Source organism: Petrimonas mucosa (genome assembly GCF_900095795.1).
GTDB lineage: Bacteria > Bacteroidota > Bacteroidia > Bacteroidales > Dysgonomonadaceae > Petrimonas > Petrimonas mucosa.
This window is the reverse complement of the sequence record NZ_LT608328.1, coordinates 905686-963356: the sequence shown is the minus strand read 5'-3', so window position 1 is coordinate 963356 and position 57671 is coordinate 905686. Positions and strand designations below refer to the sequence as shown.

The following is a 57671-nucleotide window of genomic DNA, read 5'->3' as shown; positions in this document are numbered from 1 at the left end:
GGATTGTCAAAAACTAAATTTCCAACCATGGGCAAAGTTAGCGAAAATAAATTTGTCGGTCAGCCGATCTTAAGACAAATAGTGAATATTCTCCCGAGGGAAAAGTTCGATGAGCTGGTAATAAGGTCGAGTGTTATTGTTCTGGTCAATTGATCGTGATGCTCTTTGGCATTTTTTCCGTTGCGACTCGATGGGTGAAGTCTGTGACGGCATGCGTGCCTTGGGTGGCAAGTTGAATTACCTGGGCATGGAGAGTTCGCCTGCAAAAAGCACTGCCGAGATGCATTGCGTGACAGGACGAGGAGCTGTTCCGTCTGTTCTACTTTGCACTGATCGCCCATTTTTCCCCGCTTTTATCGGTCAGGTCGAGACGGGGACCGAAGGCAAGAAAAAAAGGAAGAAAGTCAGACAGACGAGGACATTATGCCTTCGTTTAGTTTGGTACAGGGATGAACAGGGGCGTAAATACAAGTTCATCACCAATAATTGGGAAATAACAGACGAGGAAGTTGCCTTGATTTATAAAAATAGGTGGTCTATCGAAACGGGATTCAAAAAATTGAAGCAAAACTTCCAACTCACCTATTTTTATTCCGACACTGAAAACGGGATAAAGACCCAAGTATGGTGTACCCTGATCGCGTATTTGCTTTTACAGGTGATTCAGACCAAGTCGGAAAGCGAAAAGGCGTTTTCAACCATAGCCGCGTTGTTGAGGATGCATTTGATAAGCATCCCATAAGTCGAATGGTGGTGCCGAATCCAGGCGCCGATCCCATTCGAATAAAAGATTAATACCCACTTGAATCATGTTTAAGTGACGATGGATTTACCGGATGTACTGAATCAGAAGCAAACATGAAAGACGGGGGAAAACGCGATTAATGAGGTTTTCTCCCAGGATAATCGATTCAAAGACGACAAGGGAAAACTTCAAAAACAAATCGCCTGAAAAGAGATGTGATGTCTTTTTACACTCGTCACGGGGCAAAATCATTTCAGGTATTTTGCGACCTGGAGGCAGTGGGAGTCCTCTATTTTTCTCTGAGTCTAGCCAAAACTATTTTACTCCTAAAATTGAGGGGGTTAACACTTCCTTCGGAGTCAAGGGGCTCCCGCGTAATTATAGATGGTAAAAGGTTCCGGGAAGGAGGAAGCTTTCCGACAGAGGAATGAAGATGATTTCGGCTGGCTGGACGGCGTGGGGGGGACCTGGGTAAGGCACCGGAGTTTGACTGTCTTAAAAAATCCAATTATACTATTGAATGGGGCGGGGGGGGATCAAAATAAATTCTGGAGGAAAAAAATGGACATTGTACAATCGAACTATATGCGGATTTCGTTTCGAGCTTTTTTAAAGTGGTTTGATACATACGGAAATTCAACAAAAAGCTGAGTTCATGTTGGTTTTATCGCAACCTGCTGGTTGGAAACGATTTTTGCGACAATAAAGTCCGAAAAAAACCTTCTGAATCTTGCCCCAACGATTAGCCGATCGTTATCTGACCAATTTTTTTTGGAACAATAAACTGAGAAATTCGACAAAGGCCACCGCTGGGGCTTCTTCCCTTCTTTCGGAGTCGGCTGGGTAGTCTCAAACGAACCCTTCTGGAAAACCCTGAATTTAAATAGTTTTCTCAAAACTCAATTCGCGGCATTTGGATTGGTTGGAAAAACAGACTGGAAAGACCTGAGTTCGGTCTCGAGATGTCATAAAGTCTTGTAATGAAAAAAACCGGTTATGATTGTGGGAAAGGAGGACATTTTACGGGTACACAATTATCCAATGATGAATTATTGGCTGATCGCAAAAAGAAGATTTGGTTTTAGATATTGGTGCCGGTCTCGGTTTTTTGACTGTTCATTTAGCTAAAAACTCTGACAATGTGATAGCTATTGAAAATGACAGGCGTTTTGTATCCGAACTCAGGTCGAAATTCGGATGTAATAAAAAAGTCAACATTGTAGCAATCGACTATATGCGGTTTTCGTTTCCGCAAAAGCATTTTAAAGTGGTTTCTAATATACCATACGGAATCACTTCCGATATTCTGAAATCGCTGATGTTCACGAATCTGGAATATTTTACGCAAGGCTGTTTGATTATGCAATTAGAACCCGCTCAAAAACTTGTTCAGCAAAAGTTTTTCAACCCGTATGTTGTTTTTTATCATACATTTTTCAGGTTGGAATTGATGTATGAAATTAGTCCGAAAAGTTTTCTGCCGCCTCCAACGGTTAAGTCGGCATTACTAAAAATCAGTAAAAAGAAGTGTGAAAATATCGGTGTCGAGATGAAAGAAAAATATCTTGATTTTCTTTATTTTATGCTTCATTTCCCTGATTTGCCGGTACGTACGGCTTTGAAGAAAATCTTTCGTAAACAACAAGTTAGGGAACTTTCTGAAAAGTCTGGTTTAAAGTTGGATAATTCGGTTTGCACGATGTCTGCACAGCAATTTTTAGAATGTTTTGTTGAAATGTTAAAAGTCGTACCCGATAAATTTCACCCAAAAAAGTAAATCCGTTTTTGTCAGAACAACGCTTTTTCATTTGAGGAGAGTGTTGTTTTTGCTTGCACATAACTTTTGCATTTAAGAAGTAAGCCAATACGACTTCGTCAACATTCAATCGTATTGGCTTACAGTTTCATGGCAATTGATCAGGCATGATGATCAGTCCGCATAAGAGCCCCAGAACTTGAGTTCACTTATCATGAACTGCGGTACGCCGGTGTTTGTGCTGTAGACGCAAAACCGGATATACTGGAAAGACTGGTCGGTTTTATCGGGATCAATCTCATACTCAATTCCTGCACGGATAAATTCGCGATCCTCGTTGCTAAGGTCGTTCGGAGAGGTTGCTCCTGAAGGAAGTTTCATATAACAATCGGCCAGTTTTACCCAATCGTTTTTCCATTCATCGGTACCGCCCACTTGGGGCCAGCCGGTCCAATATTTCAGGTTATCCTCTTTGCTCCCATTGCCAATTTCACTTAGGGCTTTCGGATTGTTTGTTCCCCACACCTCAAATTCGAGAGGAAGTTCTGCAGAATAGAGCGGCGATCTGTCCCTCATCCACCAGCGGAAGCGGCTATACGAAGCCTTTCGCCCCATATCGATGGTAAAATAGTAGGGGAAGAGGTTCGATTCCGATTCGCCGGGGACAAAATCGCCCAACACATTATTGGAGCAATGCCAGTAGGCACTACCGCTCATCTCTACCCCGTCTACCGCCCGGTCGATAGTACGGCCGCTGATCAGGCGGTTCATATCACCCCGATACAGGTGGGAACCGTCGGCTACGTTTCCATTCCAACCCCACTGCTTCCATATCATCACCCCACGTTCATCTTTCCCCACAATCTCCGTTTCAAACAGCGGGGTAAGTAGCGTATCGAGTGGAGCGGCATAATTGTTCCACCTGTCTCTCATCTCAAAGCGGAAGTTTTGACTTACAGCCTCAAAACCGCGGAACGAGGCCCTTCCACTGGGAGCATCGGAGTAGTAGGTATCGTAAAGGGCCATTTCCCCTTCTGCATTCTTCCTATAGATCGAGATAGCGATTGCCTGTCTCATCGGATTCTCCCAGGTCATGTAGATTCCACCGAAGGTTGAATTCACCTTTAACGACTCCATGATCAGATTGACGGGGGCTGTCAACGGTTTAATGGTAACCTGCACCGGAGCCGATTCATTCCTGCTTTTGTCGATGGTATAGAGCGTAACCGGATACTCCCGCGTATCTGCATATCCTTCCAGAACTATGGTATCGCGAAATGCGGAGGAGAAGGCCTCCCTCAACTCCAGACCCTTTTCATCCAGTGCGTAAACCGCCTTAACCCCAAGAAGATCATTGTCGCTCGGCAAGGTATAGGTGATTTTTGCACCGCCATAGGTATTTTCAACCTTCACATTGGTTACGATGCCCGGTGGAATATTATCCGTCGGATCGTGCCAATCTTTCACCTCTTCACATTGATAAAGGAGAAATAGTGCTGCAGTCAACACTGTATATAACAATTTACTCTTCATAGCTCTCTTTTTTATTTACCATCCTAAATTCTGCACCAGATTGGTATTTTTCAGCAAAACGCGTAACCGAATCGGCCACAAGTAATCTTTCTTCCCAAATGTCGGACGATAGATCTCCCTGACCTGATAAAAATCGGCCGGGTTCTCACCCCTGATATTCAACCCTCTAATAGGCCTGTTCATATACTCCTCACTAAGTTTCCACCGTCTCAGGTCCCAGAATCGGCTCCCTTCGAACGCGAGCTCGTTCAGGCGCTCCCTACGGATAATCTCGCGCATACCCTCTTTTGAAGCGGGTTTATCGGGAACGTTAGAGTGATCCTGCCAGCTCTCAACCACCCCTTTCAGCCCCGTACGGGCGCGCACAAGGTCGACATACTCATAGACCTCCTCATCTGGAGAGGATTTCACCTCATTCAACGCCTCAGCGTACATCAGGTAGAGATCGGCCAGCCGTATGATCGGAAATGCATAGCGATAGGTTGTGATACTGGAGTTGGCTTCGGGGACCGAACTGAGATAATGCACCAGCTTTTTGCAAAGGTACCCCGTACTTGAGTACCGTTCAGTAGGTGCGACACCACCTCCCGGGTCAGCCCCTCTCATTGGTGTATGCCACATGTTGTCATCCGTGGAGATACGGCCATTTCCGTAGAAGGTTCCGCCATCGAACGTAACGGAGCCATAGAAACGCGCCTCCCTGTTAAAGTGTAGATTGACAGTTTGATACCCCTCCTTGATATAGAACTTGTGGCTTGCGTCGCCTGTTCTTATTCCTATCGGGTCTACTCCTTCCCAATCCCTGTCTTCCTCGATCGGGACACCGTTACTGGTATAAAACTGCTCTACCACCTGCAAGGTAGGTGCATAGCTCTTTCCGATTCCTCCCGAGTTATGGTTGGGGTTCCACGCCGGGAAACAGACCCTTTGCAGAGCATCGGGATTGAAGTTCGATTCACCCCAGATGATCTCCTTGTTCCATCGTTCCGTCACAGCTCCCCTCACCTGCATCGCAAGGATGGTTGGAGCGTTCAGATCTCTTGCAAAGGTTGTCTCGCTGAAATCAAACAGCTCATGTCCTGCCTCATGCGCCGCATCAATAGCCTCTTTCAACGCAGCTGCCGCCCGCTGCCACTTCTCGGGACGATATTCCTGCGGAAATAGCTGCCGCCCCTTTTTGTCGACAACTGAAGCGTAATCTGTATTGCCATTGAACAGGGGGCTTGCGGCAAGCGTCAGCACCTGAGCTTTCAACGCCAAGGCAGTCGCTTTAGTTGGACGTCCCATATCGGAAGTCACATCCAGAATCTCCTCCGGCAGGTTTTCGAGCGACTGATCCAACAACTCCACTATATATTCCACCACATCATCTACAGGTTCGCGGAACCGCCTCACCTCTTCCGTGGTTGAACTGATGGGAAGATTCTCCCTGATCAATGGAATAGGTCCATACATCCTGAAGAGGTAGTAGTGATAGTAGGCTTTCAGGAAGAGTACTTCGGAAACCCACCAATCCCGTTCAGACTTATCCAGGTCGAACGGTTTGTCGATATTTTCGAGGAAGATGTTACAATCACTCAATGCCGTAAAAAGCGCCTTGCCACCCTGCAGGTTGCTATCATCCTGTATACTGGCCCAGTAGTCGGCAAGCGGTGAATTGGTACCCTGATTCCCCTTGGCAATATTCCAAAGTAACGGACTCACGATATTGGCCGGATCGATATACCACACCTCATCTCCTCCAAACAGAGCCGGATTGGAGGTCGGATCTGCATGGTTGGGCAGGAACGAGAAGCATCCGTAGAGGTACTTCTCCGCCTCATGCCGGTTTTTAAATGCATGATCAATTGTTGGCGTATTGTCCGGAATGATGTTAAGGTAGTCATCACAAGAAGCGATGATCGCCACCAGCGCAAAAACAACGACAATACGACTGATATTTAATATTTTTCGATTCATTTTCATTGTATTTTCAGAATGAGAGATTCAACCCAATATTATAGACCCGTTGCAACGGGTAACCCAAGCCGTTACCACCCATTTCAACATCCCATAAATCAAACTTGCTGAACAGCAACAGGTTGGTTCCACTCAAGTAGAACCGGCAGGATTCCAGGTGCATTCTCCTGGTTATCGCGGTGGGGAGCGAGTAACCCAGTTCCACACTCTTCAGGCGCAGGAAATTGCCATCCCGCATAAACATCGTACTCCGTTGCACATTGTTATTGACCAAGTAGTTGGAAAGCCTCGGCCAGGCTGCAAACGGATTTTGAGATGCTTCCGACCAGTAGTCATCCGCAATGAATTTTGCCAGTCCGGTCTCAAGGATTCTTCCGCCTGAACTTGACTGTACGAATGGAGACATTGTCGCCGCGTCGATCCAGAAAGAAGAGCGTGCAGATCCGGAGAAGAAGCAGGATGCATCAAAATTCTTATGTCCGGCAGAGAGACCAAAGCCGTAATTGATCTCGGGCGTAGTTGGATGTCCGATGGGCACTCTGTCGATTTCGTTGATAATATTATCCCCGTTAATATCTTTGTATTTGATATCTCCCGGACCATATTCCCCGAGATCCTGACGGGGCAAGTTCTTTACGTCCTCGTCATCGATAAAGAGGCGTTCCGCCACATAGCCCGATTTCTGAGAAATTGGGTTTCCGATTTTGGAGGTCCAGGGTATCTCGCTCAGGTCGGGCTCCTCATAATATTTATAGATGGAGCGTGCATAGGTGAAGTTGGCTCTTCCTGTTACCCATGTATTTTTGTTGATCGAATGGTTATAGTCGACCGAGACATCAATTCCTTTTCCAGAGGCTTTACCCACGTTTACTAGCGGAGTAGCCCATAATCCCATGGAGGTAGGGATGTCCGCCCTCGATTGCAAGATATTTGTCCGTTCCTCCTTATATAGGTCGGCCAAAATCTCCATCTTATTGTCAAACAGGCCGATTTCAATACCCAGATTGGTTTTATAGGCGATCTCCCATCCAATTTCAGAGTTGGGATAATTGCCTACCCGTACGCCTGTCCGTCCTTTCCCAAAATCATAACCGGTGGTGAATCCGCCACCGCCACCAATAGCCACCTCAGACAGATAGAAGAACCGGTCGCTTCCAATCTCGTCGTTTCCAACCAATCCATAGGTGCCGCGGAATTTCAGTTTTGAGATGAAGGGATTCGTGTTCAGGGTTTTCCAGAAGGGTTCGTTTGAGACTACCCAGCCGACTCCGAAAGAAGGGAAGAAGCCCCAGCGGTGGCCTTTGTCGAATTTCTCAGAACCGTTGTATCCAAAATTGAATTCGGTCAGATAACGATCGTCGTAATCGTAGGTGAAACGGCCCGACAGACCCAGGTTTCTGGCCGGAAGGGATTGGATCAGCGAGCTGGCGTTTCCAACCAGCAGGTTGCGCATAATTCCTACCAACATGCCACTCACGCCATGTTTGTTGAATTTCCGGTTGTAGGCAACCGAACCTTCGGCGTAAAAAGAGCTCGAAACCGACTTATATCCAGGAATGTAGTTCAGGTATTCGGTACCGCTGTCCGGGTTCAGTTCCGTCAGCAGATATTTATTATTGATGCGGTCATACTGCCCCACTTCATAGTAGAAGGGATTGTATGAGCGAGACAGGTCGAAACCGGAGTTCCTGGTAGTGTTACCCAGGAGCCGCCCGGTAAGACCTTCCACCCACTGGCCGAAATCCTGCTTCAGTTCCATCTGCACCAGGAGGACAGTCTTGCTCTCTTCCCGGTAACCTTTTACCATCTCGGCATAGGGATTCATATAGGGAGCATCCTCTTGACCTCCGAAGAGAATGTGCTGTACCCCGGTCAGGTTTTCATCGGGCTCAAAATATGCCGGAAAACGTACCGGACTCACCCGGAGGATCTTTCTATAGAGGTCACTCCCACCGCTGATCGGTCCCGAGTAGTCGTCAAAAGTACCATGAACACGGATTATCGCCTCCGTGGACGGAGTGAGATTGATATTGACATTCGACCGGATCAGGATCTTCTTCAGGTCGATGTTGTTGTTGAAGTTGTTCCGCTTGTCCACTTTGAGGATCCCATTATCCTGGGAGAAGGAACCTGCAATGTAGTATCGCGCCACTTTGCCTCCTCCCGAGATATTCATGTTTGCCCGCTGATTCACCGCAACATCCTTGGTAAGCATATCCATCCAGTCTACGGTTGGATAGACATAGGGATTCAGACCGAGAATGGTATTTTCAATCTTGTTATTCGAATAGGGCATCGGCGCCAACGGATTCCGTGTCAGCGCAGCTTCATTGGCCAACTGCATATAGGTGATGGGGTCGGCCATCTCTATCTCCTGTGTTGGAGTAGAGAAGGAGTTTTCGAATCGCAACGACACCTTTACCTTCCCCTCTTTTCCCTCTTTGGTGGTAACAAGGATTACCCCGTTTGCTCCTCGTGCTCCGTAAAGTGCAGTGGCAGTAGCATCTTTAAGAATGGAGAAGCTCTGGATATCGTCGGGATGCAACCTCGACAAGTCGTGGGTAGAGACCTCCACATTGTCGATCAGGATCAGCGGATTTACCTTTCCGGTACCGAACGAGGTGATGCCCCGGATAAAGAAATCTGCGTTGTCCTGACCGGGCTCTCCACTGGTCTGATAGGATATCATTCCGGCGATTCTTCCCGAGAATGCGGTGGTAAGGTTACTTGAAGGTACATGCAACTCCTTGGTGTTCACTGTCTCGATGGATGAGATAACGCTCTCCTTCTTCTGTTTTCCAAAAGCCACGATCGTCACCTCATCCAGCTCATCGGCCAACGGATACATAGAGACCTCCAAGTAGGTCTTGTCACCAACCTCAATAGTCTGGGATTGCATTCCGACAAACGAGAAGACCAACTTGTCGGAAGTCGACACCCGTATTTCAAACGTACCGTCCATGTCCGTGGTTACACCTCTTGTAGATTTTTCCACAAGAATCGTAACACCCGGCAAAGGCTCATTGGTCTCTGCTTCTATTACCTTACCCTTTACGGTTACCTGACGCTGTGCAAGCACACATAGTGGAAGAAATAGAAACGTAATCAATAATAGTTTCGCTTTCTGTTTCATCTTTCTTTGTAGCTTATTAAATTTAAAATTACACCTGATGGTTAATTTTTTTCTTCATCGCAATACACCGGAGTAGCTTCACCTCCTCAATATCAGCACCCAGTCATTCTCATTACCGGGATTGCCTGGAGGGTCGAAGGTCATATCACCCTTCCCAGCCTTGATCCCCTTTTGAAATGGTCGCATGTCGGCCGTTTCCACTCCGTCAACCCACCATTTTCCGGTAGCAGGGTTGAACCAGTAAGCTTTCAGTCGCCCCTTCAGCTTTCCGAGGTCTAGTCGGAACTCTTTACCTGCTGCGGTATAGACCATGGCCCAACTTCCGTCGTTCCCGCGCATCGCCGTAATCCTGTCAGACCGGCCATCTTTCCTCGAAGCGGAAGCACCTCCTCCATCGCCGTCACCCCGGGTATTGCCATCACCTACCGTCTCTCCCTGGTCCCCCAGGATAAGGCCCTGATCAGGCGTTCTGCCCAGAAACTGTTTATCGCTCCAGATTTCCCTGACGGCATAGTACAGATAGCCCATCTGGGTAAGACCCGGCAGGTCGAGATATTGACGCCAATTGTCTCTCGGAAATTGCCACGCATCAGAACCGTAAGTGTGTCCAAACCCTCCCGAAAGAACTGTCTGCCATGCCTGGTACCTGACACCCCAGTCGGTAATCGGCCCTTCGTACCTTCCTTCGCAAAGCCAGGTCGGCTTGACGGGACTCAATCCATAATCATTCGGCACGGAGGTAACCTGGTCGTAAGGAGTGTCCTGGATAGAGTTGAATGAAAGCCAGGGTTCATCGTGGAACCACTCCGAAGAGTTGGGCGCCCACTTCCTCGGATGGAACGAGATAAGCGGATCTTTCTCCCCTGCTCCACCTTTTACACCGTCGGCAATACCTCTGCCCATTGCCGAAAAAACGGACCTATAGTCCAGTTTGCCATATACGGCAGACCTGTCTCCGCCAACCATCCAGACTATATTTCGGGCTTCACTATAGCGCCGGCCAATCCAGAATCCATACTTGTAGGCATTCTCCTCATTGAAAATGATGAACCGGTTGGGCTTTCCGTTATATTCCCCCGTAAACCAGTCGCCCCACGCAGGATGGAGGACCACATACATCCCCATCTCATTTGCCTTGGCAATCACAAAATCGAGGTGATCCCAGAAATCATACTCTTCGGGAGATTGTGGATCGTTACCAGGTGTGACTATCGGTTGAAGCGGATCGGGGAGCCCGGCTTCGTTGAATTGAAAGGCATAGTCACCGTAATAGTTCTTTCCCAGCTCCTCCAACTCAAGATCAAGTGCAATCGTGGATATTGCATTCAGCTTTTTGCGCTTCAGATCGGTCAGGAGATACTCAACATCCTCTCTTGAACCGTTTCTGAGCAGCTTCCAAACGGTAAAGCTGTTGAGAAATACCGGCGATTCATTCTCCGTCGCCAACAGATGAGGATTCTGCCTGCTGACTCGAAGGGGTTTTACATGATTGTTATCTGACGCTGGAAATGCCTGGGAGAAGACCATCCAGCACAACAGAACCAAACCACACCGGTTCAGTACTCCTCCCACTCTTCTACATATACCCATTTTATACAAATTTTTAAGAAATAATAACTTTTAACCAAATAGGCTTACCGGCTCCTACTACTAACCGTCAGGCCGGCAAGTCATTGACCATAATATTTTCCAGTACCATGTTTACGCGAATAGTGTTTTTCTGCCAGTGAGCTATTCATGGAATAGTGCCGATTCAACGTATGTGAAAAGTAGGCAATTTTCGACACCTGTTCAAGGACCGCAGCATGGAATACCGCCTCTGCCACAGACTCCCCCCATGTAAAGGGACCATGGTTTTTAACCAGCACGCCGGGAATCTGCAGAGGATCGAGCAGACCGGAAGTGAACCTCTCGACGATCACATTACCGGTCTCCCTTTCGTAGTCGCCCCTGATCTCTTTATCGGTCATCTCTCTCGTACAGGGAACATCGCCTGCAAAATAATCTGCATGTGTTGTCCCCAATAGCGGAATATCGGTGCCAGCCTGCGCCCACGAGGTTGCAAACTCGGAATGGAAGTGGGCTATTCCTCCTATTTCAGGAAAAGCCTTGTACAGCACCAGATGCGTGGGGGTATCGGACGAGGGTTTCAGCCGACCCTCCACAATCCGCCCTTCAAGGTCGACCACCGTCATATCCTCGGGGCTCATCATATCATATGCAACACCCGACGGTTTGATGATCACCAGACCCTTCGCCCTATCGATGGCACTTGCATTTCCCCAGGTAAAAGTGACCAGCCCGGACTTTACCAGTTCCATATTGGCACTGTATACACTCAGCTTGTAATCCTCAACCATAAAGCAACACCTTTTCGGCTTACGTAATCGCCAGTACCTGCTCCCTTACATTATCAATCTCCAAAACCTTCTTCCAGTCGGGTTTGAATATCTCATCTATTCCCCTGACGATGGCCTTGTTGGCCGCATCCGAGAAGACTGCCCCGGGGATCTGATCAAACAGTACGGCCAGCTGTATGTGCAGATGTCCCAGCAGAAAATCGCGGGCAGCATCGGCTGGAACTCCTTTTCGGATTACCTCGTCCAGTCCCTGTCTTATCACATAGATACAGGTTGAAGATAACGTCTCAACCAGACCGGGCTCCAGAATAGCCATCTGTTCCACGGTTATCCTGTGCGCCACAGATATGGGGGCATACATTTTTGTTGCAATCTCCAGGCCCAACTGGTAATCCGACTCCTCTCCGGCCATCAGGGCGCACACCATCGACTGCTTGGCCAGTGTACCGCCAAAATGATCCTGGTGCGCCTCCAGTGTAGGTTCCCAGTTAAAAATGGAGGGATGGGAAGGATGTGCCAGAAAATAGGCTATGTCGGGACGATGGTACAGCTTGCCGGCAAAGGGTGCGGCAGGATCAAGCGTAATCAGCAGGGAACCCCTCTTCATCATCCGGACAATTCCGGGCGAAGCCAATTCGATGGCCACATCGGTATGGCCAATATCACCACGTCGGCATCCCGCGATAACCTGATCAGAGTCGGCACAAGCAATGCCCAGCGTTTTCACTCTCTCCCTTCCGGCTTCGCTAACCTCCAGGTAAGCGATATCATAAGGTTCATCCTTCAAGTTTCTGGAAATACGCATCCCCATCTTGCCCCCTGCGCCGATAATCGTTATCTTCATCATATGTTACACTTTATTTTTTAGTCAAACTCTTTCAGGTCGATCAACTTGCCTCTCCTGGCCGATTCATAGGAGGCCCAGATCAAACGGACTGTCTCCAGATTGTCTTCACCGCTATTCTCGGCTCTCCCTTTTCCCATTATGGCATCCAGGATATTCCGGTTGATATGGATTCCGCTTTCGTGGTTCACGATATAATCGGGATCGGCCCAATCGTAATAGGGTATCTCAATTTTTTCCGTTCGGGTCCCCTCGGCCGTTGTTACGCTGACGGCAAACGATCTTCCCGGTCCAAGGGCAAGACTCCCCTTTTCACCTTCAACCAGCAGATTCACAGTTGAAAACATATCATGCTCCACGATCGATGCATACGACATTTCAGCATAAAGGGGCATCCCGTTGGCCATCTCCATCATCACCACTGCCACATCCTCACCCCGGATCTCTCGGTTAACGGTCTTGCACTGGCACCATAACTTTGTAGCCTCGCCGAACAGGAAGCGGCAGATATCCAGCACGTGCGACCCCATGTCGGTAAGAATGAAGTGGGGGAGTTCTCTCAGGAAAGGCTGATTGTCGAATACGGGAAATCCCGAGAGAAACGACACCCTCGCCTTAAAAGGGTTTCCGATAATACCCGAGTCCAAGATCTCCTTCACCCGTCTTAGCGGAGCCTGCCAGCGGAAATTCTCATGTATATAAAGAGAGGCTCCTGCATCTCTGCACTTCTCCACCATCTTTTTTGCCGTTTCCCAGTCCGACGCCATTGGCTTCTGGCAGATTATCTCTTTTATTCCGGCATCGACCGCCATCTCCACAAATTTGTAATGGGTATCGACGTCGGTAATGATATCCACAAAATCAATCTTCTCACTGTTGAACATCGCTGCGGCATCATCATATACATGCCCAATCTGGAATTTCCTTGCCAACGCTTCCGCTTTCGATCGGGTCCGGTTATAGAGGGCTACAATCTCCACGTCGGGGATCTCGCTCCAGGCTCCAATTTGAAATTGGGACCAGAATCCTGCGCCAAGAACGGCTAACTTCAATTTTTCCATCTGCTAAAAATCAATAAGATAATTGCTTCAAATAGTTCATACTGTTGATTGCCCATTCATTTTCCCGGGCAATCGTATCTTCGAGGGTAGGGCCGAAGGGTGTCCATAGTTCCAATATCGCACTGCGACATTTCCCCAGGGCAGTCAAATTGCGGAACAACCCTGCAATGTCGAGCTTCCCTTCTCCGGCCGATGCTCCGTTTACACAAAATCCCATCTTGTGGTCCAACCTCCTGATGACAAAATCCTTCACATGCAGATTCAGGGTGTAGGGTGACAGGGTGCGGATAACTTCGTCCATCCCTTCGGGGACACCCAAGGAGTTGACCGTATCGAGGCATATTCCCACATTGGAGGAGTTACATCCGGCAATAATAGCTAAAAGATCTGCACATCTGAGCCGGTCGTGATTTTCAAGTGCCAAGCTAACTCCCCTCTCTTCCATTAGAGGTATTGCCGGCCTGATCATCTCGATTACTCTATCGGGGGAAGGTTCGAATCCAACGTCATCGATGACGAAACGCAACAGGTCTGCATGCAGAATACCCGCTATCTCTGTATACAACCTTAACCGATCCGAAGTTAGTCCTTTCGCCCCCACTTCCAACCTGACACCTCTCTCCCTGGCGAACAGGTAGAATCGGAGTAACTCGTCCGGAGAGTAATCATCAAGTGGAACATTATCAGCAAATTGAACCACATCAGCCTTCAGATCAGCCGCTTTCTCAATCAAGTCAAAAGCGGACATGGCGATTTTATTCACATATCCTGGAACACCGATTGACCAGGTATAGGTGTAGCTTCCAATCCCTATATCTATCTTGCGGTTCATTTATGCGTAGCGTGAATAGACAATCAGAGCCAAACCGACAAGGTAAAACAGAAACATCAATGTCAACAACCGGTTTGTCCCTTTCGGGGCATCCTTGAACTCTTTCCAGACTACGATTCCCCATAATGCCGCCACAATGGGAGCTCCGTTGCTCAACCCGTATGCGATGGCAGGTGAGGCAGCGTTGGCCGACATCACACTCAACACCTGTCCCGCACACCAGATCATGCCCCCCAGCATGCCTATCAGGTGAGTCTTTCCAGAAGCCTTGCAATAATCCTTCATGGCAACCCTCTCTCCTTCTACAGGATGACGCATGAAACAGGGGTTGAAAAGAAGTGTGCTGACAAGAGCGCCCAATGCAAAAAAGAGCACTGAAGTATAGGGAGTAAGGGCCCCTCCGGTGTATAAAGGAGAGATATCGGTACTGATTGACATCATCACAAAGCGGTAGAAAAAAGCGATAAAGATACCGGCGGCCAGTGAATAGATCACCCCTTTCGTGCTTTTCTGCTGCGACACGGCCCTTCTCTTATAGGATAACATACTGTGGATGATTGCGACAACAATGACCGCGCATCCCGTAAAGAGCCAGACCGGATCTCCTTCCGGCTTCCCAATGTAGTTGACCACGATACCCAATATCCAGCCAATCCCCCCACCGATGGGAAAAGCGACAGCCATCCCTGTGGTGGCAATCCCTGCCGTAAGGAGCAACGTCCCCAGGTTCCAGATAAAGCCCCCCAGCATTGCCGGCAACATAAAGCGGATCTGCGCCTGCGCAATATCCTGCAGAAAAGTTCTGTTGGAAGGATCAATGCTTCCAAGAGTAAATACGGAGAGAAGTGAGAAAATCAGGATACCAATGGTAAAATCCCAATAAAACAGCTCGAAACGCCAAGGTTGTCTTATAACATTTCGTGTGTTTTGCCATGATCCCCAACAAACCATCGCCAGAAAACAGAGCGTGATGGCTAAAAAGTAGTTATGCACTTCAAACATGGTACAATATGTTTTTATTAAGTCTTCAGGTACTAAACTGGAATACGGTATACGTATTTGCTATGTTTATGCATGCAAATATAGTCATTATAAATATACATATGCAAGAAAAAACGACTTTTTTTTAAAAAAAAATACCCGGACTGTATCGGCAAGTTGCAACCGATGCAATCGGAACAATCCAGAGAGAGATGAAGGAAAAGGGGATCAACCCGGAAAGGCAAACACCCTCCGGTTGTAGGGTGCAGGGCCTCTAGACCCTTTGATGAATTGCGGGAGATATGATGACTATCCCTTAAAAATAAAGTAAACCGCCAGTACCAGCAAAGCAAAGCCTATCAGGTGATTCATCTTCAATGGAGCATGAAAGGCGAACGAGGAGAAGATTACAAACACCATCAATGTAATAACCTCCTGAATAACTTTCAGCTGTACCAGCGAGAATACACCTCCGTTCCCCTCAAAACCAATCCGGTTGGCCGGAACCTGAAAGCAATATTCAAAAAAGGCGATCAGCCAGCTGAAGAGAATGACACCAAGCAACGGAAGCTTACTGAACCAGGCGTTTTCGGCAAGTTTGAGATGCCCATACCAGGCAAACGTCATAAAAATGTTGGAGCAGACCAATAGTCCTATTGTGAGAAGATAATTCATAACCTTGCTTAAAAAAATCGGGCGCAAAAGTAATGAAAATACCAATCCGATGTTTTCAACAGGTGAAATTAATTTTCTGGCTGGGAATCACGCCAATCCCCGGCAAATCCTTAGCTACAATTTTTCCGTTCAACAACTGCGAACCCTCAAAACAATCGTTGGTAATCAGCAGTGCGCCGTCCAGGTCAACAAAATCCATTCCCGCGCAAAGATGTGAAGCGGCAGAGATGGCACAAGAGGTTTCGGTCATGCACCCCATCATCACCTTCATTCCCATGGCTTCTGCAACTTGGCGCATCCTCCAGGCTTCACGCATGCCGGTACACTTCATCAGCTTGATGTTGATTCCGGAGAAGACCCCTCTCAACCGTTCGAGATCGGCCAGCCGCTGCACCGATTCATCCGCAAAAATGGGCAAGGGACTCTCCTCCGTCAGCCGGGCAATACCATCCAGATCCTGTTTGGGCATCGGTTGTTCCACCATCACCACCCCCTGCTCTTTCATCCAGTAGATCATCTCCAGCGCCAAATGTCGGTCGGCCCAACCCTGGTTGGCATCTACCGCCAGCGGCAAATCGGTGACTGAACGGATAGCACTGATCATCCGTCTGTCGTCCGGGCCACCCACCTTGACTTTCAATATATTGAACTCTCCTGTCGCCTCCCGTGTCTTTTCCCTAACCATCTCGTCGCTGTCGATTCCGATGGTAAAAGTGGTGTCCGGAACATTCTCCAGGCTCAATCCATACCGCATATAGCAGGGTAAACCGCTCATCTTTCCGGCCAGATCATGCAGTGCTATATCAACTGCGGCTTTGGCTGCCGTATTGCCGGGCGCGATGGTGTCGACATACTCCAGCAGCTCGTCGATATTTTCAGGTCTGGAAAAGGCCGACAGATCCACCTTTCTCAGAAATTGGATGACCGAGGCCTGCGTTTCTCCCAGATAAGGCGGCAGTGATGCCTCGCCGTAGCCCGCAACCCCCTCACATTCGATCCGGGTAAGGACCACCGGTGTGGTGTTGCGTGAAAAGCCCGATATGGTAAAGGTGTGACGAAGTTCGAGGTCATAAGGTGCCCAGTACAGTTTCATTGCAGTGGTGCCATTTATGGTTGGTAAAAGGGATGGTTCAATATCCGGTCGATACCTGGCCGCTCTTCCTGCCCTACAATCCTCCGGGCACAGAGGTAACGGCCCGCATTGAAGCTGTCGTAGAGCGGATCGACAGGGTCTAAACTGGCCAACCTGACATAGTCGGAGGCATGGATAAACCGTTTCTCACCGATATGGATGGCTACATGTACTACTTTGTTTTCATCCTGTCCGAAAAAGAGCAGGTCACCCGGATGCAACCCCGAAAAGTCGCTCCTATGATCCACCGGGATTCCGATCAGTACCTGCTGTGAGGCGTCGCGTGGAATGATCAAGCCATAGAGAAGAGAGACCAGCCTGGTCAATCCGCTGCAGTCGAGTCCCGTGGAGGAGGTGCCCCCCCAAACATAGGGAACCCCCATGAACCGCATGGCTGTCGCCACAAGGGTATCTGGTGTCAGATCGCTCTCCTGCAGCCAGTCCGACATCAGGACAGCATCGCTCTTGCGGATATATCCTTCCCGTCCGTCGGGATATGCTACCCGGTAAAACTGATCCGTTTCACCGGTCAGAAGCAGCTGGTTGCCAATCACAAGGCTGGAGACTGTCTGTGAAAGGTGGTCAGGATTCTCGTAGGCAAAACCATATATCGCCGTCACTATCACTTTCTGTCTCCGGTTAAAATCGCGCCACTCTGTTCCGCTCATCGGTTTTAAGCCCTCCGAGACCCAACCGATGTACCCATCCGGTGTCTGGACACGACGCCACCCTCCCTTCACATCGAGCAGCCTGACTGGCGTGCCGAGCAAAATTTCAGACAGCACCTCACTGGCGTGGGAGTTACTGGCCTGCAGCTTTTCAACCGGATTGTAGATCACCCCCCAAAGATTCTCCCCAACCACTTCGTCGGGCAACAGCCGGATCCGGGTGGCAATCCCAGCCGTTTCCGACAAGATTTCACGGTATGCATCGCGGCTGGTGGTCTCGCCATACAGTACCGGCCGCTCCTGCTCATGAATGACCTTCAAGTCGAACAGCTCCACCCGGCCGTCAGGCACATATTTTTCCCTGATCCGGTCTATGACGCTTTGAATAATATCCATTTGAATCATAATGCGCAAAAGTTATGCTTGATACTTGCCAGCGAGAATTATCCTCAGCCGAAGAGATAATCGGAAGGCGAAATTACGACTTTTATTCCATTTGAAGAATGATGTGAAAAAAATTAGCGTAAAATACCGATTTTCATTATCTTTGAGCTCAACCTGGGAGGATGAGAAGCGATGAGAACAAGAATCTGGAATGGCCTGCTCTACCTGCTGATCGGAATTTGTTGCGGAGAACCGGCAGCATTTGGAGAGCCCCGGAAGAATCAATCCGAAAAAGGAGAAACAGTAACAATGAGTACCCGCCAATACCCCGCCAGCGAAGCCGGAAAACTTGCGGAGAGCCTCAGACGAAAAGGCATTTCCGATGAAAGGGTGTTGACCGCTATCGCTAAGGTTCCTCGACATCTCTTTATCGACGAACGCCTGGCGGCGTATGCCTACCTCGATCGTCCCCTGCCCATCGAAAAGGGGCAGACCATCTCGCAACCCTACACGGTAGCTTTCCAGACAGAACTGTTACAGTTGAAACCGGGCGAGAAGGTTCTGGAGATCGGAACCGGAAGCGGATATCAGGCAGCCATACTCTGCGAGATGGGGGCCGAGGTTTACACCATTGAGCGCTACGAGGAGCTGCACCGGCGGGCGAAAGAGAGATTGAACAAACTGGGCTACTATCCTCATCTTTTTTTCGGAGATGGCTTCGAAGGACTACCCCTCCATGCCCCTTTCGACAAAATCCTGGTTACTGCCGCCCCCGAAAAGATTCCCCGAAAACTGATCTATCAACTCAGGATCGGTGGATGGATGGTGGCTCCCATAGGCGGAAGAGAAGGGCAGCAGATGATGGTAATTAAACGGACCGGCAAAGAGAGATTCATCGAGTCGGAACATGGTGATTTCATTTTTGTCCCGATGGAGGAGGGTACGGAAAAATAAATTACACTACCTTTGCCCTTTCCTATTCCGAATAAAAAAATGAACAGGCAAAGAGAAGTTTCAACCCGGGAGACATTCCGTTTCAAGCGATTCGCCCGAAAGTCGTACAGCATCTTCAACAGCATTCGCAAGACTGTCACCATCGGCGTACTGGCCGGCTCAGCATTGCTAAGTGCTCACGCTGCATCGGTCGAGCCGCCGGAGAGGGCCGGCATACAGTCAAAACCGGATACCATTCCCGACAAAGAGCTGGACGAGGTGGTAGTTACCGCTTCGAAAGCCCAACTGCCGCTGAACATGACAGCCAGGCAGGTTACGGTAATCACCAGCAAGGAGATTGAACGGTCACCCGTAAGAAGTGCGGAGGAGCTCCTCAACTACGTACCAGGTGTAGATATCCTGCAACGCGGACCGCACGGCGTACAGGCGGACATCTCCCTTCGGGGCGGCTCATTCGACCAGGCTGCCATTCTGCTAAACGGCATCAACCTTACAAATCCACAGACCGGCCACTACAGCTTCGACATCCCCATCAACCTTTCAGATATAGAGCGGATCGAAATTATTCAGGGAGCCTCATCACTGATTTTCGGCGCCAGTGCATTTTCCGGTGGAGTAAACATCATCACCCGGAACGACAGGCAATCGAACTTTTTTGTCAAGACCGAAGGGGGGATGCATGGCCTGTTTGGTGCCGAGACACGGGGAGCAGTCAAAACGGAGAGATCGTTACACCGGATGTCGGCTGGCTACAAACACTCCGACGGATACATCAGGAACAGCGATTACAATATTGTCAACCTACTGTGGCAAAGCCGGTTCAATATTGAAAGTTCAACCGTCGACATCCAGGCAGGAATAAATGAGAAGCGATATGGCGCCAACACATTCTATTCCGCTGCATATCCCGACCAATATGATGATACCCGCGGGGTGTTTGCATCGATAAGGGGCGAGACGGTCGGGAAGATGAAATTCATTCCCCAGCTCTACTGGAGCAGACACTATGATATATATCACCTTTTCAGGCCCGGCACCCCCGATGTACCATCGTGGTACGGAGGACCCAACTATCATCGCAGCGACCTCTTCGGGCTTAACCTCAATATGCAGTACGCCTCCCTGGTTGGCATCACAAGCATAGGAGGTGAATTTCGCAACGAGGGTATCGTGAGCAGCAACTTGGGGCGACCGATGCGCCGGCCATCGGGCAACTATACCAAATGGGACAACCGGTCGAACATCAGCCTCTTTGCAGAACACAACTTTGTATTCAACAAGGTGACACTCTCGGCAGGAGGACTCTACAACTACAACAGCGCGCTGGCCGACACTCTCAATGCCGGCGGATTCTATCCTGCAGTGAACATATCCTGGCGCCTCAACGACGCCTCAACCCTCTTCGCATCCTGGAATAGATCTACCCGCATGCCTACCTTTACCGACCTCTACTATAATGCAGGGAAACATCGAGGATTTTCGGGATTGACACCGGAGTATTCACAATCGGTTGAAACCGGGTGGCGATTCAGGAAAATGGGAGTTACGGCAGGATTGAATCTCTTTTACTCCATCGGCGACAACCTGATCGACTGGACATATGACGCTTCGGATGGGCTATACCACGCCCGGAACCTTGCATCACTCGGCACTTACGGAGCAGGGTGGGAGCTGGCCCTGGAACTGAAACGCTGGCTGGGAGAAAAACACCTCCTGCAGTCGATACAGATGGGCTATCAGTACATGATGCAGGAAAGTGGCGAGGCGACGGCCAACAACCCCATTTCGGCTTACGTATACAACTACCTGAAACACAAGTTCAGTACCGGAATCCAACACCGGTTGGCCAACAACCTCACGCTGTCGTGGAACCTGCGATGGCAGGAACGTAAAGGGGGTTACCTGAGTTTTAATCCGGAAACAGGTGAGGAGATTCCAGCCCCATTCAAACCTCACTGCCTGGTAGACGCCAAAGTCAACTACGATTTCCGGCAGATCGATTTTTACCTCAATTTCAACAACTTGTTCAACACCAGCTACGTTGATTTAGGAAACATTCCCCAACCTGGATTCTGGCTCTCCGGAGGGATAGGAATCAGAATACAATAGTTAATAATTCATAAATTATTTAATCTTTATAGTATTATGTATTGCATAGTATTATCCTAAACACTAATTTCGTACCGTCGATGGAATTGTTGTACCCATAAATTGTTCTTACATGATCAAACTTAAGAAAATAAACAAATCGTACAGTACGGATGCCCTCTCCCTGCATGTTCTCAAAGATATTGATCTGGAGATCGGTGCAGGCGAATATCTATCCATCATGGGAGCCTCCGGTTCCGGTAAATCGACGCTGCTGAATCTGATGGGGATCCTAGACAGCTACGATTCTGGAGAGTACTACCTCAACGGAACTTTGATCAAGAACTTGACCGAGACGCAGGCGGCCAGGTACCGCAATGAACTGATCGGATTTGTTTTCCAGTCCTTCAACCTGATCAACTTCAAAAATGCATTGGAGAATGTGGCACTGCCGCTCTACTACAAGAACATTAGCCGGAAAAAACGGAACATCATTGCAATGGAGCACCTCGACAAAATGGGATTAAAGGAGTGGGCACACCATCTGCCCAGCGAGTTGTCCGGCGGTCAGAAGCAACGGGTTGCCATTGCCCGGGCCATGATCTCCAATCCCAAGGTGATCCTTGCCGACGAGCCTACCGGTGCACTCGACAGCCAAACCACCATCGAAGTGATGGAGCTCCTCTCCGATCTGAACCGGCAAGGCATCACCACCATCATCGTCACCCACGAGCAGTCGGTTGCCGATGCGACCAACCGGATTATCCGGTTAAAAGACGGAAGGATAGAGTCCGAAACCAGAAAGGAGGGCCTGTACGCCCCCACCTCATCCCTGATCCATAATTACTGATTGAGATGAACGATCAATTGCAGGAAATAGTGCAGACCCTGCGCAAGAACAAATTGCGTACGGCGCTCACCGGACTATCCGTTTCGTGGGGCATATTTATTCTTATCGTTCTGTTGGGGGCGGGGAACGGATTGAAAAACGGTGTCATGGAAAATTTCAGCGAAAGGGCGATAAATCGTATCACACTTTGGTCAGGAACAACCTCCATGGCTCACAACGGACTGAAATCGGGACGCAACCTCCAGTTTGCGGACAAGGAGGTCGACCTTATCCGGAACAGCGTGAACGAAAGCAGGTTGATTGCAGCCCGTATCGACAGAACACAAACCTTTTCGTTCGGAGCGGAATATGGATCGTACAATATCAGGGGAGTGATGCCGGACTACATGGAGATCGAGAAACTGGTGATCAAACCGGGAGAAGGCCGCTTCATCAACGGATTGGACGTAAAGGAGAAGAACAAGATCATCATTTTGGACAGGAAAATTGCAGAAACCCTCTTCAAGGGAGAAGAGCCGTTGGGAAAACATATAAAGGTGGGCGACCTGATGTTCAAGGTAGTAGGAATCAACAGCAAGAAAGAGCAATATGGTACCCCTTCGGGATATGTCCCATTCTCTACCGCACAGGCCATCTTTAATCCGAACAAGAAATTCAGCCAGATCACCTTCACCGTGGACGGATTGGAGACCAAGGAGGAGAACGATCGGTTTGACCAATCGCTGCGCAACCTGTTGGGAAGAAGTCTCAATTTCAATCCCGAAGACAAGCAGGCTCTCTGGGTATTCAATGCCCAGGCGGAGTATATTGAAACGCAAAAGATCTTCGGCGGTATCACCCTGTTTGTCAGCATCATCGGCATACTCACCCTCATTGCGGGGATTGTCGGCGTAAGCAACATCATGCTGGTCTCCGTAAAGGAGCGGACGCGGGAGATCGGTATCCGGAAAGCGATCGGCGCACCACCGGTCTCCATTCTCAAAACGATCATCCTGGAGTCGCTGATTATCACTGCCATCTTCGGATATATCGGAATGATGCTGGGTATCGGGCTAACCGAACTGATCAACTTCGTGATGGAGCAGTCCGCCAACGGAAAGGCGGCTACCGACGAGGTACAGATGTCGGTATTCAGGAACCCAACCGTCGACATCGGCTATGCCATCTTTGCCACGGTGGTCCTGATCGTCTCGGGGATCATTGCCGGATATCTGCCGGCCCGCAAGGCAGTCAAGATAAAACCGATAGAAGCAATGCGCCAGGAGTAATGGCCCGAACCCAAGGTATGACAAGAGAAAAAAGTAACAACAAGATGCAACAAGAGAAGCCGGTCCAAGTACCGAAAAACTCCCTTTGGGGACGACTGGGCAGGGCACTGTTCGATCTCGACCGTTGGCATGAGATATGGGTGACCATCACCCACAACAGGTCCCGCAGTCTCCTTACGGCGTTCGGGGTATTTTGGGGAATGTTCATGCTGGTATTGATGGTTGGAGCAGGAAATGCATTGAGTAAAGGTATCTCCTCCCAAGTGGAAGGTTTTGCCAGCAACTCCTGCTTTTTCTGGACTGGAAATACGTCCGAACCCTACAGGGGTTTTCGCAAGGGACGCCGGTGGGACATGCTCAACAGCGATGTGGAGATTATCCGGAACAAGGTGCCTGAAGCGCAATACCTCTCTCCCATGCTCTTCGGTTCGTCGGGCGACAAGAACGTGGTCCGCGGCGATAGAGGGGGCTCCTTCCGGGTAAAAGGGTGTTATCCCGAATATGACCTGATCGAGAAAAGCAAGATCATCAGCGGAAGATTTATCAACGACATCGACATTGCCGAAAACCGGAAGGTATGTATTATAGGTGAACGCGTATACGAGGTACTGTTCCAGACCGGAGAGGATGCCATCGGAAAACTGATCAAGGTGAACGGCATCTATTTCAAGGTGATCGGCGTTGCCCGGAGAATGGCCAACGCAAGCATTGGCGGATCAACCGACGAATCGGTCATCCTTCCCTTCACCACCATGCAGAAAGCATTCAATCAGGGCAACGTCATCCACTTTCTAGGCGCCACCTCACAGCCGGGAGTAAGGGCAAAGGTAGTAGAAGATAAAATCAAGGAGACGCTCAAAAGCATACATCAGATCAGTCCGGACGACAAGGAGGCCGTCTCCTCGATCAATATCGAAGACCAGTTTACCATGTTCAACAACCTCTTTATCGGCATAAACGCGCTGATATGGATCGTGGGACTAGGAACACTGTTTGCCGGAGCGGTCGGCGTCAGCAACATCATGCTGGTAACGGTCCGCGAACGAACCAAGGAGATAGGCATCCGCCGTGCATTGGGCGCAACGCCACAGAACATCATCGGTCAGGTACTGACAGAGAGCATTGTGCTTACCGTGCTGGCCGGCATTGGTGGTATTGTGCTGGGGGTTGGACTCCTCTCCGCGGTCGGAGTCGCCTTAAGCCAGGGTGATCAATTTTTCAAGGATCCCCAGATCGGATTCGGCATGGCGGTGGGTTCACTCTCGATTCTCCTGGTCATCGGCACCTTTGCAGGATTCATTCCGGCCCAGCGGGCAATGATGATCAAACCCATCGAGGCAATCCGCGAAGAATAATCTTGAACATCAGAATAACTTAAACATCTAACGATAACTCAAATGAAGAAAGTACTCAAAATTTCCGGGCTGGTTCTCCTGGGACTATTGGTGATCTGGACGTTTATCTTTTTATACAAGAAATCGCGTCCAAAAGTAAAGACCTACCAGATTGAAACCGTTACGAAAAACAACATTGAAAAACGGACGGTCGCAACCGGAAAGGTACAGCCGCGAAACGAGATCCTGATCAAACCGCAAATGTCGGGCATTATCTCGGAGATCTACAAGGAGGCGGGCGAACAGGTGGTTGCCGGAGATATTATCGCCAAAATACAGGTAATTCCCGATATGGTCAACCTGAGCAGCGCCGAATCGCGTGTGGAGAGGGCTCGACTTTCCGCCGACCAGAGCAGAAGCAATTACGAACGCGACAAAAAACTGTTTGAGACACAGGTCATATCGAAAGAGGAGTTTGAGAAAACCCAACTCCAGTACCGGAACGACCAGGAGGAGTTGCGGGCAGCCACCGATAACCTGAGCCTGGTACGCACGGGGATTACCCAGAGTTCGGCCAAGTACAGCAATACCCTTGTCCGTGCAACCGTAAGCGGAACGATTCTCGACATTCCCGTGAAGGTTGGCAACTCGGTAATCCAGTCGAACAACTTCAACGATGGTACCACCATTGCATCGGTGGCAGACCTCAACGATATGCTTTTCATTGGAAAGATCGATGAGACCGAGGTGGGAAAACTCTCTGCCGAGATGCCGATGGAGATCACCATCGGGGCAATCCAGGAGAGGAAGATTGCGGCAAGACTGGAGTATGTTTCACCCAAGGGAGTCGAGGAGAACGGAGCCATCCTCTTCGAAATGAAAGCTGCCATGGAGATGCCTACCGATGTCTTTATCCGTGCGGGATACAGTGCCAATGCCGACATTATTCTCGACCGTCGTGACAGTGTGCTCTCCATTCCTGAAAGTTGCATCGAATTCAACAACGATACGGCATTTGTCTACGTGGTGAAAAACGAAAAACCTCAGGAGTTTGAACGCAAGCAAGTGAAGGCAGGCCTTTCCGACGGAATCAATATCGAGATTCTGGAGGGGTTGAAACTGAACGAGAAGGTGCGTGGAAACGAGATCATAGAAACGACGAAGAAGTAAGCGGTATGAGAACATTTATCTTCATAGCAGTTTTCTGCAGTCTGACGGCATGGTCACGGGCACAGCAATATACCCTTGAGGAGTGTATCGAGATAGCCCTGCAGAACAACAGGAACATCAAGCAGCAGGAGCTGGGCAGGGCACAGCGCCAAATAGCCTACTCGCAGGCTCGGAACGATCTGTTGCCCAGTCTGAATGCATCTGCCGGACAAAGCTTTGTCTTTGGTCGGTCCATCGGGATAGACAACACCTACCAGAACACCAACTCGTCCCAGACCTCATTTGGAATTGGTGCCGACATCACCCTCTTTGACGGGTTACGGATGAAATATAACATCGACGCAAAAAGGGCCGACCTGCTTGCTGCCGAGGCCGATCTGGAGAGATTCAGGGACGAGATAGAGATGAGTGTAGCCACAGCTTTCCTTCAGGTACTGCTACAAAAGGAGCTGTTGCAGATTGCCGACGAACAGATCCAACTTACCGACTCCAACATCAACCGCCGAAAGGAGTTGATCCGAAACGGCAAGATGGCACAGGGAGAGATTTATGAACTGGAGGCCCAGCGTGCACGTGAAGAGCAGAACAGGGTACAGGCGGAAAGCAGCCTCAAGCTGGCGTTGCTCGACCTGGCACAGATCATGGAACTGGAAGATTTTTCCACTTTTGATCTATCCGCACCGTCGGTGGAATCGATCATCAATGAAAGCGTGCTGCTCTCAACCTCGGAAATCTTTCAGAGCGCACTACTGACCCGTCCGGAGATCAAGGCTGCCCAATACCGTCTAGAAAGCAGTGAAAAGGAGGTTCTAATGGCCAGGTCGCAGCTCTACCCCTCCCTCTCGTTCGGGGCCAATATCGGGACCGGATACTACAACATGAGTGGCCGCTCCAACGATCCCTTCAGCAGTCAGATCCGGAACAACATGAGCAACTCGGTCGGTTTCAGCCTCCGTATCCCCATCTTCAACAAGTTCCAGATCAAGAACAGCATCCGGTCGGCTGAACTCGCCATGGCAAATAACCGCCTGGAGATCGACAAGGCGAAGATAGAGCTCCGGAAGCGTATCGAGCAGGCCTACCACAACGCACTTGGAGCCGAAAGCAAGTGGAAGGCTACCCAGAAGTCGGAGACAGCGGAAAGGGAAGCATTCCGTTTCGCACAGGAGAAATTCAATAACGGCCGGGCCAACGCCTACGAACTTTTTCAGGCAAAGAGCAACCTTACTCAAACCTTGTCTGATCAGGCACAGGCAAAATATGAATATGCCTTTCGCCTGAAGATCCTGGAATTGTTAAAAAAATAAATTGTTGTAACCGATTCACCAAGGCATACGTCTTATAGATAAACAATAAGAGATTACATTATGAAACAATTTAAATTTGCTACCCTGTTGATTTTTTCTGTTGTCGTTTCAACCGTTGCATCTGCCCAAGGCAACCGCATCACAAACAGAAACTATAGCGTAACACCTTTCACCTCCCTTGAAGTGAATACAGTAGGGAATATCGAGTACATCCCCTCTTCCCATTTCAGTGTAAGTGCCGAAGGGAGTGAAGATCTGATCAACGACCTGACCGTAACTGTACGGAACAACCGGCTCGAGCTTTCGACGAAGAGCAGACTGAAGAAGCTTTTCGGTAGCCGGCAATCCGGAAAACTGACCATACGGATAACTGCCCCTACCCTCAACCATATCGAATCAAACGGTGTAGGGAACATTGAATTGAAAGGGAGCCTCGATTCACCTCAGCTCAAAATCGTCTCCTCCGGTGTAGGAAACATCAGCGCCCCGCACTTTGCTTCAGGGACGCTCGAGATCAGATCGGACGGTGTAGGCAATATCGAGATAAAGGGTACCGCCAACTCGGTATCGGTAGAATCAAATGGTGTGGGAAATGTAAACCTGGCCGACCTGAAATCTTCACAAGTCCATGTTGAATCGAACGGAGTGGGAAATGTAACGTGTCACGCCACCGAATCACTGGAGATCAACTCCAACGGAGTGGGCAGTGTCATCTATTACGGCAATCCCAAAACCAGACAGATCAGCCGAAACGGAGTTGGAAAAGTAAAGGCAGGAAACTGACGAACAATATACAACACTCTACTTTTAGATTAAACACTAACCGGAAAGCGGGCACTTGTTTGAAAGTGCCCACTTTTTTGTTTACTTCACCATCTTAATCTCCCTCAGCCAGCTCATCACACGGTAGGGCCACTCGTTTACCCAGTCGCCCGTATTACGGAGTCCGTAACCATGCCCGCCGGTGGGATACAAATTCATGGATACCGGCACCTTTGCCTCCTTTAGCGCATAATAGTAGAAGATACTGCTATTCAGCAACCGGTGGTCATCCTGGGTCTGCACGATAAAGGTGGGCGGCGTATTTCCGGTAACTTTCAGTTCGGGTGCGATGGAGAAGTTCTCTCCGTCGAGGTATGCCGGGTAGATCAGGACACAAAAATCGGGCCGCAGGCTCACATTATCAAACCCATCGACCTGAGGATATGTCCGTTCATTAAAGTTGTTGCTCGCCACTGCCGCCAAGTGTGCTCCTGCCGAAAAGCCCATCACGCCGATCCGGTCCGGATCGATATTCCACGCTTTGGCGTGTGACCGGGTGTAGGCGATGGCCCGTTGCAAGTCCTGTAACGGGGCCTGATGTTTCTCAAGTCCCTCGCGCCGGGGTACACGATATTTCACCAGTACGCAGTTAACGCCGTGACTGTTGAACCGCTTGCAAATCTCTGTTCCCTCCAGGTTATAAGCCAGGATATTGTATCCCCCACCAGGATTTACGATGATGGTTGCGCCCGAGTTGTTGTCGGCCGGTGCAGGATAGAAGGTCAGTGTAGGTTCACTCACGTCGCTGATGCGTAGGACCGGACATCCAGCCACCTTGCTACCTGACAGGTCCTCTTTTTCTTTCAATCTCCTTGTCTCTCCGGGTGCACCATCCGGAAAGAGTAGAACAGGTGCTTGTTGTGCCATAACCATTGAGGATAACAGTAAACTGAAAAGGAATAAATATTTCTTCATATTGCCGTAGGTATTATATGTTTCCGATATCTATCGTCCGGTCGTCAGCTGCTGGCTGATCGTGGAGCAAAGATAAAAAAAATTGTTTACAAATAGAGGTAGAAATCCCTTACCAGAGTGGCAAATGCAGGCGAATACCGGTGACGTTCCTCCTCGATAACCAAATCGTTTCCGACAGACTCTCCCCCCGGTCCTGCGGTAAACTCCATCAATACCCGTTTAGGGGGGAGAGTCGGCGTTGGGTATACAACCGTTTCACGTGACAAGCCAAAACCTCCCCTGCTGGCGGCAGCCATAACCAGTTCCCTATCCTGAAAGGGATAGATCAGTGACAGGGTCCCGCTTTCGCTCAGCAACTTCCGGCTGATCGAAAAAAGTTCGTCAGCTGTGAGCGAACCGGCATGTCGTGCACCGGTCCTTCTCAAATCGGGTGAGGGCAGCGAGTTGACAAAAAAGGGAGGGTTGGAGACAATTGCATCAAATTTCCCGGTGACGGTCGACTGAAATTCCTGTAGGGAGAGGGGCAACACCTCGATTCTCCCTCGAAAGGGGGAGCAGATCACATTCTCCCTGGCCTGCATTGCAGCATCGGAATCAATCTCAATGGCGGTTATCGATGCCAATCCGTTTCGCTGCGCCATCATCAAGGCGATCAATCCCGATCCCGTTCCCACATCCAGGATCGAACGGCAACCGCCAATATCGGCCCAGGCACCCAACAGCACCCCGTCGGTGCCCACCTTCATGGCACACCTGTCGTGAAAAACGGTAAATTGTTTAAATTTAAAAGAGTTGCTCCCCATAAACCACAAAAAAGATATTTGGCACGAAATTTGGTGTAAGGATATTTGTATCCGGAAAACAAAAATAGCACATATTCAGTTCTCCGGAAATTAAAAATAGGAATTAACCGTACGACTATTAACAGATATGTTTCAAAATAAATTTACAACTTTAAAACCGGAAGAGAACGACAGCAATGTCATTTCGTTCATTGCCGGAGATCTGTTGGACGGCAGCCAGGATATCGATGAGAACTCCCTGAAGGAGAGCCTACCGATATTGCCGCTGCGCAACACCATCGTATTCCCGGGAAGCGGTCTCCCTATCTCCGTAGGCAGAAGCAAGTCGCTCAAGCTTGTCAGGGCGTTGGGAAAAAGACACCGCTATATCGGGCTGGTCTGTCAAAAAGACAACACCATCGAAGAACCGGAGAAGGATGATCTCTACTCGATAGGTGTGATCGCCGAAGTGATCCGCGTGATCGAACTCGATAAAAATAACCTGAGCATCATTGTTCAGGCAAAGAAGAGGTTTGAATGGACGGAGTTTACGCAGACCGAACCCTTCTTTGCGGCAAACTTCAGGATACTGGAGACCAAGAAGGCCGACAAGGAGGACAAGGAGTACAGGGCAATCCTCGACTCCATAAGAGACTCGATGAACCATATGCTCAACATCCTCGGGGATCCTCCAAAGGAGTTATTGCAGACCATCAACCACGAGTCGTTCACCGGCATGCTGGTCAGTTACAGTGCCACCAACCTGCCGATTGAAAACAGGGAAAAACAGGAGCTGCTGAGTATTAACGACGAGAAAGAGCAGGCGTATCGCTTGCTGATGATTCTCAACCGCGAGATCCAGATACTGGAACTGAAGATGAATATCCAGATGAAAACCCGCGAAGACCTCAGCCAGCAACAGCGCGAATATTTCCTGCAACAACAGATAAAAACCATCCAGGAAGAGTTGGGCGGAAACACCCAACAGATAGAGATCGAGGAGTTCCGGAAGAAAGCCAAAACCAAGAAGTGGAGCAAGGAGGTGGGCGACATCTTTGAGAAGGAGATTGCAAAACTGGAGCGGCTCCATCCGCAATCGCCCGACTACTCGGTACAGTATGGCTATCTGCAGACCATTGTGGATTTGCCATGGAATGAGTATACCAAAGACAACTTCAACCTGAAGAATGCGCAGAAAATCCTCGATCGCGACCATTTCGGCATGGAAAAGGTGAAAGAGCGCATCATCGATCACCTTGCAGTACTGAAGTTGAAGGGCGACCTGAAATCGCCGATTCTCTGTCTTTACGGCCCTCCGGGAGTTGGAAAGACATCGCTTGGCAAATCGATAGCCGAGGCATTGAACCGGAAATATGTCCGCGTTTCGCTGGGTGGACTGCACGATGAGGCTGAAATCCGCGGTCACCGCCGCACCTATATCGGGGCAATCCCGGGGAGAATCATCCAGAGCATACAGAAGGCGGGAAGCTCAAATCCTGTCTTTGTGCTGGACGAGATCGACAAAGTGGGCAACGATTTCAGGGGCGATCCCGCATCGGCGCTGCTCGAAGTGCTCGATCCCGAACAAAACACCGCTTTCCACGACAATTACCTCTCCATCGACTACGATCTGTCGAAGGTGATGTTCATTGCTACGGCAAACAACCTGAACACCATCCCTCAACCCCTTCTCGACAGGATGGAGCTGATAAATGTGGGCGGTTACATCAGCAACGAGAAGGTAGAGATTGCCTATCGCCACCTGGTTCCCAAGCAGCTGGAGAACCACGGTATCAAGAAGAAGGCGTTCAGCATATCGAAACCGGCCCTCAACAAGATTATTGAGGACTACACCCGCGAATCGGGTGTAAGGGAACTGGACAAGAAGATCGCGAAGGTGACCCGGAAGATTGCCCGGAAGATTGCCTCCAACGAAGAGTATCCCAAGGTATTGAAACCTGCCGACGTGCCAGAATATCTGGGCATCGAGGAGTACACCAAAGACCGCTATCAGAGCAATGACTATGCAGGTGTGGTAACCGGATTGGCCTGGACTGCGGTAGGCGGCGAGATCCTCTTCGTAGAGAGTTCGCTGAGTCGCGGCAAGGGGTCGAAATTGACACTTACCGGAAATCTAGGTGATGTAATGAAGGAGTCGGCCATGCTGGCAATGGAGTATATACACGCCAATGCAGACCTGCTGGATATCGATCCGGCCATTTTCGAACACTGGAACACCCACATTCATGTTCCCGAAGGCGCCATGCCCAAGGATGGCCCCTCGGCGGGCATCACCATGGTCACTTCACTGGCATCGGCATACACGCAACGGAAGGTGAGAAAGAAGCTGGCGATGACCGGCGAGATCACCCTCCGGGGAAAAGTACTGCCGGTGGGCGGGATCCGCGAAAAGATCCTGGCTGCAAAACGTGCAGGGATTACCGACATCATCCTCTGCAAGGAGAATGAGAAGGATATCCGTGAAATTAAACCTGAATATGTGGAGGGACTGAACTTCCATTATGTGGAGGATGTGAAGCAGGTGCTGGAGTATGCACTGCTGGACGAGAAGGTAGACAACCCGAAGGTGTTTACCATTCCGGAAGAGAAAGCGTAAGCGGTCCATCGCTGTACCGGAACTTTTTTATTCAACAGAAAATTGGGAAAATTGTGCTGGAAAGGTTAAATTTGTAGAAATTGCGCTTTTAGCTTCGGGATGAATGAGACACTGGTTATTTCATATCATTCTAGCGGTCGCTTTTTTTGCAATTTGTTCCTTTGCCACAGCACAACCCAACGACTGGCGTTCTCACCTGGAACAGCTGGCAGAAGAGGGACTCAACAGTGCCACCATCGAAAACATGTTTCAGGAGTTGACGATGCTGGAGGGCAACCCTATGAACCTGAACAGGGTAACGCTTGAACAGCTGGAGCGGTTTCCACTGGTCAGCAACGAACAGGCGGCGCACATCATCGAGTTTCTGGAGAAGAACCGTCCGCTCTACACCGTATTTGAACTCCGGAATGTCCCCTACCTCGATTTCAACACCGTAGAGTTGATTCTCCCCTTCTTTTTTGTCGGTGAAACCGAAGAGGAACTGTTGACGGTGGAGCAGATGCTCGACCGTGGTCGGCATGAAGTGCAGTTCAGGCTGGACAAGACCCTCCAGGAGCGGGCTGGATACGGCGAGTTCTCCGACAGCATACTGGAGCGCTATCCCAACCGGAAATATCGGGGTGAGGATTTCTACACCTCGGTAAAGTATGGTTTTACCTACCGCGACAAGCTTCAGGCGGGGTTTGTCGCCGAAAAGGATCCAGGAGAACCGTTTCTGCGGAAAGAGTATCCCATGGGGTACGATCACTACGGGTTTCACCTGATCGTCCGCGACCTGGGCAGATTGAAGACATTGGCCGTGGGCGATTATCGCCTCTCGTTCGGTCAGGGATTGATACTGAACAACGACTTTTCTCTCTCTAAATCGTGGGGAACCAATGCAATCATCCGCCGTACCCAGGAGCCCAAACGTCACTTCTCCTCCGCCGAGAGCGGGTATTTTCGCGGTGCTGCCGCCCTTTTCGAGGTGGGCAGGTTAACCGTCACCCCCTTCTATTCCAATAAGCGGTTCGATGCCAACCTCTCGGATGACGGAACCATTACCTCATTCAAAACCGACGGATATCACAGAACCCCGCTGGAGATCGAGAAGAAGAGCAATGCATACGAGCAGGTGGCGGGTATCAACATCAACTACCGCAACGGGCAGTTCCAGATCGGTGCAAGCGGGCTGTACCATATCTATAGCCAGATCTACAGCCCGGTGGTCCGAGAATACAACTATTACAGCTTCCGCGGCAGGTCGCACGGCAATGCAAGTGTGGACTACTCCTATCGATTCAACCGATTGACAGTTGCGGGTGAGACTGCACTCTCAGGCAACGGAGCCATAGCATCCTCACACATGGTCCAGTACACACCGTCGGGACTCTTCTCCCTGTCGGCACTCTATCGCCATTTCCCCATCTCCTACAACGCAATGCACGCACAGGCATTTTCCGACGGAAGCCAGGTCCGTAACGAGCGGGGATTCTACCTGGGGAGCAACTTCAAGCCATTGCGAAAAGTGTCGGTAACGGGCTATATCGACCTTATCCGCTTTCCCTGGCCGAAGAGCCAGGTCGACAAACCGTCGTCGGGCATAGACCTCTATTTTCTGGGGACATACACCATAAGCCGGGACAGTCGACTCGAACTGCGCTACAAGTTCAACCGGAAAGAGCAAAACGCAACATACCCCGATGAGGATTACCGAACCGTCCTACCCTACAATACGCAAAAGATCAGGCTCAGGTATAACCATGCGCTGAAAAGCGGATGGGACTTCACCACCACCCTCGATGGCGCCTTTTATCGCCAGCGACATTTCCCGGTTGAAAAGGGATTCATGCTCTCGCAACATGCCGGATACCGGGGTGGTAAGAAGATCCGTGCAGACATCTACGCCGGATATTTCAACTCCGACACCTACGCTTCCCGGCTCTACTCCTACGAAAAAAATATCCTGTCGACCTTCTACATGCCGTCGTTCTACGGCAAAGGCACACGGCTGGCGATATCGGGACGCTACTCCATCACGTCGCGACTCTCCTTCTCCGCAAAGATTGGTCACACCCGCTATTTCAACCGGGATACCATAGGAACCGGAACAGAAGAGATCAGCGGAAAGCGCCGGACCGACCTCTTTACCTATTGGCAATGGAGGTTTTGAGTTTCCGGGTCATAGTGAGACGGAAATCTTGAATTGTTTTGTACTTTTGCACCTGCGTTCAAGGAACAATCCGCTATGGCATAAATTTATCAACTATGGCAAACCCTTTGCTACAGATCAACAACTTGACCAAGAGCTTCGGCGATCGGGTACTTTTCAGCAACATCTCGTTCGGTATTGCCGAAGGCGACAAGATCGGACTGATTGCAGAAAACGGTGCCGGGAAAACCTCATTGCTCAATATAATCGCCGGGAAGGAGCCTGGCGATAGTGGTCGCATTGTCTTCCGGAACGACATCCGGTTTGCCTATCTGGAGCAATCGCCACAGTTCGATCCCGGGCTCACTGTACTGGAGGCCTGTTTTCAGAGCGGGAACGAGGCGGTTAAGGTAATTGCGCGGTACGAAGAGATCATCTCGTCGGGCAACCATCAGGAACTGGACGAGATACTGGCCAAGATGGATATGCTCAAGGCCTGGGATTATGAACAGCGTATCCGACAGATCCTCAGCCAACTGAAAATTTTCCGCCTCGACCAGAAAATCGGCGAACTCTCCGGAGGTCAGATCAAACGGGTTGCCCTGGCAAACGTACTTATCTCGGAGCCGGAACTGATCATGCTAGACGAGCCCACCAACCACCTCGATCTGGAGATGGTGGAGTGGCTCGAGGGGTACCTCTCCCGATCAGCCATCAGCCTGCTGATGGTCACTCACGATCGCTACTTCCTCGACAGGGTCTGCTCGCAGATTATCGAGATCGACGATCGCCAGATCTACACCTACAAGGGGAATTATGCCTATTACCTCGAAAAACGGGAAGAACGGATAGCGGCTCAGCATGCCGAGACAGAGAGCGCACGGAATATCTACCGCAAGGAACTCGACTGGATGCGCAGACAACCGCAAGCCCGTGCCACCAAGGCAAAATCGCGCATCGATGCGTTTCACGAACTGGAAGAGAAGCTCAAGCAACGGAGGCAGACAGGCGACATCAGGTTGTCGGCCAAAGGCTCCTACATCGGAAAGAAAATATTCGAAGCCTGCAACGTTACTAAAAGTTTCGGCGAGATCAAGATCACCGAAAACTTCAACTATATCTTTACCCGGTACGAAAAGATGGGGATCATCGGCAACAACGGCACCGGGAAGTCTACATTCATCAAGATGCTGCTGGGGATAGAACCGCCCGACTCGGGAAGTTTTGATATCGGGGAGACGGTCAACTTCGGCTACTACAGCCAGGAAGGGTTACAGTTCGACGAACAGACCAAGGTGATTGACGTGGTTCAGAAAATTGCCGAAGTTGTTGATCTGGGTAATGGCAACAAACTCACCGCATCGCAGTTCCTGCAACATTTCCTCTTTGCTCCTGCCAAACAACACGACTATGTCTACAAATTGAGCGGTGGCGAAAAGCGACGGCTGCACCTCTGTACCGTGTTGATCAAGAATCCCAATTTTCTGGTTCTCGACGAACCGACCAACGATCTGGATATTGTCACGCTCAACATCCTGGAGGAGTACCTGATCGATTTCAAGGGTTGCCTGATTGTCATCTCGCACGACCGCTACTTTATGGACAAGGTGGTGGACCACCTGCTCTGTTTCCACGGAAATGCAGAGATTCAAGATTTTCCCGGCAACTATACCCAATACCGGGAATGGAAGACGGAAGAAGATAGACGGGTTGCCGAAGAGACAAAATCATCCAGGCCGTCCAAACCGGTTGAAAAAGCTGCTCCAGCCACGAAAACCAGACTCACTTTCAAGGAAAGGCAAGAGTTTGAGGCGCTGGAAGCGGAGATCCAGCGTCTTGAATCGGAAAAGGAGGAGCTGACCCGACAACTCTCCTCGGGGACCCTCTCGTCGGAAGAGCTTATTGCTGCATCAAACCGCATAACACAAGTGATCGACCTGATTGAAGAAAAGAGCGACCGATGGCTCGAACTGAGTGAATTTGCCTGACATACAACCAACAACCCCTCATAGCTTTGGCCGGTTATTTAGAAATGGTTTAAATTTCCCTCCAGTTCCACACCAGGAAACTGAATCACTCTTTAATTTCATATCTTTGTGAAAATTAAATCCCAATTAATCTACAAAACAACTGATTATGAAAAGTGTAAAAGGAACCCGCACAGAGCAGAACCTGCTGAAATCGTTTGCTGGCGAATCTCAAGCCAGAATGCGTTACACATTCTTTGCCAAACAAGCCAAGGAAGAAGGCTATGAGCAGATTGCCGCCATTTTCATGGAGACTGCAGATCAGGAGATGGTGCATGCTAAACGTATGTTCAAGTACCTCGAAGGAGGAATGGTTGAAATCACTGCCGCTTATCCGGCCGGAAAGATCGGCACGACAGCCGAAAACCTGAAAGCTGCTGCTGAAGGTGAAAACGAGGAGTGGACAGATCTATATCCCCACTTTGCCGATGTAGCCGAAGAGGAAGGCTTCAAGGAAATCGCCACCATGTACCGCATGATTGCCAAGGCTGAAGCCATTCACGAAGAAAAATATCTGAAGCTGTTGAAACGGGTAGAGGATGGAACCGTTTTCGCCCGCGAAGAGGAGATCGAGTGGTACTGCCGTCACTGCGGCTATGTATTCACCGGCAAGAAACCGCCAAAGAACTGCCCAACCTGTCTTCACCCGCAAGCCTATTTCGAACCGAGAAACAGTGCCGACTTATAATTAGACAGGCGAGAGAACTGAAAAACAGGAGGAAACCAGAAAGTTTTCCTCCTGTTTTCTTATTGACCGGTCAACAACTGTCCGGCTTACCAGAACCAGGAACATGTAGTGCGAAGAGCTACCCCGCTACATACTCACCTGCTATCAGAGATAGGGTAACTCCAGCAGTTCAGGAAAATCGAGGCGGATCAGCGCAGTTCCCGAGACCACCCCAACAGGGATGTAGGAGCAGTCGGCACGATTCAGGCCATACCCCACCGTTGCGGAGCGAGCACCCACGCCCGATGCGAAGGAGGCGGTGTTGGACCCGTGGGAACATCCCAAGATGAAGTTGAGCGCATTGAAGATATATTCCCGGCAAAAAATCGGGATAGACGCTATACAGAAATATAGAGCTGAAAACCGATCTTATGGATATCCCCGTTGGTGGCCACCCGGTGGCCATGCATGATGATCGACACCCCCATTTCGGAAATATCCGGGGGCTCCCAATCGGAACTCCTGTGCATGGAGCGAAGCGCAGAACAGGAGAAGAAAGCAGTTCTGCTGAAAGAAAATGTTGTTTGTCCATCCTGATTTCTCGATTTACCTTCAACCAATCCAACCGCAAAAAAGTATAAAAAAATACAAAATCGAGACAATATCGTAAAAAATATTTAACAATAATAGACTGGAGAGAGGGGTGCCTAAACCTGACAACCAAAAACAACGGCAGGAAAATCCCATGCTTCCGACCCCCTCCATGATAAATGGATCTACTGGATATTTACTAACTTTGATGTCGGTTGTGACCCACCAACCAGCGGTCCGGTACCACAGAAAAAACGTTTCGACATGGATGGTTATAAAAAACTTCTCCTGCTGCTGATATGCTCGCTTACTTGCCAGTTTTCCGCAAAAGGCCAGTCGGGAAACGGGGTCTATTACTTCAGGAACATGGCTGTGGAGGATGGACTCTCCCAGAACATGGTCTACTCCATTATCCAAGACAACAGCGGTTTCATCTGGCTGGGGACCATTGATGGATTGAACCGGTTCGACGGCATCAACTTCAAGATCTACAAACGGGATGACAGCGTTGACGGTAGCATCGGGTCAAACAAGATTCTCTCCCTCTTACAGGTGGATAATGACCATATCTGGGTGGGAACAGCCAATGGCATCTACATCCACGACCTCAACCTGGAAAAATTTACCCGCTTTGAGGAAAAGACCGGAGAGGGGGAGATGGTGGAGGGAATCATCCGCGATATAAAAGCAGACCGGGAGGGAAACATCTGGATTGCTGCCCAAGAGAAGGGGGTCTTTCTCTACACCCGCGACGGGAAGTTGAAATTGTGCGACATCCACGACGCAAACGCGAGAAAAATCGATTTCGACTCCAAGGGCAACATCTGGGTAGCCACCCATGGAGGCGGCATTTTGAGAATCCATCCCCAGACGGGCGCAATCAGCAGATTTCTGCTGGATAGTGAGACCAAAAACCGGTCGGACAACGATGTCAATATTATACTGCCGCTGAATTCCAGCCGGTTGCTGATCGGAACCAGCAACAAAGGGGTATTGCAGTTTGACCTGACCCGTGAGCGGTTCATGCCTTTCCTGGAAAAGGGGGGCAACGGTACCCCCCTCTACGTGAGAAGCCTGATGAAGACTGAAACGCAGGAGCTCTGGATCGGAACGGAGGAGGGCATCTATATCCATGATCTGAAGACAAACCGCTGCCACAACATCAGACACCGACACAACGACCCCTATTCACTGTCGGACAATGCGATACACAGCCTGTACCAGGACAGGGAAGGGGGTATCTGGGTAGGCACCTTTTTCGGCGGGGTCAACTACTTTCATCCCGCCTTCACCCAGTTCAGGAAATATTATCCCATCTCCGGCCAGAATTCCATCAGTGGAAAGAGTATCAGCGAGTTTTGCGAGGATGAGCAGAACAATCTCTGGATCGGAACCGAGGATGAAGGGTTAAACCACCTTGACCTGACCACGGGGAGATTCTCGCGAAGCAGCATCCCGGCCAAGAATATCCACTCCCTCCTGTACGACAACCGGAAACTATGGGTAGGAACCTTCTCGGAGGGTCTCTATGTGATGGACCTGCCCACCAGAAGCTACAAGAACTACACCAATAGCACACACAACCTGAAAGATGACAACATCTACTCCATCTACAAGGATGGTTCGGGCAGAATCTGGCTGGGATCATCCACCGGGTTGCAGTTCTATGAACCGTCGACCGACAACTTCATCCGGGTCAGGGAGGAGATTATCAGGAACCAGGTCAACGACATTACCGAGGACCATAACGGCATTCTCTGGTTTGCTACCATCGGGGATGGTATCTACTCCTACGACCGGTTCACTGAACGGTGGCGGCACTATCTGATTCCATCTGCCCACGGGGTGAACGACACCGGAAGATCGATCATCTGCATCCTGAAGGACAAAAAAAACAGGTTGTGGGTCGGCACCGAAGGGGCCGGCGTGGCCATCTATGACAAAGCGTCCGACTCGTTCCGGAACGTAGCCACGGCCAGGGAGGGGTTGCCCAATGAGGTGATTTACCGGTTAATTGAGGATTCGAGAGGCTACATCTGGGGCAGTACCAACAAAGGAATCTTCATGCTGGTCCCGGAAACAATGAAAATCACCAGTTACTTCCACTCGAAAGGGCTACTGGGAGACCAATTCAATTATAAGTCGGGCTATATGGACAAAAACGGCACCATCTACTTTGGCGGTGTAAAAGGGTTTGTAGCCTTCAATCCCGTCGAGCTGGAGACCAACGGCATCATTCCACCAATCGTTCTGACCAATTTTCAGATCTGGAACTCACAGATACCCATCGGAACCACCCACTCCCCACTTAAACAATCCATCACAAGAACCTCCCGAATAACCCTACCCCACAACATCTCCGTCTTCAGCATCAGTTTTGCGGCGCTGAGCTACGTCTATCCGAAAGGTAACCTCTATGCCTACAAGCTGGAAGGACGTGACGACGAGTGGATACAGGTAAAGCAGATCCAGCCGGAACACAATGTCAACTACTCCGACCTTCCACCGGGGAACTACACCTTTCTGGTCAAGGGGGCCAACAGCGACGGCATCTGGAACGAGACGGCCGCCACATTGAGCATCAAGATTCTGCCTCCCTGGTACAGGACCATCTGGGCATACATCCTCTATTTCACACTGGTCTCAACCATTATCACCTTAACTATATGCCACTTCCTTCGCAAAGCCAGGAAACGGAACGAACAGGCGTTGAAAGAGCTAGAGAACACCAAGGAGAAGGAACTTCTTGCCTCGAAAATCGAGTTCTTCACACACATCACCCATGAGATAAGGACCCCTTTGAGCCTGATCAAGATCCCGATTGAAGACATATTTAGCAAGATCGGCCAGGATAACCCCTACCTCGAAAACCTCACCATCGTCCAGCGCAATGTCAACCGGCTGCTCAAACTGGTCAACGAACTGCTCGATTTCAGAAAGAGTGAGTCGAAATCCCTCAGGTTGAACTTCATCCGGGTCGACGTGGTACAGGTACTCGAGGAGATCATCGATATCTTCAGGCCCAGCTTCGAACTGAAGCAGATCACCCTCACCACCAACTACTCCTCCAGCTCGCACCTGGCCGACATCGACCGGGAGGTATTCATCAAGATTATCAGCAACCTGCTCTCCAACTCGCTGAAATATTCAGCATCGATAGTCATCTTGGAACTGCAGCACTCCGACGACCATTTCAGGATTATCGTGGAGAATGATGGCAATACCATCCCCGATGAGTATCTCGACAAGATTTTCGAGCCGCTCTTCAAGTTAAACCACAACAAAAAGGGGACCGGTCTGGGGCTGGCCTTCGTCAAATCGTTGGTTGAGCTCCACAAGGGGTCGATCTACTGCGATAACTCGAAGGAGAAAAGGACAATCTTCGTGCTCACCCTGCCCAACCATCAGGAGAGGACCCTGCTGATCAATGAAAACGAAACGGCTGAGGAAGGGAAGGCCGAGCTCTGCCTCCACCCGTTGCCATCCGATGAGAAAAAGCGGTCTACCATCGTGACGATTGAAGATAACCGCGATTTCCAGCACCTGCTTTATAACCAGCTCAGTCCCAGATACAACCTCATTCAGTGTGGAAACGGGATGGAGGCGCTGGAGATACTGGAGAAACACCATGTGGACATGGTGATTACCGATATCATGATGCCGGTCATGGATGGACTGGAGCTCTGCCAGGCCATCAAGGACAACATCAAGTTCAGCCACATCCCTGTTATCCTGTTGACGGCCAAACATGCTCTCGAAGCCAGGATCGAAGGAATCAACACCGGAGCCGACGAGTATATCGTCAAGCCCTACTCTACCGAATACCTGTTGGCCCGGATCGAAAACCTCCTGGAAAACCGGCGCAGGATGATAGAGCTTTTCAGAAAGTCACCGGAGATGGCCTTCAAGGATATATCACACTCCAAGGCAGATGAGCTTTTCATGCAGAAGATCATCGACATTATCCATGAGAATATCAGTGATCCCGACCTCAATATCGACAAGATCGCCGAAGAGGCGGCAGTCAGCCGTTCCACCCTGTACCGGAAGGTGAGGGTGATATCTGAATTGACCCCCAATGAGTTCATCACGCTAATCCGGCTGAAAAAGGCGGCCGAACTGATCAGGGAGAGACAGTATCAGATAAGTGAAATCGCCTATATGGTGGGTTTCAGCTCCCCCAACTATTTCTCGAAATGTTTTTACAAGCAGTTCGGCATACTGCCAAAGGATTTTTAACCTATTCCGGGCTATTTTGGTACGATATTGCACATTTTTGAACTGATTTTACACCCCTGAAAATCTTATTTAACACACCTTTGAAAATAAAAACAGGAGGCAGGGTGTTTGCCATGGCACCGGCAAAATTCTACTCTTAACAATATCAACTTTTTTAACGAAAACGGTACTATTAAACAGACGAGTATGAAAAACATCAGTCCAATCGCACGCGATTTAGTCGAATATCTGTTCGGCAAAAGGAATGCAAACATGAAATTGTGGTTGTTACTCGGGTTGCTCATCTGCTCGATGACGGCACAGGGTAGTTCCGGTTACCCCGCCAATGTCGAGAGTGATCGCAACCCCAACATCCAGACAGTTACAGAAGTGGCCCAGCAACAGACAAGGAGAATCTACGGAAAGATCATTGACCAGAACGGGGAAGCGATCATCGGGGCCAACGTGATCGAATTGGGAACAACCAACGGAACCGTAACCGACATCAACGGAGAGTTTACCTTGCAGGTAAAGGAAGGGGCATCCATCCAGGTCTCCTATATCGGATTCCATGAAACAACAATCTCCACCGCCAACCGCTCCTATATTGAAGTCGTCCTGGAAGAAGACACCAGACTCCTTCAGGAGGTCATCGTGACCGGTGTGGCCAAAGGGACATCCAAAGAGAAACTGTCGTTTACCGTGGAGAAGATCAACAAGGAGATCATCACCGAAGTTCCGGCCCTCAACGTGGCCAGCGCGCTTTCGGGAAAGATGCCCGGAATCAAGGTCTTCACGGCCAGTGGAAACCCGATGGAAGAGCCGATGATACAACTTCGTGGTACCACCTCATTCACCGGCAATGACCAGCCGCTGATCATCATCGACGGAGTCATCACCAGCGGTGTATTGAAAGATATCAACATGGAGGATGTGGAGAGCGTGGAGGTGATCAAGGGTGCGGCTGCCGCCTCCTTCTATGGTGCAAAAGCTGCCGGTGGTGTAGTCAACATCATCACAAAACGGGGAAGCAACCTGCAGAGCGGAACAACCCGCGTATCGGTAAAAAGCGAGCTAGGAAGCAACTGGATCGGCTTTCTCCCGGAGAGGACAACTGCCCACGGCCACAAGCTGGATGAGGCGGGCCAGCCGATGCGGGGCATCCTGGATGATGACCAGGTCTGGGACAACAAATATATCATGGACCACGACGCCTACAAGGATTTCTTCACGCCCCGGCTCTTCAACTCCACTACGGCAGGGTTGACCGGGCGATCCAAGGATGGCGACATGAATTACTATACCTCCATCCAGTATACCCACAATCCCGGTATCATCCGCGATCTGGACGGGGTAAAGAGGCACAGCTTCAGGGTCAACCTCGATACCAAGGCCACTGAGAATGTCACCCTCACCTTCTCGAACCTGTATGTCAGAACCATCAATGACCGCCGTTCTGTCAATTTCGACGACATCTACTATGCCGACCCAAATGCCGACTTCCTGGCCGACAACCTGGACGGAACACCCTACAAGGTGAACCCCAACATTGTCTCCACCCGAAACAACATCAACCCCCTCTATGACATCAACAACAAGATTCAACGGGGAACAGCCAACCGTTTCCTGGGAAGTTACGGCATCAAATATATCCCCACCACCTGGTCCACCTTCAACGTCAACTACAACATCGATCTCTTCCACTACCAGGATGAGGATCTGACACCGAAGGGACGCCTGCTGGTCAATTACCCCGACGGTAGCATCCGCGACGAGGGTTATGTCTACAAAGGGTCCGGAAACACCTTTAAACACAATCTGGAGGCCAGCGGCCTGTTGACTAAATCATTCGACGATCTGACCACCACCTTGAGACTGCAATACCTCTACGAGGATGAGAAGAGTGAAGGGCTATGGGGCAACGGCTCCAGATTGGCAGTTTCGGGGATGAACAACGTCTCCCTCGAACTGGCCGATCCCGACACCAGAGACCACTCATCCTGGGGCAGCCGGGTTGTCTCCAATAGCTTTACCGCAGTAGGTAACCTCGATTACAAAGGGAAATATATCTTTGACGGATTGATCCGGCGGGATGGCTCCTCGGTCATCGGCGACGACAACATGTGGCAGACCTACTACAGGATTTCGGGAGCATGGAATGCAACCGAAGATTTCACCATTCCCCACTTCCAGATGTTGAAGCCGAGGGTATCTTACGGTACCGCAGGCATATTGCCCAGTTACGGTGCCAAGTATGAGACCTTCTCGCTGAGCAATGGAACTCTCTACGGTGGTGCACAGCTGGGTAACAAGAAACTGAAACCGGCCCTCTCCCAGGAGCTGGAGGTGGGTATCGACACCCGGTTTCTCGACCGTTTTGACCTCACCTACTCCTACTCCTATAAGCGGAATACCGACCTGCCTTACGTGATGACTGTATCGGGTGTTACCGGATTTCAATATCAGAACATCAACATTGGCGAGTTCTTTGTCCACAGCCATGAAGTGTCGCTGACCACCAACCTGCTGAAAAACAAGGATTGGAGATGGGATGCCACCCTGACCTGGGATAAGCTGACCGAGTATGTTGGCGAACTGGGACGGCCCGATTTCATGATCGGCTACACCAAGGTGGCTTCACATGAGAAGTATGGCAAGCTCTACTCCAGCAAATTTGCCACCTCGCTCGACCAGGTGAAAACCAGCAAGCTCATCAAGCCAGGCCAGAGCGTGGAGGATCTCTTCACCATCAATAATTACGGCTATGTGGTCCGTAAAGATCTGATCGGCACCCGCGACGAGGCCAAGATGTCTATTCTGGACGAAAATGGCGACACCTCGCAGAATGAATATCTTGGAAACATGATCCCCGACTTCAACATGAACCTGATGAACGTGCTGAGCTACAAAAACTGGATGCTCTACTTCACCATGTCGTGGCAACAGGGAGGGGTTCTCTACAACAACACCAAGGTATACATGTCGTTCGCAGGGCGGAACGCCGCATTCTGGGACATGTCAGAGCGTTCATGGGACAAGCGGAAGCCGATGAACTACCTGAACCAGCACTCCAGGGCCTCCTTTACTGAGGATGCGACCTTCCTGAAAATGAGGGAGCTGTCATTGAACTACAACATCACCCAAAAACAGCTCCAGAAATGGAATATTCCCTATATCTACGGCGTCAAATGTGGTATTGTCGGCAGGAACCTCTTTACCCTGACCAATTATTCAGGTCCCGACCCGGAGACCCGTACCGTTGAAAGCGGAACGCTGAACGGCTCCGACACGCCCAAATATCCATCCGATATCAGAACGGTTACCGGTACAATAACAATCGAATTTTAAAGACTACCATTATGAAAAGAGCAATATATCTACTCATCATCCTGTTTTTCGGAGTGACCTCCTGTGAACCCTATTTCTCCGGCCTCGACATTAAAAACGAGTATGATCCGGATATTGAGACGGTCATGGGCGATATCAACCAGTACCCGTCGCTGATTGGAGGCGCTTACAACAACTGGTGGCACCACATGTTGGGAGCATACGACGGCGACACCTGGATTCTGGCAACCAACTCCGATGCCTTTACCGCCGGCGCCGGAAACTGGAACCTCCAGGTATACTATTACCGAAGAGGCTACGAAAAGCCCATGATACCGAACAGCGACAAGAATGCCGGGTTCCCCCGCACCTTGTGGTACAACCATTACAGCAAGATCAGCACCGTCAGGAATATGCTGGCCACCATCGCAGAGAAGGGGATGGTCTACAAGGAGGACAACGAAGATCGGACATACAAGGTCCTGGCCAACTGCTACTTCTTGATGGGGGCTTTCTATACCGAACTGAGCCTGCTGTTCGACCAGTGTTTCCTGATCACTGAAGATTCAGACATCCAATCCATTACGGCCGATGACATCAGGCCTGCATCGGAAGCCCAGTCGCTGGCACTCTCCTATCTCGACAAGTGCATTGAGATCTGCAACACGCACAATTTCACTAACTTCTCCGGCATGATGCCCTCCGACATCGTGGGCAACAACGTCAAGCTGCGCCAGTTTGCCAACTTCATGGCGGCACGGGCAATCGCCTACCACCCGAGAACCAAGCAGGAGTACAGTTCTGTTGACTGGAATAGGGTGAAGAAATATATCTCCGACGGACTGGCTCAGGACGTGAAGGCCACACTTCCGCTGCAGGGCTGGGATGAATGGTCGTACGCCGCAGCCTCCTGGCCGGGCGGCAACCAGTGGGGCCGCGTCGGCATGAGGGTGATCAACATGATGGCCTATCCGGGGGATCCGGGCGCCATCTGGCCGTTGCCTACCGACTTCGGGCAGGGACAGACATTGCCTGAAGCGCAGTCTCCCGACTACCGGCTGGGAACCGACTTCATCTACTACCCCGACGTGAATACTCCCACCGGAGGTCTCTCTTACGATGGTTACAGCAAGTACAGTTCATACGCTCTGAAACGGTTTTCAGAAACAGGACAGCAATCGGGAGAGGGCGATCTCTACTTCTTCACCAAAGCGGAGTCTGATCTGCTCTATGCCGAAGCCGCACTGCAAACCAACGAGACGGCCAAGGCTGTCCAACTGGTCAACCTGACTCGGGTCAACCGGGGACATCTCAATGACATCACCGATACATCCACCAAGGATAAGATCATGGAAGCCATCTACTACGAACGGTTTGTAGAGTGCGGTTACGCCTACACCGCCACTCCGTTCTATGACAGGCGGCGGACACCAATCGACAAATTCCAGTTGACGACACGCTCGTTCCGTCAGTTGCCGATTCCTATACTCGAACTCAGTTTCTACGATCTGGAATCCTACTCTTTTGGTGGAGAGCAGGAGAGGTACGAAGAGTATGAGTTTTAATCCATTTCCATTATGTACAACATATTAAAATGTGACCCTATGAAAGCTACGAGACTTTTAACATGCATATTGCTATCCATATTTCTCTTCTCCTGTGACAGATCAGGGATCTTCGAAGAGTTCCAGAAGTCCATTCCCTGGGAGTTTCATCTCCAGGTTTTCAGCGATGACAACCAGACACAACCTGTCTCGGATGCCACGGTGAAGATCTTCAAGACCCAGGCCGATCGCGACAACAATACCAATGTCTTCCTGAGCGGGACCACCGGTGCCGACGGCAAAGCAATCTTCACCTTCAAGGATTTCCAGCCTGATCTGGATGCTGAAAAATCGAAAGGGATCTACTACCTGAGGATTGAAAAGGATGACCTCACCGTTTTGGACATCACCCGCTACCTGCTGATGAATGATGGGCATACCCACCATTTCATCGTGTTGAAATAGAGTGTCACCATTCCGGGTCAAACCATCCTGAAATTTCGGGATAGTTTGACCCTAAACCATTAATTAACGCCAACTTAATGAAGAATCCAAGCAGACCCTCAACATGGTTAATCGGGAGTGGCATCTTCCTCATTCTGGTCTTGCTCATCCCCGGTGCATGCAAACCGGGAAGTGAAAACCGCGATCATCTGGCAGATCTCCGCATTACGGTCACTGATCCTGACGGAAAGCGGGTTGCCGGAGCCACCGTTGAATTCTACCTCTCTCCGGAAGAGAGGGAGCAGGGGAATAATATCGTGATGAGCGGAGAGACCAATCCCGACGGCCTCCTGTCGGTTTATGCCCAAGAGAAGGGGCACTATTTCCTCAATATCTACCAGGGAAACCTGCGGAAAGAGGCGGAAATTCAACTGAGGTCAAAATGGCTAAAAGATGCCTCCTTCAGCATTCAACTGGAGAATGGAAATGCCGGAACCAAGGTGGTCAAGGTGGCGGTGGTTTATGAAAACCCCATCATTCCGTCGACGGGAAAACGTTTTCACCAATATTTCCTTACGCCTGGTTACCATTTTCTCTGGAACGATCCGGTGGAGCTTTGCAGAAGATATGAAGCGGCACTCGAAAAGGCTTCGGACTACACGATTGATTTTCAAATAGTGAGCGAACATCATGCCGACCGCTTCTTTACCTTCCTGAAGAATGACCCGCAGAAAAGATTATTCTCCCTGGAAGAGATTATTTCACTGCTCCAGGAGAAGGATTGGAAAACCTTCAAGACCGTTGGCACCTCCTACGATTACCGATCGATGGTGCGCCACTACCAGTTTGACCTCGCCCTCAACAGGGGAGAAATAGATGAGGTGTGGGTCTGGAGCTTTCCCTACTCCGGTATGTATGAATCGCACATGATGGGTGAGAATGCATTTTGGATCAACTCACCGCCCGACGACACCTTCCCCTCAGACAAGCTTCTATCGGTCATGGGGCTAAATTACGAGCGGAATCTTGCCTGTGCGCTGGAGAGCTTCAGCCACCGTTTCGAATCGACCATGATGCAGGTATATGGATGGTGGAATTACGAACAGAAACCGGAATTATCCGACCTGACCACCTGGGAACTCTTCTCCGCCTATGGATTGAGATATGAGAGGTATGAGAAGGGCGCGGCACAGGTAGGGAATGTCCATTATCCGCCAAACGGGCAATATGACTACGACTTTGGCAACGAAACCTATATCGAAAGCTATGTGGATGAATGGCTCAACTACCCCTACCTGCAGGGGAAGAAGAAACGGAAGATCAACCGGACTGAATGGGGCAATCCCGACGGCTCATGGCAATTGGGCTGGATGACCTATTATCTAGGCCACCTGCCCCATTATCGGGGAATAAACCCCCGGGATGGCAAGTTCAACGACTGGTGGTACTATGTGGTCGACTATCAAGGCGCCATGTTGGCGGAATCAGCCGCCAGATAATCGTGTCGCCTCTTTCAATGAATGCAACAACAGTGACGACTATGAAAGGAAACAAGATATGGTTATTCTTCATACTGCTCTCGCTGGCCATGCCGGCGTCCATGAACGGGCAAAATCCTGGACCACTGGTCTTTGAAAAGAACAACCCGCTCCTCATCCGCTCTTTTGGCCCTGAGATCCGAATGGAGCGGAAATTGCCCCTGATATCCTACCAGTTGGATGAAACCATCCACTCCACCGAGAAACTGTCAGATAAAGTGGAGATATCCTGCAGCCAGGTTACTCCGGCTCCCGGAATCAAGATGGTCATTACCTTCAGGAATATCTCAGGCGACACGCTCTGCCTGCACAATGTGGTCCCGCTGGGCAGGGATGATCGCCATATCTACATTACGGGAAGGGGGCCACACTACCTGTCACGCTCATATCTCTTCAGGCCCGGCTATAGTCCGGTTAACGTTATTCTGCCCGACAACGCCTGGGAACTGGGCTTTTCCTGTGTGGAGACCGACGGCGACAACCACCTGGTGGCACTGACCCGCCGCGACAACAAAAGCCTGCAGAACGGAAGACTGAAACGGTTTGAAACCATCCTCCATCCGGGAGGCTCCATCCAATACGCCCTCTGGCTGGAGAGCTACCGGGGAGAGTGGCAAAACGGGCTCAGGCTGATGTTTCAGGAGCGATACCTCTATGATGTTGCTCCCGGCACCTTCGACAACAGCCTCTTTGAGCGGGAAGACCTGCAATGGATCCGAAACTGTTATGCCGCCAACCTGATGATGGCGTGGGACAGACGCTTTTATGACCAGGCCGACGGGTCGTATCACGTCGAGGATTACCTCAAAAAGATGAAACAGCTAATGGGCGGATACGACATTTTCGGGATCTGGCCCACCTGGCCCGCATTGGGCATGGACCAGCGCAACCAGTGGGACATGTTCCGCGATCTGCCGAGAGGCTTCGACCAGCTAAAGGCGATATCGGAAATATGCCATCAAAACGGCGCCTATTTCTTCCTCTGCTACAATCCATGGGACGAAAGCACCCGGTCCGACGAGGACCATCTAGATGGCATGAGCAACATCACCCGGGTTGCCGACATCGACGGCTTTGTGCTCGACACGAGGGGAGCATCGAGCAAGGAGTTGCAGGATGCTGTTGACGCCGCCAGGAAGGGGGTGGTGATGTACAGCGAGGGGATGGCGGTCCCCCGCGACATGCAGGGAATCGTTTCGGGAAGGGTGCACAATGCCCTCTATTACCCCCCGCTGCTCAACCTAAACAAATTTATCAAGCCGGAGTTTGCCATCTTCAGAGTGGCCGAGGAGGCCAGGGAACCCATACGAAGGGAGTTCAACATCTCCTTCTTCAACGGACACGGAACCGAGATCAACAGTTTTCCGCCGGGGAGATTCGGCTGGTCCGATGAACAACTGCGCTATTGGGGGCAACTGTTGCGGGTACAGCGGGAACACAGCAACAACTTCTTGCAGGCGGCATACACCCCCCTGATCCCCACACTCGCAGACAGCATCTACGTGAACCGGTGGCTCGGTCTGTCCAAAACCCTCTACACCGTATTCAACCTGCATCCCGAAGGTTTCTGCGGCAACCTATTCGAAGTTGAGCCTCCGGGTGACAATGAGCACTACCTGGATCTCCTCCGTCATGAGGAGTTGGAGGTAAACAGCATCAACGGAAAGCACTACCTGAAAGTATCGCTCCAGGGGTTCCATATCGCTGACCTGGGGACCAACAACGAAAGCTCGGTCACCGCCATCGCCCTCTTTCCGGCACGGCTGAAGGTAAGGCTCGAGGGTGACCTCCTGACCTTCTCGAGCAGCGAGGGCGACAGCATCCGGCTCTGGGCCGGCCTGCCAACCTACGGCAAGCGGGCTGCCACATTCGGCATCGGCGGGCACTCTATCAGACTACTACACCACTTTCCCGGATATGAGGGAAAATTTGTGATTCAGGCCATGCAGGGCGAGGAGGTTATCGATGAGCGGATCATCAACATCACCCCCGGCACAGCACGCCTCCTCTCTGAAGCCGAGACTACCGAGCCTGCCGCCACCGCGCCGGAAGGGATGGTGTTCATCCCCTCGGGCTATTTCCAATGCGACAATTACCGTACAGGCGACTCATTTATCCCCTATCCCCCCCATCCCACAGAGAATGGGGAGAGGATCTTCATGAAGAGCTTCTTCATGGACCGTTACCCGGTAACCAACCGGCAATACCGGGAGTTCATCAGGGCAACCGGTTATCAGCCAAAGGATACCACCAATTTTCTGAAGCATTGGGTAAACGGGAAGATTCCTCCCGGCGAGGAGGATTACCCTGTCATCTACGTCACGATCGAAGATGCCAAAGCCTATGCCAGATGGGCAGGGAAGCGGCTCCCCACCGAAGTTGAATGGCAGTATGCCGCACAAACCGAAGCAGGCAATGAGTGGCCCTGGATTCAGGAGACGCCGGTGGAACGGGAAGAGGAGTTCATCACCAATACCCTCTCGGTATGGCATATCAGGGGTATCGACTCCACCCGCTGCAATCTGGGCGACGGCTACCTCTACCCTGTCGGGAAATATGAAAAGGGAGTCAATCCGTATGGCCTCTACGACCTGGTCGGGTCGGTCTGGCAATTGACCAGCGATGTGTATGACAACACCACCTACCGCTACATCATGGTCAAGGGAGGAAGTTATTTCATGCCGAAATCGAGCTTCTGGTATGTACAGGGAGGCCCCCGCGAACTCAACTACCGACAGTATCTGTTGCGGCTCTCTCCGGGATTCGAGAGAAAAGCCACCGTTGGGTTCCGATGTGTGAAGGATGCATTATAAATCAAAATAGAATCATTTAGTAGGATCAGTAAAATTTTAGCATTATGAAGAAAAGTTGCTTAGGTACCATTTTATTAACAACCCTTATCTTTTTAACCACTATGTGCACCCCAAAGCAAACAGGGCAACCTCCCACAAGCCTATATCTTCAAAACAGATTACCACTGATTGCCAAACCTTTTATAGAACTTCCCCTGGGGGAGGTCAGACCCGAAGGATGGCTGAAAGAGCAGCTGCTGAAGATGAAAGATGGAATGACCGGCCATCTCGACTCCCTCTATCCCCAGGTGATGGGCCCGCGCAACGGCTGGCTCGGCGGTGACGGCGACGTCTGGGAAAGAGGACCTTACTGGATCGACGGATTGCTGCCCCTGGCATATATCCTCGACGACGACTCGTTAAAGGCGAAGGTTCAGCCCTGGGTGGAATGGGTGCTGCAGAGCCAAGACTCCGCAGGCTATTTCGGACCTTCCGAAGATCGTGAACCCGAGGAGGGGCTGCAGCGGAACAACGCTCGCGACTGGTGGCCCAAAATGGTGGTGTTGAAGTTCATGAAACAATATTATGAGGCCACCAACGATGAGCGGGTCATCCCATTCATGCTCAACTACTTCAGATATCAGCTAAAGGAACTGCCCGAAACCCCGCTCAACCATTGGACCCGCTGGGGACACTACCGGGGCGGCGACAACCTGATGGTGGTCTACTGGCTCTATAACCTGACCGGCGAGAAGTTTCTGCTCGAGCTGGGCGACCTGATAACCGAGCAGACGATGGACTGGACAACCGCCTTTGAGGAGAGGGAGATGCTCTCCTCGCTCTTCAGCGTCCACTGTGTCAATCTGGCACAGGGGATGAAGCAGCCGGTCATCCGTTATCAGACAACCGGCGACGAGAGACATATCAAAGCGATCCGGCAGGGATACAAAGACCTGATGAGGACCCACGGCTGGCCCATCGGGGTATATGGAGGCGATGAGCTGCTGCACACCGGCAACCCGACACAGGGTTCCGAGCTCTGCACCACGGTTGAACTGATGTTCTCCCTGGAGAAGATGATTGAGATTACCGGCAGCGTCGAGTGGGCCGACTGGCTGGAGCGGGTATCGTTCAACGCATTGCCCACCCAGATTTCAGACGATTTCGACGCGCGCCAATATTACCAGCAGCTCAACCAGGTGGAGGTATCGAGAACCCCCAGGAACTTCGTCACCTGCTACCACGGGACCGATCAGCTATTTGGCCTCTTGACCGGATATCCCTGCTGCACGTCGAACCTGCACCAAGGGTGGCCCAAATTCACGAGACATCTCTGGTATGCCTCCGACGACAACGGTCTAGCCGCATTATACTACTCGCCCTGCGTGGTAACTGCCAAAGTTGGCCAGGGCACCCTGGTGAAGATTGAGGAGAAAACCGACTACCCCTTCGATGAAACCATCCGGTTCAGGATAGATATTCCCGACAAGGCGACGGAATCTGTGGAATTCCCACTTTATTTACGTATTCCGGGCTGGTGTGAGGAGGCAGAACTCCGTGTAAACGGTGAACCCCTCGGTAATAAAGCGGGTGGCGAGATGGAGCGGATCTCCAGGGTCTGGAAATCTGGCGACGAGGTGGAACTGGTATTGCCGATGAAGGTGACCGTATCCCGCTGGTATGAAGGTTCGGCCGTCGTGGAAAGAGGCCCGCTGGTTTATGCCCTGAAAATGGAAGAGAAGTGGGTCAAGGTGCCCGACGACCACAAGTTTGGAACAAGGTACGGCAACTGGTACTACGAAGTACACAGCAGCTCTCCATGGAACTACTGCCTGAAGGAGGAGTCGATCAGGGAGGAGAATATCGCGAGCGAGTTCCAGGTTGTCAAAAAGGGGATGAACGGCTACCCCTGGAACAGCGTCAATGCCCCCATCGAGATCAAGACAAAAGGGAAACGGCTCCCAGAATGGCAGAAGTACAACGGTTCAGCCGGCCCACTGCCCTACAGTGTGCAGTATCAGGCCGAGACCCTTCCGGAAGAGGAGATCACGCTGATTCCCTATGGATGTACCACATTGCGGATCACCGAATTCCCGGTTACGAGAAAATAGTTTGCAAGATACAGCCTAAAACAGTTAGCTCATGAGAAAATCATCTATCACTTTTTACCTGCTGATTCCCCTCCTCGCATGGGGATGCCACTCCTCGGGGACGGAGCAGCAGCCTGCCACGAAAAAGATCCGTCAGGTCGATTTCTCACAGGTAACCATCAACGACGACTTCTGGTCTCCCCGGCTGGAAAGGCACGCCACCACCACTCTGCCCGTCTGCATCGACCAGATTGAGAACAAGACGGGCCGGATCCGCAACTTCATGAATGCGGCGAAGGATGAAGGCGAACACTCCGGCATCTTCTACGACGATTCCGACGTCTACAAAGCACTGGAGGGGATGGCTTACAGTCTGGTCAACAAACCGGACCCCGAACTGGAGAAGAAGTGCGACAAGTGGATCGACCTCTTTGTGGCAGCACAGGAGGAGGATGGCTACATCAACACTTTCTATTCGCTGACAGGACTGGAAAACCGCTGGACCGACATGGACAAGCATGAGATGTATTGCGCAGGACATCTACTGGAGGCGGCCATTGCCTACTACAAGGCAACCGGCAAGGATAAATTGCTGAAGGCGGCTACCCGGATGATAGAGCACATGATGAGCCAATTCGGTCCGGGCAAACGGCATTGGGTACCCGGACATGAAGAGATTGAACTGGCCCTGGTTAAGCTGCACGAAGTGACCGGCGAGAAGAAGTATCTCGATTTTGCCTACTGGCTCCTGGAGGAGCGGGGACATGGCTATGGGAACCGGGGCCCCAACGGTCCCTGGAACCGGCAGTATTACCAGGATGAACTCCCGGTCAGGGAGTTGAGCAAGATTACGGGACATGCCGTCAGGGCCATGTACCTCTTCTGCGGCATGGCCGACGTGGCCGCATTGACCGGCGAAAAGGACTATATTGAGGCACTGGACCGGTTATGGGACGATGTGGTTCTAAGGAAGATGTACATCACCGGCGGTATCGGCTCCTCAAGACAGAACGAAGGGTTCACCCGGCCCTACGACCTCCCCAACTACGAAGCCTATTGCGAGACCTGCGCCTCGGTGGGAATGGTATTGTGGAACTGCCGCATGCATCAGCTGACGGGCGACTCCAAATACACCGACGTGCTGGAGCGATCGCTCTACAACGGGGCACTGGCCGGAATCTCACTGGAAGGAGACCGCTTCTTCTATGTCAATCCGCTGGCGTCGAGGGGTGACCACCACCGGAAGGAGTGGTATGGAACCGCCTGCTGTCCGAGCCAGATCTCCCGCTTCCTGCCGTCGGTGGGCAACTACATCTACGGCGTGTCGGGCGATGCCCTGTGGGTAAACCTCTATATCGGAAGCAGCGCAAAGATCGACCTGGGGAAAGAGAGCCTCACCCTGAAACAGCAGACCCGCTACCCGTGGGACGGGAAGGTGGAGATTAGCATGGAAGAGCTGAAGAAGACGCTTCGGAAAGAGATGCGGCTTAGAATTCCCGGTTGGTGCAAGAGTTATTCGATTACGGTGAATGGCGAGAAGCTAGAGAATGTTCCGGTTGAACAGGGTTATGCCGTGATTGAGAGGAGCTGGAAGAGGGGTGATAAGGTATCACTCACGCTGGAGATGCCGGTGGAGGTGATCCAGGCAGACCCGCGGGTGACCGCGAATGCAGGGAAGAGGGCCATCCAACGGGGACCGCTGGTCTACTGTGTGGAGGAGGTAGACAACCCGTCATTCGATGGAATCAACCTGACCGCCGATACCCGGTATATCGGGCAGAAAGCGACCATGCTCACCGACGAGGTGGTGGTGATCGATGCTCTCCACGGTGAAGATACCATCCGCTTTGTCCCCTACTACCTCTGGGACAACCGGGCTCCCGGCCAGATGAAGGTCTGGGTCGACTACAGGGATTGACCTGAATCACCCAACCCATTCAAGGTGAATTCCAATGGCAGAAAACCTTTGGGGTTCACCTTGAATGTTTTCCCTGTTCCGGTATCGGAAAAATGACTATTTTTGATGAAAGGGACAATCTTTACTATAAATAGTCGCTCCTTAAAAGCGTATATTTATCAGATATTCAGTAAAATAACCTCATAAACAGTTGTGTTTTTTTGCAATATTTTGTATCTTTAGGTACTAAAACTCTGCAAATCATGTTAGGAAAATTACCGGAAAAAGGACAACGCGATTTGTTTCGCCCGATGCTGAAAGATTTCATCGATATGGGGCATGAACTCGTTCTTTTGGCAGACAAGATCGATTGGTCATATTTTGAGGAAGAATTTACACCTTTGTATTCACAACGAGGTGCGCCAAGCGTTCCAATCCGTTTGATGGTCGGCTGCCTGCTTTTGAAGCACCTGTACAATCTTGGCGATGAGCGTATTCCCGAGTATTGGGTTCGGGATGTTTATTTCCAGTACTTTTGTGGATGCGAGTTCTTCGAACATGAGTTTCCTTTTGATCCGAGCGATTTTGTCCATTTCCGTAACCGTGTGGGAGAAGAAGGGATAGGAAAAATATTCGCTTACAGCGTACAACTTCACGGTAAAAAACTGCCGGGACAAACCGGGTTTGTTCTTTCGGACACTACTGTTCAAGAAAACAACACCACCTTTCCTACCGATGCCAAGCTTTGCAAAAAGGTTATCGACAAGTGCAATGCCATTGCAGGGAGTGAAGGCATCATGCAACGTCAGCGGTACACCCGTGAAAGTAAACAACTGCTGCGAGACACTTACAACGGCAAGCATCCCAAACGTAAGAAACGGGCAGACAAAGCCAAACGTCGCTTGAAAACGATCGCCAATATCCAACTTCGGGAACTTGAACGTAAAATGACAGAGGAACAAAAGAAACGATACGAACAGACGCTTTCACTCTGCAAGCGTGCAGTGAATCAACAGAAAAACGACAAGGATAAAATCTACAGTCTGCATAAACCCTTTACCCGCTGTATTGCCAAGGGAAAGGCACACAAGCAGTATGAGTTCGGCAATAAAGTGGGGATGATCACCACGGGCAGAAAAGGGCGGAAAATCATCACGGCGGTAAAAGCATTTTTGGGAAACCCATACGACGGCGACACCATAGAACCGTTACTCGAACAGATGGAAGAGAATAAGTTGAAACTACCCAAAGAACTCATTTATGACCGTGGCGGGAAAGGACGAAAGCAGATAAAAGACGTAAGCATTATTACACCCGGCAAGCCCAAAGTCAAAGACACCCCTTGTCAAAAACGGCAGAAACGGAACAAATGCAGAGCCAGAGCGGCAATTGAACCTATTTTCGGACATCTTAAAAAGGATTTCCGTATGGAACAGAATTACTTGTAGGCTGAAAAAGGCATACAAATCAACGAATACCTGGCAGCTACGGCTTGGAACTTGAAGAAAATGATGGAAAAGTTGAAAGAAAAATTTTTATATTTTATTTTCCGATGGTTTTTCCACCAAGATAAAATATAATGATTATCCGCAATAGTTCCTATTGTAAATTCTTGATTTGAAATCAGGCGCACACGATACGGCGGCTATCAACAGCCTGTCAAACTGGTTCTCGCCGAAGTAACGCCTGTTGAACTTGTAACAGAACTGATTGAGGTAGTACTGTAAATACTCGGGTTTTACCTTGTAATACACGCCCAGGAGCTGTCGTTTGGCATTGCTGATCGCGGTGTGTACCCAAGGCAGCACGTTAGGCAATTCCTCGTGTGGAACAACGGATGCCGTGTGTGAATGGACATGTTCTTTCAATTTAGTGTAAGAAGTTGAATCATCGGTGGTCAGATCCGCCGTGCTTTCGACATGCTCTTTGACATTCTTTGTAATTGTATCGGCTTTCAAGTCGTTGATGACTTTCATCTTCAGGTATCTGGCCTTCTTGGGTTTTTTACCCGGTTTGGGTTTTCAACCGTTTTGCTTTCAGCCATCACCAGGACCTTGGTCTTTTTTTGGCTTCCACGGCCGCGTTTCAACGGTTTCTCCTTCTCTTCAACGGATATCTCGGTGGAAAAGAAGGCGTCGTCCAGCTCGATGGCGCCCTCGAGCGTGTACTTGTCGTCACGCTTGCCCATCACGTCACGCAGTTTATTGACCATTTCCCATATGGGCTGGTAACGCT

Annotated in this window: 39 protein-coding genes and 1 pseudogene (1 of these 40 running past the window's edge); 23 read left to right on the top strand and 17 right to left on the bottom strand. The window is 50.4% G+C overall.

Features of this window, described 5'->3' with window-relative positions:
• Positions 1–190 precede the first annotated feature (190 nt).
• Both ING2E5A_RS03805 and ING2E5A_RS03790 read left to right on the top strand, forming a co-directional pair.
• Entirely contained in the window at positions 191–742 is a 552-nt protein-coding gene (locus ING2E5A_RS03805) for a transposase (RefSeq protein ID WP_071136263.1), read from the top strand.
• Positions 743–1820: 1078 nt separating this feature from the next.
• Positions 1821–2522 carry an rRNA adenine N(6)-methyltransferase family protein gene (locus ING2E5A_RS03790; RefSeq protein WP_394332593.1) on the top strand — a complete coding sequence of 234 codons (702 nt, stop codon included), beginning with the start codon at positions 1821–1823 and terminating at the stop codon, positions 2520–2522.
• Between the two features lie 153 nt (positions 2523–2675).
• Here the strand turns inward: ING2E5A_RS03790 and ING2E5A_RS03785 are convergent, their stop codons facing one another.
• From ING2E5A_RS03785 to ING2E5A_RS03725, 12 genes are all read right to left on the bottom strand, one after another.
• Positions 2676–4034 (bottom strand): DUF5126 domain-containing protein, encoded by a 1359-nt coding sequence (locus ING2E5A_RS03785; protein WP_071136260.1) that lies wholly within the window; start codon positions 4032–4034, stop codon positions 2676–2678.
• Positions 4035–4049: 15 nt separating this feature from the next.
• Entirely contained in the window at positions 4050–5993 is a 1944-nt protein-coding gene (locus ING2E5A_RS03780; protein WP_071138178.1) for a RagB/SusD family nutrient uptake outer membrane protein, read from the bottom strand.
• A gap of 13 nt (positions 5994–6006) precedes the next feature.
• A complete protein-coding gene (locus ING2E5A_RS03775; RefSeq protein WP_071136259.1) occupies positions 6007–9126 on the bottom strand; it encodes a SusC/RagA family TonB-linked outer membrane protein in 3120 nt (1039 codons plus the stop codon).
• Positions 9127–9204: 78 nt separating this feature from the next.
• A complete protein-coding gene (locus ING2E5A_RS03770; RefSeq protein WP_083373173.1) occupies positions 9205–10716 on the bottom strand; it encodes a glycoside hydrolase family 140 protein in 1512 nt (503 codons plus the stop codon).
• Positions 10717–10796: 80 nt separating this feature from the next.
• Positions 10797–11486, bottom strand: coding sequence for an L-ribulose-5-phosphate 4-epimerase (locus tag ING2E5A_RS03765; protein WP_071136257.1), 690 nt, complete (start codon positions 11484–11486; stop codon positions 10797–10799).
• A gap of 19 nt (positions 11487–11505) precedes the next feature.
• Complete coding sequence (locus ING2E5A_RS03760; protein WP_071136256.1) at positions 11506–12333, bottom strand: phosphogluconate dehydrogenase C-terminal domain-containing protein; 828 nt, start codon at positions 12331–12333, stop codon at positions 11506–11508.
• A 17-nt stretch (positions 12334–12350) separates the two neighbouring features.
• Positions 12351–13391: a Gfo/Idh/MocA family protein gene (locus ING2E5A_RS03755; protein WP_071136255.1), complete on the bottom strand. Its 1041-nt coding sequence runs from the start codon at positions 13389–13391 to the stop codon at positions 12351–12353.
• A 10-nt stretch (positions 13392–13401) separates the two neighbouring features.
• The gene (locus ING2E5A_RS03750; RefSeq protein WP_071136254.1) at positions 13402–14223 is read right to left on the bottom strand and encodes a sugar phosphate isomerase/epimerase family protein; all 822 of its coding nucleotides are present in this window, start codon (positions 14221–14223) and stop codon (positions 13402–13404) included.
• Entirely contained in the window at positions 14224–15225 is a 1002-nt protein-coding gene (locus tag ING2E5A_RS03745) for a GRP family sugar transporter (RefSeq protein ID WP_071136253.1), read from the bottom strand. It lies immediately after the preceding gene.
• A gap of 288 nt (positions 15226–15513) precedes the next feature.
• Positions 15514–15879 carry a DMT family protein gene (locus ING2E5A_RS03735; RefSeq protein WP_071136251.1) on the bottom strand — a complete coding sequence of 122 codons (366 nt, stop codon included), beginning with the start codon at positions 15877–15879 and terminating at the stop codon, positions 15514–15516.
• Between the two features lie 55 nt (positions 15880–15934).
• Positions 15935–16972 (bottom strand): dipeptide epimerase, encoded by a 1038-nt coding sequence (locus ING2E5A_RS03730; RefSeq protein ID WP_083373172.1) that lies wholly within the window; start codon positions 16970–16972, stop codon positions 15935–15937.
• A 14-nt stretch (positions 16973–16986) separates the two neighbouring features.
• Positions 16987–18084, bottom strand: a complete 1098-nt coding sequence (locus tag ING2E5A_RS03725) for a C40 family peptidase (protein ID WP_071136250.1) — start codon at positions 18082–18084, stop codon at positions 16987–16989.
• A gap of 171 nt (positions 18085–18255) precedes the next feature.
• Here ING2E5A_RS03725 and ING2E5A_RS03720 point away from each other — a divergent pair, with 171 nt between their 5' ends.
• From ING2E5A_RS03720 to ING2E5A_RS03685, 8 genes are all read left to right on the top strand, one after another.
• Positions 18256–19017 (top strand): protein-L-isoaspartate(D-aspartate) O-methyltransferase, encoded by a 762-nt coding sequence (locus ING2E5A_RS03720; RefSeq protein ID WP_197678519.1) that lies wholly within the window; start codon positions 18256–18258, stop codon positions 19015–19017.
• 39 nt (positions 19018–19056) lie between these two features.
• Entirely contained in the window at positions 19057–21126 is a 2070-nt protein-coding gene (locus ING2E5A_RS03715; protein ID WP_071136249.1) for a TonB-dependent receptor, read from the top strand.
• A gap of 112 nt (positions 21127–21238) precedes the next feature.
• Positions 21239–21955 (top strand): ABC transporter ATP-binding protein, encoded by a 717-nt coding sequence (locus tag ING2E5A_RS03710; RefSeq protein ID WP_071136248.1) that lies wholly within the window; start codon positions 21239–21241, stop codon positions 21953–21955.
• A gap of 5 nt (positions 21956–21960) precedes the next feature.
• A complete protein-coding gene (locus ING2E5A_RS03705) occupies positions 21961–23223 on the top strand; it encodes an ABC transporter permease (protein ID WP_071136247.1) in 1263 nt (420 codons plus the stop codon).
• Positions 23224–23330: 107 nt separating this feature from the next.
• Positions 23331–24578: an ABC transporter permease gene (locus ING2E5A_RS03700; RefSeq protein ID WP_071138176.1), complete on the top strand. Its 1248-nt coding sequence runs from the start codon at positions 23331–23333 to the stop codon at positions 24576–24578.
• A gap of 42 nt (positions 24579–24620) precedes the next feature.
• Positions 24621–25727 carry an efflux RND transporter periplasmic adaptor subunit gene (locus ING2E5A_RS03695; protein ID WP_071136246.1) on the top strand — a complete coding sequence of 369 codons (1107 nt, stop codon included), beginning with the start codon at positions 24621–24623 and terminating at the stop codon, positions 25725–25727.
• Positions 25728–25732: 5 nt separating this feature from the next.
• A complete protein-coding gene (locus ING2E5A_RS03690; protein ID WP_071136245.1) occupies positions 25733–27034 on the top strand; it encodes a TolC family protein in 1302 nt (433 codons plus the stop codon).
• Between the two features lie 60 nt (positions 27035–27094).
• The gene (locus ING2E5A_RS03685) at positions 27095–27817 is read left to right on the top strand and encodes a head GIN domain-containing protein (RefSeq protein ID WP_071136244.1); all 723 of its coding nucleotides are present in this window, start codon (positions 27095–27097) and stop codon (positions 27815–27817) included.
• 81 nt (positions 27818–27898) lie between these two features.
• Here ING2E5A_RS03685 and ING2E5A_RS03680 read toward each other — a convergent pair whose 3' ends face one another.
• Positions 27899–28723, bottom strand: a complete 825-nt coding sequence (locus ING2E5A_RS03680; RefSeq protein ID WP_231960432.1) for an alpha/beta hydrolase — start codon at positions 28721–28723, stop codon at positions 27899–27901.
• A 134-nt stretch (positions 28724–28857) separates the two neighbouring features.
• On the bottom strand, positions 28858–29574 hold the full coding sequence (locus ING2E5A_RS03675; RefSeq protein ID WP_071136242.1) for a tRNA1(Val) (adenine(37)-N6)-methyltransferase: 717 nt from the start codon (positions 29572–29574) through the stop codon (positions 28858–28860).
• A 127-nt stretch (positions 29575–29701) separates the two neighbouring features.
• On the opposite strand from ING2E5A_RS03675, the gene lon reads away from it, so the two are divergent.
• The 4 genes from lon (at position 29702) to rbr (ending at position 37016) form a co-directional block, all read left to right on the top strand.
• Positions 29702–32170: an endopeptidase La gene (lon, locus tag ING2E5A_RS03670; protein WP_071136241.1), complete on the top strand. Its 2469-nt coding sequence runs from the start codon at positions 29702–29704 to the stop codon at positions 32168–32170.
• Positions 32171–32273: 103 nt separating this feature from the next.
• On the top strand, positions 32274–34322 hold the full coding sequence (locus tag ING2E5A_RS03665) for a helix-hairpin-helix domain-containing protein (protein ID WP_071136240.1): 2049 nt from the start codon (positions 32274–32276) through the stop codon (positions 34320–34322).
• Between the two features lie 95 nt (positions 34323–34417).
• Complete coding sequence (locus tag ING2E5A_RS03660; RefSeq protein WP_071136239.1) at positions 34418–36289, top strand: ABC-F family ATP-binding cassette domain-containing protein; 1872 nt, start codon at positions 34418–34420, stop codon at positions 36287–36289.
• A 145-nt stretch (positions 36290–36434) separates the two neighbouring features.
• Entirely contained in the window at positions 36435–37016 is a 582-nt protein-coding gene (rbr, locus tag ING2E5A_RS03655) for a rubrerythrin (RefSeq protein ID WP_071136238.1), read from the top strand.
• Between the two features lie 144 nt (positions 37017–37160).
• Here rbr and ING2E5A_RS03650 read toward each other — a convergent pair whose 3' ends face one another.
• Complete coding sequence (locus tag ING2E5A_RS03650; RefSeq protein WP_071136237.1) at positions 37161–37340, bottom strand: hypothetical protein; 180 nt, start codon at positions 37338–37340, stop codon at positions 37161–37163.
• A gap of 53 nt (positions 37341–37393) precedes the next feature.
• The gene (locus ING2E5A_RS03645; protein WP_071136236.1) at positions 37394–37615 is read right to left on the bottom strand and encodes a hypothetical protein; all 222 of its coding nucleotides are present in this window, start codon (positions 37613–37615) and stop codon (positions 37394–37396) included.
• 235 nt (positions 37616–37850) lie between these two features.
• Here ING2E5A_RS03645 and ING2E5A_RS03640 point away from each other — a divergent pair, with 235 nt between their 5' ends.
• The 9 genes from ING2E5A_RS03640 (at position 37851) to ING2E5A_RS03600 (ending at position 56884) form a co-directional block, all read left to right on the top strand.
• Positions 37851–41825, top strand: a complete 3975-nt coding sequence (locus ING2E5A_RS03640; protein ID WP_071136235.1) for a hybrid sensor histidine kinase/response regulator transcription factor — start codon at positions 37851–37853, stop codon at positions 41823–41825.
• A 186-nt stretch (positions 41826–42011) separates the two neighbouring features.
• Positions 42012–45152 carry a SusC/RagA family TonB-linked outer membrane protein gene (locus ING2E5A_RS03635; RefSeq protein ID WP_071136234.1) on the top strand — a complete coding sequence of 1047 codons (3141 nt, stop codon included), beginning with the start codon at positions 42012–42014 and terminating at the stop codon, positions 45150–45152.
• An 11-nt stretch (positions 45153–45163) separates the two neighbouring features.
• Positions 45164–46696 (top strand): RagB/SusD family nutrient uptake outer membrane protein, encoded by a 1533-nt coding sequence (locus ING2E5A_RS03630; RefSeq protein WP_071136233.1) that lies wholly within the window; start codon positions 45164–45166, stop codon positions 46694–46696.
• Positions 46697–46735: 39 nt separating this feature from the next.
• A complete protein-coding gene (locus ING2E5A_RS03625) occupies positions 46736–47140 on the top strand; it encodes an Ig-like domain-containing protein (protein ID WP_154670020.1) in 405 nt (134 codons plus the stop codon).
• A 77-nt stretch (positions 47141–47217) separates the two neighbouring features.
• On the top strand, positions 47218–48618 hold the full coding sequence (locus tag ING2E5A_RS15445; RefSeq protein WP_071136231.1) for a hypothetical protein: 1401 nt from the start codon (positions 47218–47220) through the stop codon (positions 48616–48618).
• 41 nt (positions 48619–48659) lie between these two features.
• Positions 48660–51470, top strand: a complete 2811-nt coding sequence (locus tag ING2E5A_RS03615; protein WP_071136230.1) for a formylglycine-generating enzyme family protein — start codon at positions 48660–48662, stop codon at positions 51468–51470.
• A gap of 44 nt (positions 51471–51514) precedes the next feature.
• Positions 51515–53560, top strand: a complete 2046-nt coding sequence (locus ING2E5A_RS03610; RefSeq protein WP_071136229.1) for a beta-L-arabinofuranosidase domain-containing protein — start codon at positions 51515–51517, stop codon at positions 53558–53560.
• A 31-nt stretch (positions 53561–53591) separates the two neighbouring features.
• Entirely contained in the window at positions 53592–55457 is a 1866-nt protein-coding gene (locus tag ING2E5A_RS03605) for a glycoside hydrolase family 127 protein (RefSeq protein ID WP_071136228.1), read from the top strand.
• Between the two features lie 242 nt (positions 55458–55699).
• The gene (locus ING2E5A_RS03600) at positions 55700–56884 is read left to right on the top strand and encodes an IS5 family transposase (protein WP_231960431.1); all 1185 of its coding nucleotides are present in this window, start codon (positions 55700–55702) and stop codon (positions 56882–56884) included.
• 135 nt (positions 56885–57019) lie between these two features.
• Here the strand turns inward: ING2E5A_RS03600 and ING2E5A_RS03595 are convergent.
• Positions 57020–57671: pseudogene (locus tag ING2E5A_RS03595) on the bottom strand (IS1595 family transposase) (it continues 301 nt past the right edge of the window).

Bases quoted from the DNA above. Each gene is read 5' to 3' on its own strand.
- ING2E5A_RS03805 (WP_071136263.1), top strand. From the start codon at position 191: ATGGGTGAAGTCTGTGACGGCATGCGTGCCTTGGGTGGCAAGTTGAAT.
- ING2E5A_RS03785 (WP_071136260.1), bottom strand. From the start codon at position 4,034: ATGAAGAGTAAATTGTTATATACAGTGTTGACTGCAGCACTATTTCTC.
- ING2E5A_RS03780 (WP_071138178.1), bottom strand. From the start codon at position 5,993: ATGAATCGAAAAATATTAAATATCAGTCGTATTGTCGTTGTTTTTGCG.
- ING2E5A_RS03775 (WP_071136259.1), bottom strand. From the start codon at position 9,126: ATGAAACAGAAAGCGAAACTATTATTGATTACGTTTCTATTTCTTCCA.
- ING2E5A_RS03770 (WP_083373173.1), bottom strand. From the start codon at position 10,716: ATGGGTATATGTAGAAGAGTGGGAGGAGTACTGAACCGGTGTGGTTTG.
- ING2E5A_RS03765 (WP_071136257.1), bottom strand. From the start codon at position 11,486: ATGGTTGAGGATTACAAGCTGAGTGTATACAGTGCCAATATGGAACTG.
- ING2E5A_RS03760 (WP_071136256.1), bottom strand. From the start codon at position 12,333: ATGATGAAGATAACGATTATCGGCGCAGGGGGCAAGATGGGGATGCGT.
- ING2E5A_RS03755 (WP_071136255.1), bottom strand. From the start codon at position 13,391: ATGGAAAAATTGAAGTTAGCCGTTCTTGGCGCAGGATTCTGGTCCCAA.
- ING2E5A_RS03750 (WP_071136254.1), bottom strand. From the start codon at position 14,223: ATGAACCGCAAGATAGATATAGGGATTGGAAGCTACACCTATACCTGG.
- ING2E5A_RS03745 (WP_071136253.1), bottom strand. From the start codon at position 15,225: ATGTTTGAAGTGCATAACTACTTTTTAGCCATCACGCTCTGTTTTCTG.
- ING2E5A_RS03735 (WP_071136251.1), bottom strand. From the start codon at position 15,879: ATGAATTATCTTCTCACAATAGGACTATTGGTCTGCTCCAACATTTTT.
- ING2E5A_RS03730 (WP_083373172.1), bottom strand. From the start codon at position 16,972: ATGAAACTGTACTGGGCACCTTATGACCTCGAACTTCGTCACACCTTT.
- ING2E5A_RS03725 (WP_071136250.1), bottom strand. From the start codon at position 18,084: ATGATTCAAATGGATATTATTCAAAGCGTCATAGACCGGATCAGGGAA.
- ING2E5A_RS03720 (WP_197678519.1), top strand. From the start codon at position 18,256: ATGAGAACAAGAATCTGGAATGGCCTGCTCTACCTGCTGATCGGAATT.
- ING2E5A_RS03715 (WP_071136249.1), top strand. From the start codon at position 19,057: ATGAACAGGCAAAGAGAAGTTTCAACCCGGGAGACATTCCGTTTCAAG.
- ING2E5A_RS03710 (WP_071136248.1), top strand. From the start codon at position 21,239: ATGATCAAACTTAAGAAAATAAACAAATCGTACAGTACGGATGCCCTC.
- ING2E5A_RS03705 (WP_071136247.1), top strand. From the start codon at position 21,961: ATGAACGATCAATTGCAGGAAATAGTGCAGACCCTGCGCAAGAACAAA.
- ING2E5A_RS03695 (WP_071136246.1), top strand. From the start codon at position 24,621: ATGAAGAAAGTACTCAAAATTTCCGGGCTGGTTCTCCTGGGACTATTG.
- ING2E5A_RS03690 (WP_071136245.1), top strand. From the start codon at position 25,733: ATGAGAACATTTATCTTCATAGCAGTTTTCTGCAGTCTGACGGCATGG.
- ING2E5A_RS03685 (WP_071136244.1), top strand. From the start codon at position 27,095: ATGAAACAATTTAAATTTGCTACCCTGTTGATTTTTTCTGTTGTCGTT.
- ING2E5A_RS03680 (WP_231960432.1), bottom strand. From the start codon at position 28,723: ATGGCACAACAAGCACCTGTTCTACTCTTTCCGGATGGTGCACCCGGA.
- ING2E5A_RS03675 (WP_071136242.1), bottom strand. From the start codon at position 29,574: ATGGGGAGCAACTCTTTTAAATTTAAACAATTTACCGTTTTTCACGAC.
- lon (WP_071136241.1), top strand. From the start codon at position 29,702: ATGTTTCAAAATAAATTTACAACTTTAAAACCGGAAGAGAACGACAGC.
- ING2E5A_RS03665 (WP_071136240.1), top strand. From the start codon at position 32,274: ATGAGACACTGGTTATTTCATATCATTCTAGCGGTCGCTTTTTTTGCA.
- ING2E5A_RS03660 (WP_071136239.1), top strand. From the start codon at position 34,418: ATGGCAAACCCTTTGCTACAGATCAACAACTTGACCAAGAGCTTCGGC.
- ING2E5A_RS03640 (WP_071136235.1), top strand. From the start codon at position 37,851: ATGGATGGTTATAAAAAACTTCTCCTGCTGCTGATATGCTCGCTTACT.
- ING2E5A_RS03635 (WP_071136234.1), top strand. From the start codon at position 42,012: ATGAAAAACATCAGTCCAATCGCACGCGATTTAGTCGAATATCTGTTC.
- ING2E5A_RS03630 (WP_071136233.1), top strand. From the start codon at position 45,164: ATGAAAAGAGCAATATATCTACTCATCATCCTGTTTTTCGGAGTGACC.
- ING2E5A_RS03625 (WP_154670020.1), top strand. From the start codon at position 46,736: ATGAAAGCTACGAGACTTTTAACATGCATATTGCTATCCATATTTCTC.
- ING2E5A_RS15445 (WP_071136231.1), top strand. From the start codon at position 47,218: ATGAAGAATCCAAGCAGACCCTCAACATGGTTAATCGGGAGTGGCATC.
- ING2E5A_RS03615 (WP_071136230.1), top strand. From the start codon at position 48,660: ATGAAAGGAAACAAGATATGGTTATTCTTCATACTGCTCTCGCTGGCC.
- ING2E5A_RS03610 (WP_071136229.1), top strand. From the start codon at position 51,515: ATGAAGAAAAGTTGCTTAGGTACCATTTTATTAACAACCCTTATCTTT.
- ING2E5A_RS03605 (WP_071136228.1), top strand. From the start codon at position 53,592: ATGAGAAAATCATCTATCACTTTTTACCTGCTGATTCCCCTCCTCGCA.
- ING2E5A_RS03600 (WP_231960431.1), top strand. From the start codon at position 55,700: ATGTTAGGAAAATTACCGGAAAAAGGACAACGCGATTTGTTTCGCCCG.